At 59.9% G+C, this 57,671-nt stretch carries 43 protein-coding genes, 1 tRNA gene, 1 pseudogene and 1 other annotated feature (1 of these 46 running past the window's edge); of the genes and pseudogenes, 25 read left to right on the top strand and 20 right to left on the bottom strand.

The genetic code is table 11. The features are described from left to right. From CE491_RS10320 to CE491_RS10310, 3 genes are all read right to left on the bottom strand, one after another. Window positions 1-289 carry the start of a pyrroline-5-carboxylate reductase family protein gene (locus tag CE491_RS10320; RefSeq protein WP_110948257.1) on the bottom strand. It extends 491 nt beyond the left edge of the window, so 289 of the gene's 780 nt are visible here — the first part of the coding sequence; its start codon is at window positions 287-289; the stop codon falls past the left edge of the window. After that, the gene (locus CE491_RS10315; protein ID WP_110948256.1) at window positions 279-983 is read right to left on the bottom strand and encodes a TetR/AcrR family transcriptional regulator; all 705 of its coding nucleotides are present in this window, start codon (window positions 981-983) and stop codon (window positions 279-281) included. Before CE491_RS10315 ends, CE491_RS10320 begins: the two co-directional genes overlap by 11 nt. 363 nt (window positions 984-1,346) lie before the next feature. Next, window positions 1,347-2,066: a UTRA domain-containing protein gene (locus CE491_RS10310; protein WP_110948255.1), complete on the bottom strand. Its 720-nt coding sequence runs from the start codon at window positions 2,064-2,066 to the stop codon at window positions 1,347-1,349. Window positions 2,067-2,464: 398 nt separating this feature from the next. Here CE491_RS10310 and CE491_RS10305 point away from each other — a divergent pair, with 398 nt between their 5' ends. The 9 genes from CE491_RS10305 (at window position 2,465) to CE491_RS10265 (ending at window position 16,030) form a co-directional block, all read left to right on the top strand. Beyond that, window positions 2,465-3,532, top strand: a complete 1,068-nt coding sequence (locus tag CE491_RS10305) for an ABC transporter substrate-binding protein (RefSeq protein ID WP_110948254.1) — start codon at window positions 2,465-2,467, stop codon at window positions 3,530-3,532. Between the two features lie 253 nt (window positions 3,533-3,785). Further along, window positions 3,786-4,592 (top strand): alkaline phosphatase family protein, encoded by an 807-nt coding sequence (locus CE491_RS10300; RefSeq protein WP_110948253.1) that lies wholly within the window; start codon window positions 3,786-3,788, stop codon window positions 4,590-4,592. Beyond that, on the top strand, window positions 4,589-5,431 hold the full coding sequence (locus tag CE491_RS10295; protein ID WP_110948252.1) for an ABC transporter permease: 843 nt from the start codon (window positions 4,589-4,591) through the stop codon (window positions 5,429-5,431). The genes CE491_RS10300 and CE491_RS10295 overlap by 4 nt, the downstream gene beginning before the upstream one ends. Beyond that, window positions 5,418-6,215: an ABC transporter permease gene (locus CE491_RS10290; RefSeq protein WP_110948251.1), complete on the top strand. Its 798-nt coding sequence runs from the start codon at window positions 5,418-5,420 to the stop codon at window positions 6,213-6,215. The genes CE491_RS10295 and CE491_RS10290 overlap by 14 nt, the downstream gene beginning before the upstream one ends. A 1-nt stretch (window position 6,216) precedes the next feature. Beyond that, entirely contained in the window at window positions 6,217-7,206 is a 990-nt protein-coding gene (locus CE491_RS10285) for an ABC transporter ATP-binding protein (protein WP_110948250.1), read from the top strand. Window positions 7,207-7,347: 141 nt separating this feature from the next. Continuing rightward, window positions 7,348-8,001 (top strand): HAD family hydrolase, encoded by a 654-nt coding sequence (locus CE491_RS10280; protein WP_110948249.1) that lies wholly within the window; start codon window positions 7,348-7,350, stop codon window positions 7,999-8,001. 135 nt (window positions 8,002-8,136) lie between these two features. Further along, window positions 8,137-11,397: a hypothetical protein gene (locus CE491_RS10275; protein ID WP_110948248.1), complete on the top strand. Its 3,261-nt coding sequence runs from the start codon at window positions 8,137-8,139 to the stop codon at window positions 11,395-11,397. A gap of 122 nt (window positions 11,398-11,519) precedes the next feature. Further along, complete coding sequence (locus CE491_RS10270; RefSeq protein ID WP_110948247.1) at window positions 11,520-12,920, top strand: cupredoxin domain-containing protein; 1,401 nt, start codon at window positions 11,520-11,522, stop codon at window positions 12,918-12,920. Window positions 12,921-12,964: 44 nt separating this feature from the next. Beyond that, window positions 12,965-16,030: a hypothetical protein gene (locus tag CE491_RS10265; RefSeq protein ID WP_199885060.1), complete on the top strand. Its 3,066-nt coding sequence runs from the start codon at window positions 12,965-12,967 to the stop codon at window positions 16,028-16,030. A gap of 52 nt (window positions 16,031-16,082) precedes the next feature. Here the strand turns inward: CE491_RS10265 and CE491_RS10260 are convergent, their stop codons facing one another. The 4 genes from CE491_RS10260 to CE491_RS10245 all read right to left on the bottom strand — a co-directional run bounded on the left by CE491_RS10260 (window position 16,083) and on the right by CE491_RS10245 (window position 24,674). Continuing rightward, window positions 16,083-18,911, bottom strand: coding sequence for an autotransporter outer membrane beta-barrel domain-containing protein (locus CE491_RS10260; protein WP_234407568.1), 2,829 nt, complete (start codon window positions 18,909-18,911; stop codon window positions 16,083-16,085). A 437-nt stretch (window positions 18,912-19,348) separates the two neighbouring features. Next, window positions 19,349-21,337, bottom strand: a complete 1,989-nt coding sequence (locus tag CE491_RS10255) for a hypothetical protein (protein WP_110948245.1) — start codon at window positions 21,335-21,337, stop codon at window positions 19,349-19,351. Window positions 21,338-21,431: 94 nt separating this feature from the next. Then, window positions 21,432-23,459, bottom strand: coding sequence for a hypothetical protein (locus CE491_RS10250; protein WP_110948244.1), 2,028 nt, complete (start codon window positions 23,457-23,459; stop codon window positions 21,432-21,434). Between the two features lie 252 nt (window positions 23,460-23,711). After that, complete coding sequence (locus tag CE491_RS10245) at window positions 23,712-24,674, bottom strand: zinc-binding dehydrogenase (protein ID WP_110948243.1); 963 nt, start codon at window positions 24,672-24,674, stop codon at window positions 23,712-23,714. Between the two features lie 220 nt (window positions 24,675-24,894). Between CE491_RS10245 and CE491_RS10240 the strand changes: the two genes are divergently transcribed. Beyond that, window positions 24,895-26,976: a carboxy terminal-processing peptidase gene (locus tag CE491_RS10240; protein WP_199885059.1), complete on the top strand. Its 2,082-nt coding sequence runs from the start codon at window positions 24,895-24,897 to the stop codon at window positions 26,974-26,976. Window positions 26,977-27,166: 190 nt separating this feature from the next. Here CE491_RS10240 and CE491_RS10235 read toward each other — a convergent pair whose 3' ends face one another. The 4 genes from CE491_RS10235 to CE491_RS10220 all read right to left on the bottom strand — a co-directional run bounded on the left by CE491_RS10235 (window position 27,167) and on the right by CE491_RS10220 (window position 29,793). Then, window positions 27,167-27,532 (bottom strand): hypothetical protein, encoded by a 366-nt coding sequence (locus tag CE491_RS10235; RefSeq protein ID WP_110948241.1) that lies wholly within the window; start codon window positions 27,530-27,532, stop codon window positions 27,167-27,169. After that, window positions 27,529-27,876, bottom strand: a complete 348-nt coding sequence (locus CE491_RS10230; RefSeq protein ID WP_110948240.1) for a helix-turn-helix domain-containing protein — start codon at window positions 27,874-27,876, stop codon at window positions 27,529-27,531. Before CE491_RS10230 ends, CE491_RS10235 begins: the two co-directional genes overlap by 4 nt. Before the next feature lie 260 nt (window positions 27,877-28,136). Further along, window positions 28,137-28,586, bottom strand: a complete 450-nt coding sequence (locus CE491_RS10225; RefSeq protein ID WP_110948239.1) for a YkvA family protein — start codon at window positions 28,584-28,586, stop codon at window positions 28,137-28,139. 415 nt (window positions 28,587-29,001) lie between these two features. Continuing rightward, window positions 29,002-29,793: an FKBP-type peptidyl-prolyl cis-trans isomerase gene (locus tag CE491_RS10220; protein ID WP_110948238.1), complete on the bottom strand. Its 792-nt coding sequence runs from the start codon at window positions 29,791-29,793 to the stop codon at window positions 29,002-29,004. 282 nt (window positions 29,794-30,075) lie between these two features. On the opposite strand from CE491_RS10220, the gene CE491_RS10215 reads away from it, so the two are divergent. Next, entirely contained in the window at window positions 30,076-30,642 is a 567-nt protein-coding gene (locus CE491_RS10215; RefSeq protein ID WP_110948237.1) for a DUF4865 family protein, read from the top strand. A gap of 166 nt (window positions 30,643-30,808) precedes the next feature. Here the strand turns inward: CE491_RS10215 and CE491_RS10210 are convergent, their stop codons facing one another. Next, window positions 30,809-31,660 (bottom strand): LysR family transcriptional regulator, encoded by an 852-nt coding sequence (locus CE491_RS10210; protein ID WP_110948236.1) that lies wholly within the window; start codon window positions 31,658-31,660, stop codon window positions 30,809-30,811. A gap of 75 nt (window positions 31,661-31,735) precedes the next feature. After that, window positions 31,736-35,536 (bottom strand): bifunctional nitrate reductase/sulfite reductase flavoprotein subunit alpha, encoded by a 3,801-nt coding sequence (locus CE491_RS10205; RefSeq protein WP_110948235.1) that lies wholly within the window; start codon window positions 35,534-35,536, stop codon window positions 31,736-31,738. Between the two features lie 618 nt (window positions 35,537-36,154). Between CE491_RS10205 and nirB the strand changes: the two genes are divergently transcribed. Further along, on the top strand, window positions 36,155-38,716 hold the full coding sequence (gene nirB / locus CE491_RS10200; RefSeq protein ID WP_110948234.1) for a nitrite reductase large subunit NirB: 2,562 nt from the start codon (window positions 36,155-36,157) through the stop codon (window positions 38,714-38,716). Continuing rightward, window positions 38,713-39,090 carry a nitrite reductase small subunit NirD gene (nirD, locus tag CE491_RS10195; RefSeq protein ID WP_110948233.1) on the top strand — a complete coding sequence of 126 codons (378 nt, stop codon included), beginning with the start codon at window positions 38,713-38,715 and terminating at the stop codon, window positions 39,088-39,090. Before nirB ends, nirD begins: the two co-directional genes overlap by 4 nt. An 18-nt stretch (window positions 39,091-39,108) precedes the next feature. On the opposite strand, the gene CE491_RS30220 is transcribed toward nirD, so the two are convergent. From CE491_RS30220 to CE491_RS10175, 6 genes are read right to left on the bottom strand one after another with little or no spacing between them, the layout of a single operon-like run. Next, window positions 39,109-39,258 carry a hypothetical protein gene (locus CE491_RS30220; RefSeq protein WP_199885057.1) on the bottom strand — a complete coding sequence of 50 codons (150 nt, stop codon included), beginning with the start codon at window positions 39,256-39,258 and terminating at the stop codon, window positions 39,109-39,111. Further along, window positions 39,258-39,782: an MFS transporter gene (locus CE491_RS30730; RefSeq protein WP_267894480.1), complete on the bottom strand. Its 525-nt coding sequence runs from the start codon at window positions 39,780-39,782 to the stop codon at window positions 39,258-39,260. The genes CE491_RS30220 and CE491_RS30730 overlap by 1 nt, the downstream gene beginning before the upstream one ends. Further along, complete coding sequence (locus CE491_RS30965; protein ID WP_199885055.1) at window positions 39,710-40,060, bottom strand: MFS transporter; 351 nt, start codon at window positions 40,058-40,060, stop codon at window positions 39,710-39,712. The genes CE491_RS30730 and CE491_RS30965 overlap by 73 nt, the downstream gene beginning before the upstream one ends. Then, window positions 40,057-40,947: an isocitrate lyase/PEP mutase family protein gene (locus CE491_RS10185; protein ID WP_110948232.1), complete on the bottom strand. Its 891-nt coding sequence runs from the start codon at window positions 40,945-40,947 to the stop codon at window positions 40,057-40,059. Before CE491_RS10185 ends, CE491_RS30965 begins: the two co-directional genes overlap by 4 nt. 9 nt (window positions 40,948-40,956) lie before the next feature. Beyond that, a complete protein-coding gene (locus CE491_RS10180) occupies window positions 40,957-41,874 on the bottom strand; it encodes an amidohydrolase family protein (protein WP_110948231.1) in 918 nt (305 codons plus the stop codon). A 31-nt stretch (window positions 41,875-41,905) separates the two neighbouring features. Then, window positions 41,906-42,157: a hypothetical protein gene (locus CE491_RS10175; RefSeq protein ID WP_199885054.1), complete on the bottom strand. Its 252-nt coding sequence runs from the start codon at window positions 42,155-42,157 to the stop codon at window positions 41,906-41,908. A gap of 86 nt (window positions 42,158-42,243) precedes the next feature. Here CE491_RS10175 and CE491_RS10170 point away from each other — a divergent pair, with 86 nt between their 5' ends. From CE491_RS10170 to CE491_RS10110, 12 genes and pseudogenes are all read left to right on the top strand, one after another. Beyond that, window positions 42,244-43,134 (top strand): LysR family transcriptional regulator, encoded by an 891-nt coding sequence (locus tag CE491_RS10170; protein WP_110948288.1) that lies wholly within the window; start codon window positions 42,244-42,246, stop codon window positions 43,132-43,134. Between the two features lie 1,287 nt (window positions 43,135-44,421). Continuing rightward, window positions 44,422-45,081, top strand: a complete 660-nt coding sequence (locus CE491_RS10160; protein WP_199885053.1) for an energy transducer TonB — start codon at window positions 44,422-44,424, stop codon at window positions 45,079-45,081. 42 nt (window positions 45,082-45,123) lie between these two features. Continuing rightward, window positions 45,124-45,864, top strand: a complete 741-nt coding sequence (locus CE491_RS10155) for a MotA/TolQ/ExbB proton channel family protein (RefSeq protein WP_234407567.1) — start codon at window positions 45,124-45,126, stop codon at window positions 45,862-45,864. Continuing rightward, window positions 45,861-46,283, top strand: coding sequence for an ExbD/TolR family protein (locus tag CE491_RS10150; protein WP_110948226.1), 423 nt, complete (start codon window positions 45,861-45,863; stop codon window positions 46,281-46,283). The genes CE491_RS10155 and CE491_RS10150 overlap by 4 nt, the downstream gene beginning before the upstream one ends. 188 nt (window positions 46,284-46,471) lie before the next feature. After that, entirely contained in the window at window positions 46,472-47,404 is a 933-nt protein-coding gene (locus CE491_RS10145; protein ID WP_110948225.1) for a hypothetical protein, read from the top strand. Between the two features lie 178 nt (window positions 47,405-47,582). Beyond that, a complete protein-coding gene (locus CE491_RS10140) occupies window positions 47,583-48,101 on the top strand; it encodes a sigma-70 family RNA polymerase sigma factor (protein WP_110948287.1) in 519 nt (172 codons plus the stop codon). A 73-nt stretch (window positions 48,102-48,174) separates the two neighbouring features. Then, complete coding sequence (locus tag CE491_RS10135; RefSeq protein ID WP_199885052.1) at window positions 48,175-49,872, top strand: ABC transporter ATP-binding protein/permease; 1,698 nt, start codon at window positions 48,175-48,177, stop codon at window positions 49,870-49,872. 19 nt (window positions 49,873-49,891) lie between these two features. After that, entirely contained in the window at window positions 49,892-51,142 is a 1,251-nt protein-coding gene (locus tag CE491_RS10130) for a thioredoxin family protein (RefSeq protein WP_110948223.1), read from the top strand. A gap of 17 nt (window positions 51,143-51,159) precedes the next feature. Then, window positions 51,160-52,506 carry a TldD/PmbA family protein gene (locus CE491_RS10125; RefSeq protein WP_199885051.1) on the top strand — a complete coding sequence of 449 codons (1,347 nt, stop codon included), beginning with the start codon at window positions 51,160-51,162 and terminating at the stop codon, window positions 52,504-52,506. Between the two features lie 19 nt (window positions 52,507-52,525). Continuing rightward, on the top strand, window positions 52,526-53,968 hold the full coding sequence (gene tldD / locus CE491_RS10120; RefSeq protein WP_110948221.1) for a metalloprotease TldD: 1,443 nt from the start codon (window positions 52,526-52,528) through the stop codon (window positions 53,966-53,968). A 129-nt stretch (window positions 53,969-54,097) separates the two neighbouring features. After that, a complete protein-coding gene (locus CE491_RS10115) occupies window positions 54,098-56,488 on the top strand; it encodes a TonB-dependent siderophore receptor (protein ID WP_199885050.1) in 2,391 nt (796 codons plus the stop codon). 72 nt (window positions 56,489-56,560) lie between these two features. Next, window positions 56,561-57,477 (top strand): annotated as a pseudogene (locus CE491_RS10110) (IS3 family transposase); the annotation flags it as partial. Next, window positions 56,839-56,955 (top strand) — a sequence feature (AL1L pseudoknot). It overlaps the preceding pseudogene by 117 nt. 115 nt (window positions 57,478-57,592) lie before the next feature. Here CE491_RS10110 and CE491_RS10105 read toward each other — a convergent pair. Beyond that, window positions 57,593-57,669, bottom strand: a tRNA-Asp gene (locus tag CE491_RS10105). Window positions 57,670-57,671: the final 2 nt, after the last annotated feature.

The following is a 57,671-nucleotide window of genomic DNA, read 5'->3' as shown; positions in this document are numbered from 1 at the left end:
GCGATGTAACCCCTGCCATCAGAGAAATCACCAGCTTGCCCGACGCATCGATGTTCAGTGCCGTGAACTGCTCGGGCCGCACGGAAAGAATGACGATGTCACTGATGTCCACCAGCACCTGATTGTCCGCCAGCAGTTGCGCGCCGCGTTCAGCCAGCGGGTGGCTGCCGGAGCGGTTGGACAGAACCAGGCGATCACCTGTGATAAGCCCGCGGTCCAGCATCGCCCGGGCAAGTCCTGCGCCCAGCCAACCGGTGCCGCCGATGATGCCGATGGCTTCAGCTCGCACTGACGCTTTGCTCGAAGGTATCGACCAGCGCAACGAACTCGCCCGACTCTTTTTCGGCGTAACCGAAGGTGCCGTAGAAGCGATCGAGCTCGCGTCTCTTGGGCGCCTTGCCAGTAAAGATGGCGACGTAATGAGGGATTCGGCGGAAACGCTCGGTGATGTCTTCGCTGGTCTTCATCGAGATGTAACCGATCTGCGTCAGATAGATCGTGCGCGCCCGTGTGTCAGCGCCATCGGCATCGTAGCCAAAACGGCGGAACATCGCCGACAGCGCGTTGATTCGCGCATCGTCGGCCGCGCCGATCTCGGTGGCCACTTCCTCGGACTGCAGGGCCCAGCTGCGCACGGCGAATTCGAACTGCGAGTCGAAGAGCTCAGGATTCAGCCAGCACTCGAAAACGTTGAGGATCGCTTCGGTGATGTTCTCCGCGTAACTTTCGGACTGCTTGACCATGCCGCCGGTGTTCTTGTCCTTCCAGCGGGCCAGAAGCGCGGCGAGCAATTGTTCGCGGTCCTGAAAGAACCAGTAGAAACTGGTGCGCGACAGGTTGAGGCGCTTGGCCAGGGGCATGACGCGCACGGCATCGACACCCGACTCTTTCAAGGCATCATAGGCCGCCTCCAGCCATCCTTCTGGCGAACCTCGCCAGCCGGACTCCTGGGGTTTGCCTCGTTCCTTGCCTGATACCGACATCTGATGTCGCCTTTGTCCGAAAGTGAGTGAATGAACTGTACGCCCCTGATCCTGCGATGTACATCCATGTACATTCGAATGACGTTTTGCCATTCAACACGTCAATCAGGCGTCACGCAGGCAGCGGTGAGCAAGCAGATCCGCTAGCTGGAGGAAACCCTCGGCACCCGGCTTTTTCATCGATTGCATCGGCGATCAAGCTCACCGGCGAGGGCTACATTCTGTTTCGGTGACGTCCGAATCGCTGCAGCGCATGGTCAGCGTATACGGCAGCATCCGCCAGCGGGAGGTTGACAAGGGCTTGCGCCTGTTGTGTTGCAGCAAGCCGACGTCGGATCGGGTGCTCGACCTGCAGCAGCACGGCTACAGATCCCCCACCACCGCACTCACATGAATCGCATCGTGCCGCCAATACTCCAGATCGCAATCGATCAACCGGCCACCTTGATCATGATTGACCCGGGCAATGCGCAGGCCCGGGCTGCCAATGGACACCTTCAACGCCGCAGCCGCTTCAACGGGCAGCGCCGTGGGCACCATCTCGAACCGTACCTGGCCGTAACGAATATCGTAATGGCTGGCATACAGTTCGGTCAGTGACTGATTGAGATCGAAATCCAGAATCTGCGGGAAGTACTCCGGGTTCAGATAATGCTCGACGTACAACACCAGTCGCTCATCGATCCGCCGCACGCGGCAGATCTGGATCACGCTGGACAGCGCAGGCAATTGCAGCAATCCGCAGATTGCGGCCGACGCCGGCTGCAGACGTGCAGAGATCACCTGAGTGGCTGGCACCCGCCCCTGCGCCTGAACCATGGCGTGGAAGTGACTGCGACGCATCAGGTCGTAGGCCAGGCGTGGCGGCGAGGTGAACCAGCCGCGACGTTCTTCTCGATAGATCAGCCCTTGAGCCTCGAGCTGCACCAACGCCTCGCGCAGGGTGATCCGCGTGGTGTCGAAGACTTCGCTGAGCTTGCGTTCGGCGGGCAACTTGCTGCCCGGCGGCAACAGACCGTGCTCGATCTGCTCCTGCAGGGCATTGCAGATGGTCGTCACCGCTCGAGGCACATCTTGGCGCATTGCGTTACCTATCTGGACTAGACCAGCGCTATTTGGGGGCAAGGTCTACAGCCGAATGGCCCGTTTCAGTGCTCTAGAGCCTAGGCAGCGTAGATGACTGTTGCGTGACAATCCAGCGCCAGGCGCTTGCAAAGCCTGCTTTGAAAAAGACTTTAGCCTTTTCAGATCAGGCACTTGAGCATGGTCTACGCTTACTTCACAGCCGTACCTCACGCCTGCGCTTTCACCAGCAAAAGTCGGTCCAGACACGAAAATGTCATGTAACTGGCCTAACTTGGCTCAGGTATTGCTGATCTAGACCAACTTACCAGGCATACCCACAAGACGTACCCACCCGCAACGAACACTTCGCCGACCCTTTCCAAGTCAATGTCGAGAAGTGCACGAAGGAGCTTCGAATGAAACACCTTTTGCTGGCATCACTCCTGGGTTCGGCCATTGCGCTGAGCACATCCGCCATGGCCGCGGACACCGACCTCAAGACGCTGGAAGCCGCGGCCAAGGCCGAAGGCGCCGTCAACAGCGTGGGCATGCCCGACGATTGGGCCAACTGGAAAGGCACCTGGACCGACCTCACCGCCAAATACGGTCTGGTGCACATGGACACCGACATGAGTTCGGCACAGGAAGTGGCCAAGTTCGACGCGGAAAAAGACAACGCCAGCGCCGACATCGGTGACGTGGGCGCCGCTTTCGGCCCGATCGCAACAGCCAAGGGCGTGACCCAGCCATACAAACCGTCCACCTGGGATCAGGTTCCAGACTGGGCCAAGGACAAGGACGGCCACTGGGCACTGGCTTACACCGGCACCATCGCCTTCATCGTCAACAAGAAGCTGCTGCACGGCTCCGACGTGCCGAAATCCTGGGCTGACCTGAAAACCGGCAAATACAAGGTCACCATCGGCGACGTGAGCACGGCGGCACAAGCGGCCAACGGCGTACTGGCCGCAGCGATCGCCATGAAAGGCGACGAGACCAACATCGCCCCCGGCCTGCAACTGTTTACCGAACTGGCCCAGCAGAAGCGTCTGGGGATCAACAACCCGACCATCCAGACCATGGAAAAAGGTGAAGTGGAAGTCGGCGTGGTCTGGGATTTCAACGGCCTGAGCTACAAGGCCAAGATGGCCAACCCGGATGACTATGTGGTGCTGATCCCGTCCGATGGTTCGGTGATTTCCGGCTACAGCACCATCATCAACAAGTACGCCAAACACCCGAACGCCGCCAAGCTGGCGCGTGAATACATCTTCAGCGATGCCGGCCAGATCAACCTGGCCAACGGCAACGCTCGTCCGATCCGCGCCGAACACCTGACGCTGCCGCCTGAAGTACAGGCCAAGCTGCTGCCGAATGAGCAGTACAAGGGCGTGACGCCAATCAAAGATGCCGCAGCGTGGGAAAAAACTTCGAAAGCCCTGCCGCAGCAGTGGAACGAGCAGGTCATCGTCGAGATGCAGTGATCCCCGGATGGCGCTTCGCGAATGAAGCGCCATTTCCTAATGCAACATGTCCCCGTGGGAGTGAGCTTGCTCACGAAGGGTGCGGAAACTTAAAACAACTTCAGCGCCTGAACGGCCGTCTTCGTGAGCAAGCTCACTCCCACAGAGGACCGTATTTGCTGCGTAACAGTGCGGCGTCGAAAACGGGGCGAGATATCGCACAGAGGATCTACGCCAGTCTTGCAACACCCAATTCGCACACCCCGGAGATGCCATGAAACACAACGTCATCCTGATCCTGCTGGACGGCCTGAGTTACAGCGTCGCGCAGCATGCGATGGGGCATCTGCTGGCTTACCGGAACGCGGGCCGAGCCGCCTTGTACAAGCTGGAATGCGAGTTGCCAGCGCTGTCCCGACCGCTTTACGAATGTATCCTGACCGGCGTCGCGCCGATCGACAGCGGCATCGTGCACAACCATGTGTCGCGCCTGTCCAGTCAGCGCAGCGTCTTCCACTATGCCGCGGCTTCCGGGCTCACGACTGCCGCAGCGGCCTACCATTGGGTCAGCGAGCTGTACAACCGCAGCCCGTTCATCGCAGCCCGTGATCGACACACCGACGACGCCGACCTGCCGATCCAGCACGGTCATTTCTACTACGTCGATCACTACCCCGATTCCCACCTGTTCGACGACGCCGAGCACCTGCGAACAGCACACCAGCCGAACTTCCTCTTCATTCACCCGATGAACATCGACGATGCGGGCCACAAGCACGGCCTCGACACCCCGCAATACCGCAACAGCGCGCGCTCGGCCGATGTCATCCTCGCCGAATACCTGCAGCGCTGGCTCGACGCCGGGTATCAAGTGCTGGTGACCGCCGACCACGGCATGAACAACGACCGCTCGCATAACGGCATTCTCCCTGAGGAGCGCGAAGTGCCGCTGTTTGTCATCGGTGATGCGTTCAGCCTCGATCCCGGCGCGCAGCCGAAGCAGACCGAGCTCTGCGGAACCGTGTGCGAACTGCTCGGCGTCCCCCACGACAAACCTGTTTGCAGAGAGGTGCTCAAGTGAATTCACAGAGTCGCGGCAAATGGCTGGGGCTGTTGTGCCTGGTGCCCTTTGCGGTTTTCTTCATCGCATTTCAGATCGCCCCGCTGGCCTGGGTCGCGATCAACAGCCTGCACTCGGACGCGGGCTGGGGCCTGGACAACTTCATCAAGGCATTCAACTCACGCTTCTATCGCCAGGCGATGCAGTACAGCCTGGAGATCAGTTTCTGGTCGAGCCTGATCGGCATCGTCATCGCGATTCTCGGCAGCTACTCGCTGCGCAAGGTGCCAGGGCGGCTGCGGGATTTCGTCAGCGCCTTCGCCAACATGACCAGCAACTTTTCCGGCGTACCACTGGCCTTTGCGTTCATCATTCTGCTGGGCTTCAACGGCGCGCTGACGCTGATTCTGAAACAGGCTGGCATCATCGATGACTTCAACCTGTACTCGAAGACCGGCCTGATCATTCTCTACACCTACTTCCAGATTCCCCTGGGCGTGTTGCTGTTGTACCCGGCCTTCGACGCGCTGCGTGAAGACTGGCGCGAATCGGCTTCGCTGCTGGGTGCCAGCGGCTGGGATTTCTGGCGACATATCGGCATTCCGGTGCTGACCCCTGCCCTGCTCGGCACCTTCGTGATTCTGCTGGCCAACGCGCTGGGCGCCTACGCGACGGTCTATGCGCTGACCACCGGCAACTTCAACGTCTTGCCGATCCGCATCGCGGCCATGGTCGCAGGTGACATCAGCCTGGACCCGAACATGGCCAGCGCCCTGGCGATGATTCTGGTGGGCATGATGACCCTGGTGACTATCGTCCATCAGTGGCTGTTGAAGAGGAGCTACCATGTCTCGCGCTGAACGCGGCCCGGTCGGGCTTTACCACCGCGTGGTGGTGTACATCCTGTTCCTGATTCTGCTGGCGCCACTGCTGGGCACCTTCGTCTACTCGATCGCCACCAGTTGGTCGGCGACCATTCTCCCCGCCGGGCTGACCTACAAATGGTACGTGGCGCTGTGGAGCGACCCGCGCTTTTTGATGGCGTTCGCCCAGTCGCTGCTGGTCTGCGTTGGCGCGCTGATCCTCTCGGTGGTGCTGATCCTGCCACTGCTGTTCGTGGTGCATTACCACTTCCCGAAACTCGACGCGCTGATGAACATCCTGATCCTGCTGCCGTTCGCCGTACCGCCGGTGGTGTCGTCGGTGGGCCTGTTGCAACTCTACGGTTCGGGGCCGCTGGCGATGGTCGGTACGCCGTGGATTCTGATCGGTTGCTACTTCACCGTGGCGCTGCCGTTCATGTACCGGGCGATCACCAACAACCTGCAGGCGATCAATCTGGTCGACCTGATGGACGCCGCGCAGTTGCTCGGCGCCAACACGTTTCAGGCGGCATTTCTGGTGGTGCTGCCCAACCTGCGCAAAGGCCTGATGATCGCCCTGCTGCTGTCATTCTCGTTCCTGTTCGGCGAGTTCGTGTTCGCCAACCTGCTGGTGGGCACGCGCTACGAGACGCTGCAGGTTTACCTGAACAACATGCGCAACAGCAGCGGCCACTTCAACAGCGCGCTGGTGATCTCCTATTTTCTCTTCGTGTTGCTGCTGACCTGGGCGGCCAACCGACTGAACAAGGACAAAGACTGATATGAGCTTCGTCACTGTCGAAAACCTGCAAAAGAACTACGCCAGCACCGCAGTCTTCAGCGATATCAACTGCGAGATCAACCAGGGCGAATTCGTCACCCTGCTCGGGCCCTCCGGCTGCGGCAAATCCACCCTGCTGCGCTGCATCGCCGGACTGACTTCGGTCACCCGCGGCAAGATCTTTCTCGATGGCAAGAACATCGTTCCGGTGTCGCCGCAGAAGCGTGGGATCGGCATGGTATTCCAGAGCTATGCGCTGTTTCCCAACATGAACGTGGAGCAAAACGTCGCGTTCGGCCTGCGCATGCAGAAGGTCAGCGCCGACCAAACCCGACAGCGTGTGGCCGAGGTGTTGAAACTGGTTGAGCTGAGCGAACTGGCCAAGCGTTACCCGCATCAGATGTCGGGCGGACAATGTCAGCGCGTTGCGTTGGCGCGTTCGTTGGTGACCCGTCCGCGCCTGCTGTTGCTCGACGAGCCGCTGTCGGCGCTCGATGCGCGGATTCGCAAACACCTGCGAGAACAGATTCGCGCCATTCAGCAGGAACTGGGCCTGACCACGATTTTCGTGACCCACGACCAGGAAGAAGCACTGACCATGTCCGACCGGATCTTTCTGATGAATCAGGGCCGGATCGTGCAGAGCGGCGACGCGGAAACTCTGTACACCGCGCCGGTCGATGCGTTCGCCGCAGGCTTCATCGGCAACTACAACCTGCTCGAACCCGACGCCGCCAGCCGCCTGATGCAACGCCCGATCAACAGCCGCGTGGCAATCCGTCCGGAAGCGATTCAACTGAGCCTGACCGGCGCCCTGGAAGGCGAAGTGCGCAGCCACAGCCTGCTGGGCAACGTGATCCGCTACCGCGTCGAAGCGCGGGGCGTGGAATTGATCGTCGACGTGCTCAACCGCTCGGCCAACGACTTGCACCCCAATGGCAGGCGCGTCACCCTGAACATCGAAGCGTCGGCGCTGTGTGAGGTCGCTTGATCCCACGCCGGACAACCTGCAAGAGCGCGCTTACCCACGAATGCGTTCTTCAGTTGATGAATATAAACCTGATACACCGCGAACGCGGGCAAGCGCGCTCCTACCTGGATTGCGTACGTATCAACACAGAGGACAGCGGCAATGCCTTTAGCCATTTTCGACTTGGACGAAACCCTGATTCACGGCGACTGCGCCAGTCTGTGGAGCGAGCAGATGGGCCGTTTGGGGTGGGTCGATCCTGAGTCGTTCATGAAAAAAGACCATGAGCTGATGGAGGCTTACAGCAAGGGCGATCTGGCGATGGAGGACTACATGGCCTTCAGCCTGGAGCCGATGATCGGCCGCACGCGCGAAGAAGTGGAGTTTCTGGTGGGCCCCTGGGTGGAGGACTTCATCGAACCGATCATCTTCAGCGACGCCACCAAAGCCATCGCCGAACACCGCGCCGCCGGTGACCGCATCCTGATCATCTCCGCTTCGGGCGTGCACCTGGTGCGGGCCATCGCCGAACGCATCGGCGTCGACGAGGTGTTGGCCATCGATCTGGACATCGCCCACGGCGTTTACAGTGGCAAGACCAAAGGCGTGCTGACCTACCGCGAAGGCAAGATCACCCGCTTGCTGGAATGGCTGGATCAGGAAGGCGAAAACCTAGAAGGCGCGAGTTTTTACTCCGATTCGCGCAATGATTTGCCGCTCTTGCAGAAGGTCGATTTTCCTCATGTGGTCAATCCGGACCCTGTGCTGCGTGAGGCTGCGACAAAGGCCGGGTGGCCGATTCATAGCTGGAAATGAACCGTTAGAACTGTATCCCGACCCGTCCGAAACGGCCTGACCAACGGTAGCAAAACCTGTCATTTCTGACAGTAGGCAAATATCCCCACGCGGCGCTCAATGACTTCTGCGATCAACCGACAGGAGTCTACCGCGATGGCAACCACACCCCTGAACACCTCCCCCTCTTCTGCTTCGACCTTCGCTGCGGTCCCTCCCGAAATACCGGGCGCCAAGCAGATAATCGGTCCGCCCGCCGATCCCGAGCTGGACCCGTTCGGCTTATGGGGGGTCAACCGGGCGGCGGCGGCGGAGAACTTTCCCAATAACGGGCTGCAGGTGTACATCGAGAAATGGGGCCGCATGAGCGTAGGCGACAGGGTTAGCGTACGGCTGGACGATACCGAGGTGAACAGTGAGCTGATCCAGCCTGGCGAAGTGGATCAGCGCCTCACCACCTTCGTCCCGTTCAGCAACCTGGACGCCGCGCCGTGGAGAAAAACCCTGCACTACACAATCAAACGCCTGGGTCAGGTTGAGGAAAGCTCGGTACCGATCAGCATCTACGTCAAACTCGATCGTCCCGGCGGCCGGGATGAGGACGGCAGTATCCCGGGCCATACGGAACTGAAATTCTCCCTACCCGCGGACATCGTCCGAGGTGGCGTAGACGCCGACGCTGCCAAAGCAGGCGTGCGCATCACCATTGATCCGTATCCGAACATGACCTGGCGCGACATCATCAAGGTGTCCTGGGGCGGGCACTTCATTTTTCACGAGGTGCAGGAGGACGAAGTCGGTAATGCGTTGGTCGTCATCGCCGACGAAGCCACCATCGTGGCGGCTGGCGACTCGGGGCCGAATGGTCTGGCGGTGACCTATGAGGTCTACGACCTGGTGGAAAATCGGTCTGAAGACTGGGCCAAGGAAACTCGCGTCAACGTCGATGCGGGCAATTCACGCCTGGAAGCGCCGTTCGTGAAAGATACCCCCCGAGACACTCTTGATCTAGATAAGCTTGGCGATAACCCGGCCGTGGTCCAGGTCGTGGCCAGAAACAGAGCCCTGATGGGCATGTTGAGCGAGGAGGAGCAGCGCGAGGAGAACAAGAAGGCTGAGGATGAGAAGACGCGCATCATCGCTTCGCTGTCTACCGCTTCACTGGGTCTGGCGAACCTGGACGACGTGATGAGAATCAACGCCGATTACGCCGAAGGCGATCAGATCATCGTGAGGCTGCAGGGCACCACGCTGGAAGGCGCCGTGGTTGACCATGAAGAGCCTGCGGTCGCGTACGATTACGGTCGTGTCTACGAGATCCCGGTCGATAACCTGATCGTCCGTTCGTTGGCCAAAACCCAAGTTGTGTTTTCCTACCGTGTGCTGCACCAGGACGGAACTGAATCGATATCCAAAGGTGCATTCATTCAAGTAGTGGGTGAGCCGGAACGGCTGGCAGCACCGATTGCCAGGGACCTCGAACAAGGCGCAATCGATCCTGATCTGCCACGCACCACCATTGAAATCCCGTGGGACGATAGCATGGAGGCTGGCGACGTAATCATCCTGCGCTGGATCGGCAGCCGACCTGATCACTCTGTCTATGATCCGGAGTTGCCGCTCAAATTCATCTCGCGCGGAGACGCCCAAGACAAACTGCCGATCCTCATGGTGGTCGAAGGTAGCCACCTCAAGACCATCGAAGGCGGTACGCTGGAACTGTACTATCAGCTTGAAAAAGAAATCGGCGGCTCCAGCGTTCTGCGCGAATCCGTGCACCTGCCTCTGATACTGGTAGGCGAGCCCAGAGCCGAACTGGATGCGCCTATCGTGTCGAACGTGGTGAACGGCGTGATGGACCCCGACGTTGAAATCGCAACGCTGACCGTGCCGCCGTACAGGGGCATGGTCGTTGGCGATGAGGTGTTCCGTCAGTGGGAAGGCAGCAAAACCGGCCCGGATGAAGACCCGGACTCTGTGATGGTCAACTCACGGTTAGTCGGCAACCCCATCCCCTTCGACATCAGGGGCAGCAGGTTCATCAAGCCCAACGAAGGCGGCGACGTGGCGGCCTCCTATTGGGTGATCCGCGCAGGCAACACGCGCAGCGATTCGAACTTGACCACATTCAGCGTCGGCGCACCGGTGCCGCTCGATCCGCCGACCATCGGCAGCATCACCGACAGCAAAGGCGAAGTTCCAGAGGACGGCGCTACCGTTGACAGGTCACTGAACGTGACGGGCAAAGCCGCGGCGAACCGCGAGGTGGACATCTTCGATGGCTCGGTCAACCTTGGAATGGTAACGGCCAACGCTAACGGAGACTGGAGCAAGCAGATCGACGATCTGGCCGTAGGTGCGCATGTGATCTGGGCCAGAGCCCGATACGGGGATCAGGCGCAGTCCGAGAAGCGAAATCTGACCGTTATCGCGCTGGTCACGCCTACCATCAGCAACGTCAAGGACTCCAAAAATGTCGAGATTCCTGACAACGGCGCTACCTTCGATACCAGCGTGACGCTGACGGGCAATGCCTCGGCAAACCTTGCGGTGCGGATTCTCGACGGCGCTGTCGACAAAGGCACCGCGACGGCCAGCGCCAGCGGGACCTGGACGCACACTGTGGATGGTCTGAGCGCCGCAGCGCACTCCTTCACCGCCCAAGCGCTGTATGGCAGCGGCGAGGTGTCAGCGGCACATCGGCTCACCGTGTTGGCGGCGGCCGGCCCGGTCATCACCAGCGTCAAGGAAACCAGGGAAGGCGAAGACGGCGGCGGCGACATTCCAGAAGGCCAGACCCGGGTGGCTTACAACGTGACCGTGAGCGGCACGGCGGCAGCCAACCAGAAGCTGGATATCTTCGATAACAACCTTAACAAAGGCGAGGTGACCGTCGATGGGACGGGCAACTGGACCAAGGATCTCCCCGCCTTGAGCTTTGCGAAACACAGCATTACGGCCAAAGGCAAATACGGGGACAACCCAGTCTCGCCTGCGCGAACCTTCACGCTGGTGCGAGGCACAATTCCGACCATCGACACCGTGGCCGACTCCAGCACCCCCAATATCCCGGACCACGGTTCCACGACCGAAACGGAACTGACCCTGAGCGGCGCGGGCAGCGCCGGCAGACGAGTCGAAATCCTGGACAACGGCGACCACCTATACAACGTGACCCCGAACGGCTCGGCAATCTGGACAGCCAGGATCCCCGCACTCACCGTCGGCCCTCATACGCTCCTGGCCCGCGCGCGGTACAGCGACAGACCCCAGTCCAGCGAGCGCCATGTAACGGTGGTTCAGGTCACGAAGGTCGACATCACCAGCGTCAAAGACTCCCAAGGCGTAGAGATTCCCGACGGCGGCACGACCGTAGAGACGGCAGTGACCATCGCCGGGACTGTCACCTATTCCTGAGTCAAGACAGCCTGGCACCCACCCGAGGGGCAGCAATTGCCCCTTTTTACCGCTGCGTTGGCAGGCATGTGACGGTAGAAGAAAGATTTCAAAGGATCTGCACCCGCTTAAGGAAACCATTCATGAAACGCTTCCCAGTGATCTCACATTACGCGCCGAACCGGTATCCCTTTACGTTGGCGCTGGACTCACTCTTGATCCCCTACATCGTGGACCCGGTCGAGGACGGCGACGGCGGCCTCAACATACAGGCTCGCGATGACCAGCCCGACGGCATATTGACCTTCGTGGACCCCTGGTGGGACATGTCCGTGGGCGATCACATCGATATCTTTTGGGGTAGCGAAACGAATGCGGTTGCACAGCGGGACGTCGGTCCAGACGACATCGATCAGCGGCTGTTTTTTTTCCTGGATGTTTCGCTGATGAAGCCAGGCTGGGTCGAGAGCGTTTATTACCGGCTCACACGCACGGGTTCGACGACGCCGGAAGATTCATTGCCGTTGCGGATACTGATCAAGCTCGATCGGCCGGGAGGCGTGGACAAGGATCCGCATTTGCCCGGTCACTCGGAACTGGCCATCCCGGGTTTGCCTCAGGATGTGATCGACAATGGCGTGGGTGCCGAGTGGGCCGCACGAGGCGTCCCGGTGCAGATTGCCGCCTACCCCAATCGCACCGCCCGCGACACCATCGACCTGCGCTGGGGCGATATCCCCTTGAGGCATCGGGTCACGGCTGCCGAAGCCGCGGGCATGGACCCGGTCGTGATTGACGTGGATCATGCAACCATTATCGCGGCCGGGGATTCTGCCGCGCTGGCGGTGAAATATCAGGTGTTTGACGAGGTATTCAACTATTCGGTGCCGTGGTCGCAACAAACCACTGTTCCCGTGGATGCAGATACCTCCTTTCTCGATGCACCGTTGATCAAAGAGGTGAACAACGCAGGCATTATCGATCTCGGGCAACTGAGTGACAGCAACGTCACTGTGCAGATCGAAGCCCGGCCCCCTGACTTCAGTACCGGCGATACCGTCACCCTGACCTGGGTGGGAACGCCCGCTGCTGGCGCCCCCTTGGTTTACACCAAGTCGGTCATTCTGGACGACGTGCCGTCTATCCTGGAGATCGAAGTGCCCAATGCTCAGGTCCGGGCGATCAATGGTGGCCGGGCCCAGGCAACTTATGTGCTGACCAAGGCCGTCGGTAACCCGCTGTCTTCCAAACGCGCATTCGCCAGCGTCAGCGGGCAGATTCCGCTGCCGGCACCCGAGGTGCTGGAGTCGGTCGGCAATACCCTGGATCCGACGCTGGAGCGGGCCCACGTGATCATTCCGGTCTACGAGGCCATGGCCAGCGGCGATCTGATCGACATGTTCTGGCACGGCACCCTGCAGAACGGCACGCCGCACCGGTACGAAGCAAGTCACATTGTGACGGCCAGTGAAGTGGGCGAGGTCATTTACATCGGTGTGCCCGAGCAGGACATCGCCATTCTGGCCAACGGGAGGCGGAGGTAAGCTACCGGGTCTCCAACGATGCTCGCCCGCCGGCCAATATCCGGGTGTCAGACCCCCTGCGCCTGAGCGTTGCCCCGCGATACGCCGAGTTACCTGCACCAACGGTGGCTGAGGCGCCCGAGGGCGTACTGGACCCGGAATCGGTGCCCGTACACGCAACCTTGTGGGTGCCTTACACCGGCATGGCGGCGGGCGATTACCTGATCTGGTACTGGCGAGCCGAAACTCCGGATGGCACTTTCCAGGACTCGATCCCCATTACCCACCCGATCGCTGGCCAGCCCATCAGTTTCTACATCCCGCGGCAACTGATCGAGCCGAGCCTGAACACCATCGTCCAGGTGTTCTACAGCGTCCGGCTGGCCGGGACCGATACTTACCGTTATTCACAGGTACTGGACCTGACCATCGGCACGCTCATCGGCGAGTTGCCGCCACCCCAGGTACTTCAGGCCAACGGTACGACGCTCGACCCGATGCAGGCCCTGAACGGCGCCACAGTGCGCGTACGCTACGCCAGCATGGACCCCGAGGACGTCATCACCCTCACCTGGCTGGGCACCCCCGGCGCGGGCTCACCGCCAGACCAGCAGATGCCTGGGTCTGCCAGCGGCGAGATCGACTTCCAGATTCCCGCCACTGTCGTCGGCGCCAACATCGGTCAGCAGGTCAGCGTGGTGTATCTGGTCAGGCGCTATGTCACCGAACGGCAGTCCGATTTTCTGATGCTCGACGTGACCGCCATTCCCGACAGCCAGCTACCGGCGCCGATCATCACCCAGGCCGATGCGCAAACGGGGGTGCTGAACCTGGCAACCTTTGCTGGCAACGCGACAACCACCGTGGCCCCATGGCCATTCTTGGTCACGGGCCAACGGGCCTGGCTACGCCTTGAGGGTGAAACCGAGAGCGGCGGCCCGCACTCGATCGTGCTGCTCGATGGCGCTGAATTAACCGGCGCGCAAGTCGGCGCCGGCCTGTCCGAAACCGTGTTGCGCACCGAGCTTGAAAAGCTGGGCCAGGACACGACACTGCGCGTGATCTGCAAGGTAGCGTTCAGCGGTCTGTTCGATGAGCCCAGTGCCCTGCCCTTCCCGTTAACGATCTATGAATTCAAGCTGCACCATGACTGGGTGACGCCGATCATCGTCAGCGTCATGGACTCCGGCGGCGAGGTGGCCGAGGGGGGGACGACGTTCGAGGTAAATCTTACGCTCAGTGGCACCGGCACGCTTGACACCGAACTGGAGATTCTCGACGGCACCAACCGTCTCACCACCACTCGGACCGATTTGAACGGCGTGTGGACGGTTGAACTGACCAACCAATACCCCAAAGGCTACAGCATCACGGCCAAGGCCCTGGACGGCAGCGGCTTGGCATCGTCACCGCGCACGTACCAGGTGTTGGCCAACCTGACACCGAGGATCGAAGAGGTGCTGGATACCCGAGGCTCGGTAAGCAATAACGGGACGACCGTCGATACCACGCTCACTGTACGCGGCAACGCCAGCCCCGATCAGCGCATCGAACTGCTCGATGGCACGACCTCAATTGGCGAAGCGGCGACGGACTTCCTGGGCGCCTGGTCGCGACCGGCTTCCGGCTTGACTGTGGGCACCCATTCCTTCAAGGCCAGAGCACTGTATGGCACCCGGCCCGAGTCGACGGCCTGGAACGTGATCGTTGCCCAAGCCGTTGCGCCGACCATCAGCAGCATCCGGGAGAACGATGGCGATGAAATTGCCCCGGACGGATTTACCGTGGACACCTCTGTCCTCCTCACGGGCAACGCCAATGCCGATCTTGAGGTAGAGATATTCGACGGCAGCTTGTCCAAGGGCAAAGTCCGGGTCGACGCCAGCGGCGTATGGACATTGCCTCTGGGCAGTTTGTCTGTCACCGCCCACTCCATCACAGCCAAGGCCCTGTATGGCGCTGGAGCTTCATCGGCGCCGCGCAGGTTCACTGTTGTCGCGTCGGTCAATCCGACCCTCACGGCCGTAGTCGATCCACAGGGCGCACCGGTGGCCGTCGGGAGCTCGACCTATGCCAACAGTGTGACCGCATCGGGCCAGGCATCGATCTATCAACAGGTTGAGGTTTTTGACGGCCCGGACTCCAAAGGTACAGCGACCGCGAACGCCAGCGGCGCCTGGTCTCGCGCTGTCAGCGGCTTGCAGGTGGGCGCGCGTTCACTGACCGCCAAGGCGCTGTACGCGAACAACCCCGTTTCGGCGCCATGGGGCTTTACGGTTAAGGCCGCGGTGGTGCCAACGTTAGTCAGCGTGCGCGATTCACGGGCAGAAATCGGTAATGGCGGCTCGACTACCGAGACCTCGGTCACGGCATCGGGCAAGGCCGCGCCTGACGAGCAGGTGCAGGTGTACGACGGGGCGACATCCAGGGGCAATGCGCCGGTCAATGGCGAAGGTGACTGGCGGCATGTGGTGTCGGGGCTGGCGCTGGGCTCGCACAGCCTCAAGGCGGTGGCGCTGTATGGGAGCGGGCCAGAGTCGGGTACGCGGTCGTTTACGGTCAGATCACCGATACCTGACTTTGTGCTGGATCGCTCCAACGTCAACTTGAACGGCAAGGTCTATGTGCTCCCTGGCTATCCGAATCACGATCCCGCGCCTTGGCCAGGTGGCACCACTTACACCCGCAGGCCCAGCAGCGGTGTTGCTCCCTACAGCTACAGTTCGAGCAATGCAGCAGTGGTCAAGGTAGACGGCAATGGAACGATCTATTCTCGCGGCAACGGCAGCGCCACGATTACCGTCAGAGATGCCCAGGGCCGCTCCGGGACTTACAACGTTGGTGTCAGCGGGGTGATTCAAGTGCTGGGACTTGGGAGGTCAACTTATAGCAATGCAACGAGTGCCGCCGCCAGTCGAGGCAAACGGATACCGAGCCATAACGAATTGAATGAGATTGCCGCTGCTTACTCGGGCCGTTGGCCAATGGGTAATGCTCTGTATTGGTCAACCACGCCAGGAGCTGGCCTGTGGACGCTGCGCTGTAAAAACCTGGTGACCAGTGGCTGGCAGGACGTGAAATACAAGAGCGTTTTTGGTGACGTCAACTCCCTGAACGTCGTTGCCATCTAAACAAACCCACTGAGCGATTCATCGCTCAGTGGGCCCTTCATCACGCGTTGTTTCACCAGCTATAACGCAACCCGACATTAGCGCCGAACGGCTGCTCGATGTGTTTGCCATTGCCGTAGTCGAAATCGGCATGCAGTTGCAGGTTATCGGAGAACGCCACCGCGACACCCGCGCCCAGCTCGCCACGGGAACCGGACAGGTCGTTGTTGAACACGTTGTTATTGACCTGCACTTCATTCTTCCTGGCGAACTCATGCACCCCCGCCACGCGCACATAAGGCTGCACGACCTTGCCGTCACTCAGCGTGAAGTTGCGCCCGGCCGTCACGCCGACCTTGCCCAACAGCGAACGGGTGCGATCGCCTTCGGCCTGGAGGTCGTTGTTCAAGTGGTAATCCTTGCCCTGGATGACCACGGCAGAAAGCTGGGTGAAGGGCTCGATGAAATAACCGTTGTCGAGTTTGATATGACGGCCGAATTCGACCGAACCACCCACGCCGGTGTTGTCGTAATCGCCCTTGGCGCGTGTGCCGTCACTGATGCTGACTTTTGAGTCGTTGCGAAAGCGGTTGGCCTTGACGACGCCGTCGAAGTAATACCCGCTGTCCTGGTCCATCCAGGTGGTGTAGAGGCCAGCGTAGTAACTCTTGACCGTGCCGGAGGTGCCATGGTTGAGGTTCAGATCCGAGGTGCTATGACCTGCCAGCACACCCACCAGCCATTGGCCGTCGCCAACCGGCAACGGCGCATCGGCGCCCAGGGAGAAGCCTTGCTGGGTCTGCTGATAGCCCACGCCCGAGGAATCGCTCACGTTGTACTTGTTGCCATAGGTGCGCAACCAGCCACCGGCCTTGCCGCCATTGAAGCGCAGCTCGCCCATGCGGCTGCGCAGCGACGTCAGCTCGCCGTACCAAACCGTAGGCGCGGTATTGAACAGGGCCAGGACCGATTGGGTACCAGGGCTGATGGTGCGGGTGCTTGGATCGAGGAACCAGTCCGATCCTCCACTGCCATTGGCGCTGGACGCAAGCTCGTAAGAATAAGCGCCCACGTCCACGGCACGACCGCCGGCCAGGGCGAAGGTCGCGTCGCCGCTTGCCGTACGCACCACGTTCAAAGGCTCGGGGGACACCGGATCGACCCCGGAGCCTGCGATCAGCAAGGTATGACTGCCTGTCGCGGAACCGGTGACATTCAGCGTGTCGTGCTGGTTAGTGGCGAAGTCGGCATCCATGATGAAAGTGCCGTTCCCGGAGAGTGTGCCGACATTGAGCTGGTAAAACTCATTGGCCGCGCCGAATTTCACTGCACCATCGTTCAACGCCAGCGAGTTGACGCTGTTGTTGCCCGCCATGTTCCAGACCGAAGCGTCGCCAATGGCCAAGCTGCCGACATTGTTCAGATTGCCGGTGAACGCCGAATCGCGCTGCAGCGACACCGCACCGGTGCCGTCGATGGACGTGACATCGCCGGTCATGGCACTGGCGTCGAGGCTGACGTTGTTGCTGCGTACATTGCCGTTGAGGACCGAGCCGTTGCCCAGGAAGATCTCCCCCAAAGCGTTTTCCGAAGTGATGTCGCCTTTGAGTGAACTGGCATCCAGAGTTACGTGATCACTGCCATTCACATTGCCCTCCAGCAGAGAGCCCTGCGCTAGCGCGATTACGCCAGCAGCGCTCGCTGAGGTGATATTCCCGATCATTGAACTGCCGTCCAGGCGCACGTTATTGCTGCCGATAACGTCGCCCTCCAGGACCGAGCGGTTGCTCAGTAATACCGAACCCGCATTCCCCACACTGACATCGCCGGTCAGCCGACTGGCGTCGAGGTCAAGCGTGCTGATTCCGGTCACCGAACCCGTCAGCACCGATCCATTCTGCAGCGACAAATTGCTCGCCGGGCCGGTGGAGATCACGTTGGCATTCATCGAACTGGCATCCACGGTGATCTGATCGGCACCGGTCACATTGCCATTCAGCGTCGAGCCGTTGCGCAGCGTGACCACGCCCGTGCCATCTGTGGAAACGATACTACCGGAGAAAGTACTGGCACCGATGTCTACGTTGTTGACGTCGGTAATGTTGCCGGTAAACGCCGAGTTGTTTTGCAATGACAACGTTCCCGAACCGCCATCGGCAACCACAATGTCGCCGCGTATCTGCGATTGATTTAATGCCAGATTGACGGCACTTCCTGGATCGACGTGGATATTGCCCTCAAGTGAGCTGCGGCTTACTTTCATATTGGCTATGGAGTCGCCATAAACTTCGAGGATGTTGCCGTTACCCCCCTTGAGTACGGCATTGTTCGAAATCTGAACGTCGGCATCAACGCCAAAATCAAGGGCGATCGCGGCGCCGTTGATGCCTTCGATACTTGAGTTGTCGAGAATCAGCCGGTTATCGCCGACGCCATTACTATCGGTAATGAGATACACACCGTTCTCGACCCCCTGAATCGTCGAGCCATTGGTAACCACCGCATCACCACCAAAGACATTAAGTCCTGCACTGCCCGCACCGGTGCCTGTAACCTGGGTACCGCTCAACTGCAGGCGACTTAGCCCGGTCACCTGAGCTCCCACGTCAAAGCCTTGAATTGTCGCGCCGGCGACTTGCACCAGTGAGCCACCTGTACTTCCGATAGGCCGATTCACCGAAAGACCAATGAATTCGCCGGCAATATGGGTGTTGGTGATCGTTGCAGTGCTGTTGTTTACGACGACGCCATCGGTAAGCGATTGGACGCTGCCACCCGTGAGATTGAGTATGCCGCCATCATTCAGGGAGATTGCGCGAGTCGTGGCATTGCTGGCATTCAACGTACTTCCCGCACCGGTTACGGAATAATCATCCAGTGATGTCGAGGAGTCGATGTTCAATACATCGCCATTTTCGACGATCGCCGCAGTGGAAAAAGAACTTGCTAACAAGAGTGGGATTGCGCTTAGGACTGCAGCGCGAAGCGGACTTCCGAAATAGTTGAACAATTCAGGGGCCGCAGGGGATATGAGGGTGAGGAGAGGCTTCATGTGCAATTGTCCATGTGAGCTCACGTGAGGTTCCAGAATCAGTCGAAAGACGAAACTCTATAGAGAGAGATCGAGAAACGATGCAGGACGGATCGCTCTAATGTGTAGGACAATTCCTACTAATGCAGTGCAGTTAACTAACCCACCCAGCCGCATATCCGATCGTTATAAACCGTATTGTCCACGTTCACCGGAGTGACCTTCCAAATCGAAATAAGTCAAAGGCGACACCAGCGAACTCACTATTAGCGCGAACAAAAAAGGGGAGAACTCTCCCCTTTCATTGCTTAGGGCCTGGCACTACCCAGAGTCAACTCACAGGTAGGGGCGCCCGCACCCGCTCTTCCCATCCAGACATCAACGTCTGTATTGGCTGAGCTGGCAGGTATTCCATCTATACTCGCGGTGTAACTGATGCTCCCAGTGCCATCACGAAGTGTGATGAGTGGTGGATCGTAAGGCAAATACACCACAAATCCGTTGTTGGCTTGTTCCGGGGTCGGCGTAAATGTGAATTTAAAAGTTGCATCCTGCCCACCGGCGCCTGCCGTTCCCACGAAATCGAATGTGAGCAACTGCCCCGCCAATTTCGGTTCGCCTCCGTCGACCGAAAGCTCTGCCACCCACTCTAACGTTGCGTGACGTCTAAGCGAACCACAGTTCAGCAAACCAAAGTCTGGGTCCAGGTGTAAGAACGTGATTGCAGGCAAGGTCACAGTCATGACCGCCACTTCCACTGGCTGATTACCAGAAAGAACGACGGCGTCATTTACCGAAGGATGCGCAATCGAATAATGGACCGGTATGGCATCGCTGTTGCCGGCTGCTTCGATAACGGCCCACGGAATTGAAAACTCGATCTGGAACTCCGCGTCTTCGCTACCCGTTACAACATAGATGCCCCCGGGAACTGCAGGATCGCCAGAGTCAGGTACTGCGGTACCCGCCCAATACAACTGCACAACATCACCAGGTTTGTAATAGTCGTAGATCAGTACGCTGGCGGTAGCGTCCTCCCCCGCATCTTCAGTGGTCAGTTTGTTAGGCGTCGCGCTCACTGCACCCAAGACAGTGACCAGCTCAAGAGCATCGTTGACTGGCCCCGGGTTTTCGGGATCTGTCGGACCAGGCAAACGCAGGTCGACATTAACCTGGACCGTTGTGGGCTCTGGATAATTCAGATCACCTCGCTCAATACGGTACGTTACGTCTACGGTTTTCTCGCCAGGATCGCCATTCAATAAAACAGTGTAGGGAATCGTCACGAATGTCGGGCCCGTGGCCGCCACGTCACCGCTGACTTCTTGGCCGTCCCAAGTGACTACGATGCGGTCACCGGGCAAGGAATTGGTGTACGCCTCTATCTGTGCCTGCACCCCAGTCCGAGCATCCTCGATATCGATCAGATCATCGCCTGGCGACGGCAGCGCCAAAGGCACTGTCAACGGCTTCAGGTTCGCCGGAGCCGGAGTGAGAACGACCCTGATCGGTTTGTAATTGGAGTCGGGGCCCACGTTGCCGACCCTGTCAGTCAGCTTGTAGAAGAGAAACTTGGGGCCTTCTTGATCACCGATCAAACCGGGCGTCAGCTCGAACGTCACAGGCGTGCTGGTGTCGGCCCGGGTCTGCGTGCCAACGCGTGCGGCGCCCTCGTTGCTTCTGCCAAAATACAATTCGACGACGTCGCCTATCTTGCTCTCACGATAGGCCGGGACAGTGACCAGAACGAAACCGTTAGCGTCCAGGTACTCCTTGGTAATGCCGTCGGACTCGACCTCCTCCGGCAACGTGACCACTGCGCCAGCTTGCCCGGAATTAGGCGCCAGTTGGTCAATATAGATCGGCAGCGGTTCAGATATCGTTCCGTTGCCTTGGACGTTTGCGGTAAAGGTCAGACTATGCCGCCCCGCGCCAAGCGTCGCGTCTACTGGCAAGGTCAGTTGAAGAGGAAATACAGCGGGGTTGATCGGTGTTGTAAACGCGAATTGCGACGGGTGCTGGCGCACATTATCCCAATTCAACCAAACAAGCCCTGCCCGCCCAGGGTCAACCTCAAGGACGAATTGCGGAACCTCGACTTTCAGGATCGTTCCCTGATACTGCTTGGCCAACTTATTAGAGTCATCATCGGCGGTGTCGGGCAGCAGGGGGTTGTCCGCGTGCAGCGTCGGCGCGTTCAAGACCAGGCGTTGGCTCCTCAATGATTGCCGAAGTGCGTTTCGTGCCTGCTGTCCCTTGGACACTTCATCACTTACATTCTCTTTGGTGCTACTCATTGTTCACTTCCTCCTTGAGTGGTCTTCAGTCCATTGGCGACGTACTGCACAATCCGGCCTACGATCCTGCGCCACGTTTCGATTACAACTGGGTTCACTTCTTGAAAAGGTCGAGAAACTTATCCAGCATCCCTGTCGAGGCAGGTTCATCGACGCCAGTCGCCGATGTCTGCACAGCGGAAACAGCGTCCGGACCGCACACCTCGCCCGAGGCGTAGGTTCGTGTGATCTTGACGACATCGGTGCGCGATCGCCCGACCGTGCCGTTGGTTTTATAGAGGGTGTAGCGCGCCGTGGCCGAGCCGTTATCCTCCATCGGCGCGATCAGCGTCTCGAAGGGCAACACCACCTGATCGAAGCCATTGCTCGCTTGCGCAGCGCTCAACGTCGTCGAAAACGTCGCCCCCGCGCCCGGAATCGGTGCACTGCCGTTGAGGTTTTTACAGCCCTGCCAGGCCAGCTCGATGCGATCGCCGGCAGCGAAGTGAGAGTCACCCGCGACTGTCACCGTCACGCCCTCCCACAGCCTGGGCACCGTCCCGCAATTGAGATATCCGTAACGGTCGGCATGGGGGAATGACGGCGCGGGCAGATTGACGATCACCTCGATATTCACATTGACAGCGGTCTCCCCGGACAGCTGCTGGTTGACGCCGTTATCGGTCAGGTAATACACCGGCAATGCAGGATTGATCAGCTCAGACTCGATGACAGCCCAAGGGATGACGAAGGACACGGGCTGACCGGCCATATCGCCTGGCTGAACCGTGTAATCGGCGACCCGGATCGCTGCCCGGCCCCAGAACACCTGCATCCGCTCACCGGGATGCGGATCCTGAAACAGCGCGACGGTGGCGGTCGCATCCAGGCCGAAATCGACGCCGGTCAGGGTATTGATCAGGTTAGAGTTCTGCCCGCGGACTTCCAGCAGTCCCAGGGTGACGTTCAACAGCGCCGGGGCACTGGGATGATCCTGACCGGCGATGGTGAAATCCACCGGCACCGAAACCGGCGTCAGCGCAGGCGTAAGCAAAGTCCCGCGACGTATCGAATAGTCCACTTGCACGGTCATCGGCCCCAGGCCTTTGGAGGTCAGCGTGGTCCAGGGCACGTAGGCGCGCAGCGGGAACCCCGAGGGCACAACGGGGATTTCAGCAAGCTCGGTGCCATCCCAATCGATGACGATGAAATGCCCGACGTCGGCGTTGTCGTAACGATCGATTTCAACCGTGACGCCGCCCTCGTTGGTCGCGCCTTCACGGGCATGCTGGCGATCGATCAGGCCGCGGGCCGACAACGGCACGCGCGCGGGCTTGAGGTTTTCCGGCGGCGGCGTCAGGTCGACCGTAATTGGCGAGAGCTCCGACCGGGGACCGGTATTGCCCGCCAGGTCGCGCAGCGTGTAATACAGATAGCGCGTGCCTTGACCGGATTGCCTGATCAACTGCTCGGCAACCGTGATGATCAATCGGCCGTAATCAATGTCCTCTTGGGTGAACAGCACTTCGCCCTTGACCGGTTCGCCGTCGGGCGGCGGGTTGCTGGCAGTCCAGTACCAGGTCGCGACGTCTTTGGCCCTGATTGCGAACCAGCGAGGCAACACGCATTGCACCTGACCCTCTCGGGTCAGGTATTCGTCCGAGATAATGCCCGCCAACTCGGCGGGGAATATTGCCAGTTGCGGCCGCAGCCCGGCGTCAGGCGGCGTCAGATCGACGGTGACAGTGGTTTTCACCGACTCCTGGGCTTCATTGTTCAATACCGAGATCTTGTACGAGAGTTCGTAGACCCGCTCCTCCAGCAGCCAGTTGGGCACTTGAACGTTTTTGTCACCGGGCGCGATCGGCGGCTCGAAGGTGAAGCGATCCACCTCATTGAAAGGAGATCCGGCAGCCCGCCATGAGAGCACCACGGTGTTGGGACGATCAGGCACAAAAAGCCATGCCGGGATGATGACGTCAAGATCGGCCTGCAGCGCAGTACGCGGCAGCAGCCCTCCAGCCTCTTCGTTGCCGTCATCGTCCTTGAGAATCGCCGGCACCACAGGCGCCGCAAACTCGGCGTTCATGAGCCAGTGGCCGCTGTCGGCGTCTTCACTGTCTAGCTGGAAAACGTTGTCCATGGCAGATCATCCTTGAATCTGAAACGGGCAGCCGGGTCCTCCCGGAGTCAATCTCCAGGTGCACAGCGCGTGGGCTGTCTGCTGCTGAGTTGCGATCGATTAAGCGCCGGTTTTCGCGAGTTGGGTACTGTCAGAAATGACAGGTTTCGCCACCGTTCGTCGGGTGCAGAGCGGCTTTCGAAGCCATGAAACGACTACGGCGTGATCAAGGCGATCACGCCGTAGGGCGGACAGAATGTAGACGAGTGAGGCTCAGGCCAGATCGGGATCGATCACCAACACCACCTTGCCCGACACCTGATTGGTCGCCAGTTCCGCGAATGCCTCTTCGGCCTCGCTGATCGGAAAACTGCGCGCCAGTTGCGGCGTGAGGCGGCCTTCGGTGAACAGCGGCCAGACGTGCTGCCCCAAGTCGCTCAGCAAGTCAGCCTTGAACTGATCGTCGCGGCTGCGCAGGGTCGAGCCGAGGATTTGAATGCGCTTGCCCAGCACCAGGGCCAGATCCAGTTCTGCCTTGCGCCCACCCATCAGGCCGATCAGCACCAGACGCCCGTCAGTGCCCAGCACCTTGAGGTTGAGCGCGGCGTAGTTGGCGCCTACCGGATCGAGAATCACATTGAACGGGGCGAAATCGCTCAAGCCGTCCAGACTCTCATTACGCAGCACCCCGCCTTGGGCGCCCAGCGCTTCGCAATGCGCCAAGCGCTCCGCCGAGCCGACGCTGACCCAGCACGGGCTGCCAAACGCCTTGCACAGCTGAATGGCGGCTGAACCAACTCCACTTGCTCCAGCGTGCAGCAAAACTTTTTCGCCGGGTTTCAGCCCCGCCAGTTGAAACAGGTTCAGCCAGGCCGTTGCATAGACTTCCGGTATCCCCGCCGCTTCGTGCAGTGACATGCCCGCTGGTACCGGCAAGACATGCCGTGCATCGACAACCGCCTCTTCGGCCATCGCCCCGCCTGCAACCAGCGCACAGACGCGGTCGCCGACTTCCCACGACGTACCGGAACCCACTTCGGCGATCACCCCGGAACACTCCATGCCAAGGATTTCCGTGACGCCTGGGGGCGGCGGATACAGACCTGCCCGTTGCAGCAGGTCGGCCCGATTGAGTCCTGCCGCAGCGACCTTGATACGGACTTGCCCTACATCGAGCGTCGGTGACGGCTGTTCAACCCATTCGACATGACCTTCAACGCCTTGCAATGCTTTCACGGTGCCTCCATAGTGAGTCTCGACTGAGCCCGATGTGCTTCATGGCACACGGGCTTTTTGCATTATGCGACCGGGTTTCGCATCAGGTTGTGTGAAATACGTCACGAGCGACGGCAACACAAGGTAGCCAAGCGCAGTCGTTTTCACGGAGCCTGAAAGGAACCGGCGACCTCAAAGACGGCCTAATATGCGTTATCAATTGTCCCCGCGTCGAATCAGCATGAAGCATTTTCTACCCAGCACCACCCTTGCATTTCTCATTGGCCTGGCTGCCCTGCCAATGTCGGCCAGTTCGTTCGCAGCCAACAGCTGGGACAATCTTCAACCTGATCGCGATGAAGTCATTGCGAGCTTGAATGTCGTGGAGCTGCTCAAGCGCCATCACTACAGCAAGCCGCCGCTGGACGACAAGCGCTCGGAAATCATTTATCAAAGCTACCTCAAACTCCTCGATCCTGCGCGCAGCTACTTCCTGGCCAGCGATATCGCCGAGTTCGACAAGTGGCGCTTTCAGTTCGACGATTTCCTCAAGAGCGGCGATCTGAACCCGGGATTCACTATCTACAAGCGCTATCTGGACCGCATCAAGTCGCGTCTGGATTTCGCTCTGGCCCAGTTGGATAAAGGCGTCGACAAGATCGATCTGACCACCAACGAAACCTTGCTGGTCGACCGCAAGGACGCGCCATGGCCGAAGAACGAAGCCGAACTCGATGACCTGTGGCGCAAACGCGTCAAGGACGAAGTGCTGCGCCTGAAGATCGCGGGCAAAGACCCGGCGAAGATTCAGGAAACCCTGACCAAACGTTACAAGAATCAGTTGGCGCGTTTGGGGCAGACCCGCAGCGAAGACATCTTTCAGGCGTACCTCAACACCTTCGCGATGTCCTACGATCCGCACACCAATTATCTGTCGCCTGACAGCGCGGAAAACTTCGACATCAACATGAGTCTGTCGCTGGAAGGCATCGGGGCCGTCCTGCAAAGCGATAACGACAACGTCAAGATCGTGCGCCTGGTACCGGCGGGTCCTGCTGCCAAGACCAAGCAAGTGGCCACCGCCGACAAGATCATCGGCGTCGCCCAGGGCGACAAGGAAATGGTCGACGTGATCGGCTGGCGTCTGGACGAAGTGGTCAAGCTGATTCGCGGCCCGAAAGGCTCGGTCGTGCGTCTGGAGATCGTCCCGGCGAGCAATGCGCCGAACGATCAGACCACCAAGATCGTGTCGATCACCCGCGAAGCAGTGAAGCTCGAAGAGCAGGCGGCCAAGAAGTCCATCCTGCACCTGAATCAGGATGGCAAGGACTACAAGCTGGGCGTGATCGAGATTCCTGCCTTCTATCTGGACTTCAAGGCCTACCGTGCCGGCGACCCCGAGTACAAGAGCACCACGCGCGACGTGAAGAAACTGCTGACAGAATTGCAGTCGGAGAAAGTCGACGGTGTGGTCATCGACCTGCGTAACAACGGCGGCGGTTCCCTGCAGGAAGCGACCGAGCTGACCAGTCTGTTCATCGACAAAGGCCCGACCGTACTGGTGCGTAACGCCGACGGTAAGGTCGACGTGTTGGAAGACGAAAACAGCGGCGCATTCTACAAAGGGCCAATGGCATTGCTGGTCAACCGCCTGTCCGCCTCGGCTTCGGAGATTTTCGCCGGCGCCATGCAGGACTATCACCGCGCGTTGATCATCGGTGGTCAGACCTTCGGTAAAGGCACCGTGCAGACCATTCAGCCGCTGAACCACGGCGAACTGAAACTGACCCTGGCCAAGTTCTACCGGGTTTCCGGGCAGAGCACCCAGCATCAGGGCGTCCTGCCGGACATCGCTTACCCGTCGATCATCGACACCAAGGAAATCGGCGAAAGTGCCCTGCCCGAAGCAATGACCTATGACACCATCAAGCCTGCGATCAAGCCGGCGGTGGATCCGTTCAAACCGTTCCTGGCACAGCTGCAATCGCGTCACGACGTGCGCTCCGCCAAAGACGCCGAGTTCGTGTTCGTCGAGCAGAAGCTGGCACTGGCCAAGAAGCTGATGAGCGAGAAAACCGTCAGCCTCAACGAAGCCGAGCGTCGCACCGAGCACGCCGACATCGAGAACAAGCAGCTGGTGATGGAAAACGTGCGTCGTAAGGCCAAGGGCGAAGAACCGCTCAAAGAGCTGAAGAAAGAGGACGAAGACGCGCTGCCGGTTGACGACGACAAGACCAAACCGGAAGACGATGCGTATCTGGCAGAAACCGGCCGGATTCTCCTCGACTACCTGAGTTTGAGCGGGTCCGTGGCGAAGAAGTGAGGTTGTCGATTCAAGATCGTCATCCATGAAAGAGGACGACGAGATGGCAAAGAGTCATCAGCCAGTCTTGAATCTGTCGTGAAATATAGGGGCTCGGCGCCAAGCGTCGGGCCCTTTTTCTTGGGCGTGCATGTGATCGATACGGCCGTGCTGAGCGTCGAGCCACTCGCGGCAAACTCAGTGCGTCGACTTAGCCCTCTTCTGGATAGTCGAACTCAAACACCCGCACCACTTCGGCGGCGTGCCAGGAGGCGGCGGCGACGCCGTCGGAGGGGCCGGAGAAGCGGTTCAGGCGTTCGGCGCATTCGAAGAAGCCGGTGCGTGGCAGGCGGCTGGCGCCTTGGCTGATGACCAGCGAACTGCGCAATGGCTGTTCGGCACGGGCGTCGAGGGCGGCGAGGTGTTCGAGGGCGGCGGTCAGGGTCTGCATCGCCGGGGTGGGCAGTTGCAGGCGTTCCAGCAAAGCGCGATAGGTCACCAGATGACGCTGCCGACGCGCCAGGGCCAGTTCAGCCAGCAGCGCGTCCCAATGCTGACGGCTGATGCGCACGCTCATGACTCACCTCGCCAGCCGGGCACGCCCAGCTCCCAGGCCAGACTTCTGCGAATGGCCGCATCCGGTTGGCGCGTGCCGTTTTCGATCAGTTCGAGATAGGAAGGACTGATGCCCACAGCCCGCGCCAGCTTGGCAGCGTCAATGCCTTTGGCCTGGCGCAGCGGGCCCAGTTGGTCGAAGGATGGGTAATTGACAGCAGCATCCGAGGCGTCGCCAGGCTGGGGTGCGGGCGCTGTGTATTGTGGACTGGCCGCCCCGGCGGCCTGCAACAACGCCTGATACTGCGCCCACGGCAACACCGCGTACTCTGGCTCTCCATCACGAGAAATAACCTGAAGATCCATACCACCCCCTGTAGGACAAAAAGCCGTTTCTTGTAATCTTTTTTTAGATATTGGCGGCATCTTAACAGCGGATGGGGGGCAAAGGCGTGCGCTCGATCGACAGAGCTCTCTGAAGAACGACGTTTTCCGGGGGTGGGAGGTAGATGACGAAGACAGCGGGTCTGCTCAGCCCGTGTAGCAGCGTGGCTTACGCGGTGACGAACTCAAGGTCATCACCGCTGGGAGGTCGGACTGCTAAGGACTTATGCCCACGACGAGCGTTAATCCTTCTTCTCCTGCTCAAGCAGTTTCGGCGTCTTGGGCAAACGCTCGACCACTGCCAGCTTTTCGGGGTTCTGTCGCTCACGCCAGGCGCGGAAAGCACTGAGTTCGGCCTCGAGATTCTTCATGACCCACGCCAGGACAGCGATGTCGTCGAGCATGCCCAGCCCCGGAATCCAGTCGGGAATGGCGTCCAACGGACTCAGGAAATACATCAGCCCCGCCACCACCGACAGGATTGCCTTGCCGCTAATGGCCCGGTACTCACCGCGCCAGTAAGCCAGGCACAACGCCTGCAGTAGCTTCAGATCGTCCTTGAGCTTGCCCAATCGGTTACCTTCGCTCGCCGCCTTGCCTGCGACCGCGAACAGCAAGGCAGGCAGACGACCCGCCGCCATTAAGCGTTTGGCCATGGGGAGATAACGAATGAAATTCCAGGGTGCTTTCATATTCGCTCCAGCGATACCGATAAAAATCGACCAATTGGTCAATCGCCACTGATGGAAGAACCCAGCCAGGACTTGCAAGCCTGCACGCACGAAAGGTTATCCACACAAATTGTGGATAACCTTGTGAACAGAGCCGCTTTGTGGCCCTGAAACGCCCGTACTATCGAGCTTTGGCTTAGATCGCGCGTTTTTTACTCACATAAAAAAACGCAGAAATTCATTGACTTGAGCATCTGCCGAGGCTATCGGATGCGTATCGAAACCTGACACACCCATCAATAAATCCCGACGCTCGCTCGATTCATCAACGGTATTGGGACTGTAACTGCCCAACCCGGTTCGATTTTTTTTCGACAAAAATGAAAATGCCCCGTCGAGACGGGGCATTTCGTGCAGGCGGTAATCGATGTATCGATTACTTCTTCGCCGCAGGCTTGGCAGGTTCGGCTGCCGGTGCAGCGTCTTCTTCCTCGTCGGCACCCGCAGCGCCAGCGGCATCGTTGCCTGCTGCAGCCGGATCCTTGATGCCCAGCAGTTCCAGATCGAAAACCAGAACCGAGTTGGCCGGAATCATCGGGCTTGGGCTTTGTGCGCCGTAGGCCAGATCGCTCGGGATGTAGAGCTTGACCTTCTCGCCGACGTGCATCAGTTGCAGGCCTTCGACCCAACCAGGGATCACACCGCTGACCGGCAGATCGATCGGGCTGCCGCGCTCGACGGAGCTGTCGAACACCTTGCCATCCGTCAGCTTGCCTTCGTAGTGAACGGTCACGACATCAGTCGGCTTGGGCACTGGGCCGTCGGCTTGCTTGATAATTTCGTATTGCAGGCCGGAAGCAGTGGTGGTGACTTCCTTGCGCTTGCCGTTTTCTTCGAGGAATTTCTTGCCAGCGGCTGCCGACTCTTCGCTCATCTTGGCCATGCGTTCTTCAGCACGCTTCTGCAGCTCGCCGAAAGCCGCTACCAGCTCTTCGTCTTTGAGTTTCTGTTCTTTCTTGCCGACGGCATCTTCGATACCCAGCGCGACGGCTTTGGAATCCAGATCGTCCATACCTTCCTGAGCCAGACTTTTGCCCATATTCAGGCCGATGCCATAAGAGGCTTTTTGTGCCGGGGTTTTCAGCTCAACGGTGCTGGCTTGCTTATCGCAGCCCGCGAGTACCAGACCGACCAGGGCAATCGCCGCTGCCAACCGATGCTGTTTCATCCTGTTTCCTTGTTCATGCGCCAATAGGGCAAACGAGTAAAGCCGCGAGCTTATCAGGCCGCCGCGATCAATGGCTACCGGCATGAGAGGGAGAAAAGGCAGATAAGTTCAGGTATCCAAAGGTTTTCTCGCTCTCTCGAGAAAACCGTTCAGTTTTGGTTCAGACAGCCCGGCGACGACCAATCATTACCGAACCCCATCACAGCTATATTGCTATCGATCTGTTTTCTGCGAACGACACGGCGCAACCTTGTACCTATCGACTACAGACAGGAGCAAGCCATGTTCGCCATGCAGTATTCCCACAGACTTCCTTCGGACTACGACATGCAGGTGATCCGCCATCGCGCACGACAACGCGGGCCGATCTGGGACACCGCCGAGGGGCTGGTGCTCAAGGCGTTCGTCTCACAGGAGCGAGGTCAGAACGGCGCCCTCGGCAACCTCTATGCCTCGGTTTACCTCTGGCTCGATCCAACCGCTGCAGCCAGCTTTCTGACCAGCGACAAATTCATCAGCGTCATCGACTCGTTCGGCCGCCCCGCCATCGAAACCTGGCTGCCGCTGGATGCCAGGCGTGGGCCCGCCAGGCAACCGGCTTGGTTGTATCGCGAAGAACTGGCGCTGAATGCAGCGGGCGATATGACGGCGTTGCCCGCCAGGGAGTCAGCACGTAACCGGCACCTTGCCGAGCAGCCTGAGACGGTTGCGGCGTGGACCGTTCTTGATCTGAAAGACTGGCGACTGGTGCGCTTCCAGCTGTGTTCCGGTCCGCCGGCCGCATCGCCCGATGCGACGGTTTACCACGTGCTGCATCTGGCAGCGCCGGGGCTGGGGCACCTGTCGTGAGAAGCGCTACATCGGCACGTGACAAAACCGACCAACCAGGCTCAGAAACCGCCGCCGACATCCTTGCTGCACACCTGATGGGGCTGGCAATCGGCGCGGCGCTGATCATGAGTCTGACGATAGCCTTGGCCGTTACCCTACGCCGGCTCGGCTCTTTCTGACAGGTTCAGAGGGCTGTCGAACGCAGGGCCGCCGCCAGGGTGGCGAGGACTGTGCGGCTCTGCTCGGAGGACGCGCTGGAATGCAGCACCACCTCGCGCAGTGGCAACGCCGGCAGCCCCAGTTGCGGCCCGACGTCGATCAGCCCCTCGGGGGCCACGCGCCGGGACATTACCGCGACCGCCAACCCTGCGGACACCGCTGCGCCAATTGTCATCACCCCACCGCCAACGAAGACTTCCGTCCACGGGATGTCCGCCTCGCCCAGCGCGGTGATCGCCATGCTGCGCACGCTGCAACGCTCTGCCTGAGTGGCCAGGTGCAAAGGCAGGCCCTGCTGATGCACGAAGTCTCTGGAGGCCATCCAGCCGAAACCTTCCTGAAACAGCACCTCTCCATCGAGCCGCCGATTGTCGTGACGCAGCACGATGGCGCCTTCGATGTCCCCCTGATCGAAGGCATCCAGCACGCCACGAGATGTAGAAACGCGCAACTCGACGATTAGATTGGGATGCGCGGTTTTCAGGTACTTGAGCAGGATCGGCAGTTCGGCGCCGACGATGTGATGGCTGATGCCAAGCACCAGACGCCGTCGGGGCACATCGAACGAACCGATCGCGCCTTGGTGAGCGGCCACCAGATTGCGTGCCGAGGCGAGAAACACACTGCCTTCGGCGGACAACTGAACGCGTCGCGGGGTGCGCTCGAGCAGGCGGCGCCCGAGAGTGTCTTCCAGACGTTTGATCTTGAGGCTGACGGCCGATTGCGTGCTGTCGATCGCCTCGGCAGCACGGGTGAAACTCTTGAGGTCCGCGACCATGACGAACGCATGAACGGCATCGATATCGAGTGTTTTCATAGAGCCATACATTACCAATGAAAATCAATAAAGCAATCGGCGATGCGTATTTCACATGATAGAAGTCGTGGGGCCTCAATACACATCTCGCACATAACGCTTGTGTTCGGCCAGATCACGCAGATGTTCGGCCGCCCGTTCTTCACTCAAGCCGCCATGCTGGCTGATGACATCGCGCAGCGCGTGATCGACATCCCTGGCCATGTGCGTAGCGTCGCCACAGATGTAGATCTGCCCTCCCTCCTGCAACCACTTCCACAGCTCGGCACCTTGTTGGCGGATGCGATGCTGAACGTAGATTTTCTCGGCCTGATCGCGGGAAAACGCCAGGCTAAGGTGAGTCAGCAGCCCGTCCTTTTGCATGTCCTGCAGCTCGTCGCGATAGTAGAAATCGGTGGCCGCGTGCTGCTCGCCGAAGAACAGCCAGTTACGGCCTTGATCACCGCGCGCCCGGCGCTCCTGCAAAAAAGCCCGAAAGGGCGCCACGCCAGTGCCTGGCCCGATCATGATCATCGGCACACCCCCATCGGCGGGCGGGCGAAAGTGCTGGGTCGGTTGCAGGAAGATCGGCACCTCACAGGCGTCGGCGCGATCGGCGAGAAAGGTCGATGACACACCTTTACGCTTGCCGTAGCGCACCGCCGAAACGGTGAGGTGAACCGCGTCGGGATGAGCCTTCGCACTGGAAGCGATGGAATACAAACGCGGTTGCAGCGGCTTGAGATTTTCCAGCAGCTCTTCCCCGGAACAACTTAGGGGAAACTCGCGCAGCACGTCCGCCAGTTGTCGCCCCCACAGCCAGCTTTTCAGCTCACCCTTGAAGGGTTCACTGAGCAGGGTTTTCAGCTCCGGACTGGCGCCGCGCGTGGCGATGAAATCCAGTGCCTGCCGGTTGGGTCGGGCGATTTCGAATCGCTCGGTCAGTGCCTGTCGCAGCGATATGTCCCCCAGCTTCTCGACCTGAACCGACTGCTCGCCATTGAGGCCTGTCAGTTCCAGCAACTCGTCAACCAGCCCCGGACAGTTGCGCGGCCACACGCCCAATGCATCACCCGCTTCGTACCTCATGCCCGAATCACCGAGGGTCAGCGCGAACTGACGGGTATCCTTGCCCGCGCCCTCCCCGTTCAGGCGCCGATTGATCGCCAGCCTGGCTGGATGTGGCTGCGCGCGGGACGGCTGATCACCGGGTGGAGCTTCGAATGCGACGTCGGGAATGTCCAGCGCCAATGCCTGTTGCAATGCCTTGAACCAACGCTCGGCGGGCGTCTGAAAATCGCCATCGCAATCCACTCGTGCTATCAGCGGCGACGCCCCCAGACTCGACAGGCGCTGTTCGAGACGCTTGCCATGCTGACAGAAGTTTTCATAACTCGGATCGCCCAGCGCGAGTACCGCATAACGCAGTGATTCCAGTCGCGCCTGTTGCGCGTTCAGCGACTGCCAGAAGCCCTGGCCGTTATCCGGGGCGTCGCCGTCGCCAAAGGTGCTGCTGATCAGCGCGACCGTGCCGGTTTCGGCCAGGCGGGTCACGGGAAAACTGTCCATCGCCGTGACCCGAACCGGCACGCCCACGGCGCGCAAGCGGCTACCGAACCCCTTGGCCAGCGCCTCGGCATTACCCGTCTGTGAGGCCCACAGCAGAGTCAACAGCGGCATGCCTTCGACCTCTTCGAGCAGCTCGACATCGGCCTGCGGCAGATCGAGAAAACGGTGGCCGATCAACTCGACCTTCTTCAATGCCACGGCGCAGAACTTGAATTCCGGCTGTTGCGAAATCGGGTCGACGGCATCGCTGGTGATCGCGTTGATCGCCAGGTTTTCGCCGTACACATCGTTCCAGTGAAACGGCGCAAAGCAATTGCCCGGCCGCACCCGATCGGTAACCACCGCCGGCAGCACGGCGCGCCCTCTGGCCGAACTCACTTCGACGGCGTCCTTGTCGGCAATGCCGAGGCTTGTTGCGTCGTCGGGGTGAATTTCGACGAAGGGGCCGGGGTTGAGTTTGTTCAGGGTCGCGACTTTGCCGGTCTTGGTCAGCGTGTGCCATTGGTGCTGCACGCGGCCGGTGTTGAGCACCAGCGGGTAGTTTTCATTGGGCATTTCAGCGGGCGGCATGTGCGGGCGCGGAAGGAACACCGCCCTGCCATGTTCGGTGGCGAAGATGATGGCCGGGCGCTGGCCTTGCGCGTCCAGTTTGAGGGTCTGACTGGCGCCATGGTTGAGGTAGCGAATCGGATTGCGCGTGGCGTCGCTGCCAGGTGCGCAGGGCCATTGCAGTGAGCCTTCACGCAGACGCGCGTAACTGGCGCCACGAATGTCGTAGCCGGTCTGCGGGTTCCACGCCTGTTTGATTTCCTCGAAGACGTCCTCGGCCGAACGGTAGCTGAATGCCTCGGCGAAACCCATTTCGCAGGCCACGCGGGCGATGATCTGCCAGTCGGGCAAGGCGTCGCCGGGCGCATCGACCGCTTTTTGCGTCAGGTTCAGGTTGCGTTCGGAGTTGATCATCACGCCATCGGCTTCGGCCCATAGCGCGCCAGGTAACAGGATGTCGGCGTAGCGGTTGGTTTCCGTGTCGAGGAAGGCGTCCTGGGTGATCACCAGTTCGGCGGCCTGCAACCCTTCGATCACCGTGGCGCGGTTGGCGACGCTGGCGACCGGGTTGGTGCAGATGATCCAGCACGCCTTGATCGTGCCCTCGCGCATCTGCTGGAACAGATCGATGGTGCCGCCGCCGACTTTCTGGCCGAGGCTACCTTGGGGGATCGACCACATGCCTTCCATATAGCTGCGATCCGCTTCGGCCAGTACCGAGCGCTGCCCGGGAAGTCCCGGCCCCATGTAGCCCATTTCCCTGCCGCCCATGGCATTGGGCTGGCCGGTGAGGGAAAACGGGCCGCTGCCGGGACGACAGATCGCCCCGGTCGCCAAGTGCAGATTGCACAGCGCGTTGGTGTTCCATGTGCCGTGGGTGCTCTGGTTCAGGCCCATGGTCCAACAGCTCATCCACTCCGGTGCCTGGCCGATCAACTGCGCGGCCTGACGAATATCCGCTTCGGCGAGCCCCGTGATCTGTGCCACGTGGGCCGGGAAATACGCGGCGAGGAAGTCGGGCATCGCGTTCCAGCCCTGGGTGTAGGAGGCGATGAAGTCAGCGTCGATGTCGCCGTTTTCGAGCAGTAGGTACAACAGGCCATTGAGCAGTGCCAGGTCGGTGCCAGGTCTGATCTGCAGAAACAGGCTGGCCTTGTCTGCCGTGGCACTGCGCCGAGGATCGACGACGATCAGCTTCGCCCCGGCCTTGACCCGATCCATCATGCGCAGGAACAGGATCGGATGACAGTCGGCCATATTAGCGCCGATCACGAAGAACAGATCGGCCTTGTCGAAATCATCGTAGGAACCTGGCGGGCCATCGGAGCCCAGCGACAGTTTGTAGCCGCTGCCGGCACTGGCCATGCACAACCGCGAGTTGGATTCGATGTTGGGGGTGCGCACAAACCCCTTGGCCAGTTTGTTGGCCAGGTATTGCGCCTCCAGGGACATCTGCCCGGAGACGTAAAAAGCCAGCGCGTCGGGGCCGTCGCGGTCGAGAATTGCGAGCAGGCGCTGCGCGGTTTCGCCGATCGCGGTATCGATGTCGGTGCGCACTGGGTCTTTATGTCGTTGATGACGCAGATACGCCGACTCCATGCGCCCGGACTCGGCGATGGCCTGGCCGCAGGTCGTGCCCTTGGTGCACAGGCGACCGAAGTTGGTGGGGTGGCTTTTGTCGCCACCGACCTTGATCACCCGATTGTTCTCGACCTGCATGACGATGCCGCAGCCGACGCCGCAATAAGGACACACACTTCGCACGCTGTTGCTCGCCATATCCACTTTCCCGAAGCCAAAAAAAGACGCCCTGTTCCCCTCCGCTGAAAAAAAACGGGGAGCACACGGCGCCTTTGTCGTGAAGATGGCAATCGGCGTTGACTGCCTGCAGGGGTGCAGTTGCAAACGGCAGGCCAGTGTCAGGAGCATGGCCTATAGCGACGCAGATTGGCGGCCGTGAAGGATTTGAAAGCGAAAGCGTCGGTGGGCCGAATTGCTACAGGTTGGGGCAAATGTCGCCCAATCCGCACCTTTTCCGTGCCTCGTAATGGCAGTCGCGACTGATCCACTGCATCAGTCTGATTTGGCAGTGGTGGCGGTATTATGGGCGTCAGCGCTGGCACGCCGGACCGCTACCGGTTCGAGGACATACCGCTTCGTTGCACTGGCACACCCATTGCTTCACCTCAATCAAGTCCAGCCTGTACGCATGGTTGGCGGCCCGGGTCGGTCGATGATGATCACTCGCCCCACAAGGCATGGGCCCAGCAGGTTGCTGCCGACAAAGCGGTCGAGTGACAACCCCTAAAAGAACAGGCAAAGGCGCCTGGAACCGAGAGGTTCCGGGCGCCTTTTTTTTGCTTTCAAAAACCTGATTGGCTTTGGCCGGGACTCGATATGAACACCACTGTCGCCCCTCTTGATGATGTGCAAACCCTGATCGTCGTCGGCAACGGGATGGTCGGTCATCACTGCGTCGAGCAATTGATCGCTGCCGGCGCCCTGGCACGCTATCGCATTCACGTCTTTGGCGAGGAAGGCCAGCGCGCCTACGACCGCGTTCACTTATCCGAATACTTCGGCGGGCGCGATGCCGAATCCCTGGCGATGAGCGACGCAGCTCTCTATGAGCAGGCCGGCCTGACGCTGCACCTGGGCGTCCCCGTGCTGGAAATCGATCGCGCCCGCCGCGAGGTCATTACGTCCAAAGGCTGCTTCGGTTACGACAAGCTGGTGCTGGCGACCGGTTCCTACCCTTTCGTGCCGCCCATCGAAGGCGCCAAAGGCCACTCGCGGCTGGTGTATCGCACGCTGGATGATCTGGACACCATTCGCGCTGCGGCAAGCCAGGCCACACGGGGCGTGGTGGTCGGTGGCGGCTTGCTAGGTCTCGAGGCGGCCAATGCACTGAAGTCGCTGGGGCTGGAAGCGCATGTAGTGGAGTTTGCCCCGCGCCTGATGCCGGTACAGCTGGACGACCACGGCGGCGCGGCCTTGAAAGCGCGGATCGAGGCCTTGGGCGTAGGCGTGCATCTGTCTCGCGCCACCCAGTCGATCACTCAAGGTGAGCACTATCGCTATCGGATGAATTTTGCCGGTGAAGAGTTTCTCGAAACCGACCTGATCGTGTTCTCCGCCGGTATCCGCCCACAAGACGCCCTCGCCCGCCAATGCGAGCTGGAACTGGGCCCGCGAGGCGGCATCGCCATCGACGAACATTGCCGTACCAGCGATGCGGACATCTTCGCCATCGGCGAATGCGCGGCCTGGAACGGCAGCGTATTCGGCTTGGTGGCGCCGGGTTATCAGATGGCGCGCAACGTCGCGGCTCAATTGTGCGGTCAGGAAGCGGAGCCATTCTTCGGCGCCGACATGTCGACCAAGCTCAAGCTGTTGGGCGTCGATGTTGGCTCGATCGGCGACGCCCACGGCGCGCTGACGGGCGCACGCAGTTATCGCTTCATCGACGAAGCCACCGCCAGCTACCGTCGCCTGGTGGTGTCCGCCGATGGCAAACGGGTGCTCGGCGCGGTGCTGGTGGGCGACAACAGCTATTACGACACCCTGCTGCAATATGCGCAGAATGGCATCAAGCTGCCTGCCGATCCATCGAGCCTGATCCTGCCCCACAGCGAAGGCGCACCCACGCTCGGTGCCGATGCGCTGCCCGCCACCGCAACCATTTGCTCTTGCCATAACGTCAGTAAAGGCGCGGTCTGTTCGGCCATCGATGGCGGCTGCAGCGATCTGGCAGGCATCAAGGCCTGTACCAAGGCGGCGACCGGTTGCGGGGGCTGTTCGGCATTGCTCAAGAGTGTGTTCGAGCACGAACTGACCGCCCGAGGCGTCGCTGTCGACAAGAGCCTGTGCGAGCACTTCGCCTTCACGCGTCAGGAGCTGTACGCCTTCGCCCGCGTGGAAAAAATCGAAACCTTCGAAGACATGCTTAGCCGTCACGGCAAGGGCCATCTGGGTTGCGACATCTGCAAACCGGTGGTCGGATCCATCCTTGCGTCGTGCTGGAACAAACCGATCATGGACCCATCGCTGGTGCCGCTGCAGGACACCAATGACACCTTCATGGCCAACATGCAGAAGAACGGCACCTACTCGGTGGTCCCGCGAATACCGGCGGGTGAAATCACCCCGGACGGCTTGATCGCCATCGGCGCTGTCGCGAAGAAATACGACCTTTACACCAAGATCACTGGCGGGCAGCGTATCGACCTGTTTGGCGCGCAGTTGCATGAACTGCCGGACATCTGGGCCGAGCTGATCGCCGCTGGTTTCGAGACCGGGCATGCGTATGGCAAATCGACGCGTACCGTGAAGTCCTGCGTCGGCAGCACCTGGTGTCGCTATGGCGTGCAGGACAGTGTGCAAATGGCGCTTACCATCGAAGACCGTTACAAGGGACTGCGCTCCCCACACAAGTTGAAGTTCGCGGTTTCCGGTTGCACCCGCGAATGCGCCGAAGCGCAAAGCAAGGACATTGGGGTGATCGCCACCGAGAACGGTTGGAACCTGTATGTGTGCGGCAACGGCGGTATGCGCCCACGCCACGCCGAGCTATTGGCCACCGATCTGGATGACGAAACGCTGATTCGCTACATCGACCGGGTGCTGATGTTCTACATCCGCACCGCCGACAAGCTGCAACGCACCTCGGTCTGGCGCGAGTCGCTGGAGGGCGGGCTGGATTACCTCAAAGCGGTGGTCATCGGTGACAGCCTGGGGCTGGCGGCCGAGCTGGAGGAACAAATGCAGCTGGTGGTGGACCGTTATGAATGTGAGTGGGCCAACGCCCTGAAGAGCCCGGAAAAGCTCAAGCGCTTCCGTACCTTCGTCAACGACAAGAGTGCCGATCCGGACATCCATTTCGTTACGGAACGCAGCCAGCGGCGCCCGGCACGAGCCCATGAACTCAACCTGATTCCCGTCGAGGAGATAGCACGATGAGCCAGGCCAATGCGTTTATGAAGGACATGACCCACACCCAAGCCTGGCGCGCGGTATGCGCCCGTCAGGACCTGGTGCTCAACTCCGGGGTGGTGGCGCTGGTGGGCAATGTGCAGGTGGCGCTGTTCTACATCGCCTGCATCAGCGGTACCCCGCAACTGTTTGCCGTGGACAACCGCGATCCGGTGTCCGGGGCGAACGTGATCGGGCGCGGGCTGGTGGGCAGTCTGGCCGGGGATCTTGTGATTGCATCGCCTCTATATAAGCAGCATTACCGGCTGGAAGACGGGACGTGTTTGGAGGACCCGTCGCTGAAATTGCGGACCTGGCCGGTGCGGTTGAATGGGGAGGTGGTGGAGGTTGGTGTGGGATGAGGTTGAAACCCATGTGAGTCAAAACCGGTAAAGCGAGGTCGGAGCGTGGACCATTACGGCGTTTCGAGCTGCTGCATCGCGCAATAAACGCTGCATCAGCGCATATTGTTTGTCGTAATCGGTCACGTTCTCATAACCCACGTTAGGCCACTCACGTCCCCAGTTCATCACCCCCTCCGATGGGTGTTGATTAATAACTTCTGGATATAAATGGTGTAAGTATAAAATGCCACTGTGCCGCCCACTGAAATGCCCACCACCAGCAACAGTAATCGCCAATGCCGATACATCTCCTTCCAGGGAGATAATGAAGGGGGTTGTGAACGTGGCGGCTCCAGCTCCTGCACATGCCGTCTGATATAAGCAGCAAACAACGCAAATATGCCGCCAATCAGAAATGGGATTCGCCATCCCCAACTTTCGATTTGGGAAGTGCTCAACCACACATATTGCATGAACAACATCAGCGCCAGCGCAAACAGCTGTCCACCGACGACACTCACTTGTACGAAGCCCAGGTAAAAGCCGCGTCGATTGGCAGGCACAACTTCGCTCAAGTACACCGCGCTTGTTGCGTACTCCCCACCCATGCACAGCCCTTGCAACAGGCGAGCACCAATCAACAGCGCTGGGGCCCTGGCCCCGCTATGGCATACGTTGGAGCAAGCGCGATCATCATCGAGCCCAGGCACATGCCCCCGACCAAAAGGGTCAATGCACGTCTGCGTCCTCGCCTGTCGGCGTATAGACCGATGAGGCAACTCCCCAGAGGACGCCCCACATACCCCACCGCTGCGATGGCAGCAGTGTTCATCAGCTGCACGGTGGTTGCGTCTGCTGGAAAAAATGCCTTGGCGAAATACAGCGAGAAAATACTGTACGCCAGAAAGTCGTACCATTCGATCGCGTTGCCGACCAATGCCCCTGCAACCGCGGCCTTCGACGGGGGGCCTTGCGCTTCGTCAATCATGCCTGTCCTGCCACGCCGTAGCGATATTCCAACTCGTCGAAGAGCGCCTTGTTCACCAGACGCTGGCGTTCGGCGAACGGCACCACCAATGTCAGATCCTCATCCAGACGACCGTTTTGCAACAGGCTGGTCAAGGCGCGCTGCATGCCCAGCGTTGCACTCTGCAAACCCGCGTTAGCGTAGAGCACGATTCCGTAGCCCAGTTCGCCCAACTCATTGCGGGGCAGTGTAGGTGTCTTGCCCCCGATCACGATGTTGATCAGGTTGGGCGTATCGAACAAACCAGGCAGGCGCCGGATATCCTCGATGCTTTCGGTGGCTTCGATAAACAAGATGTCGGCCCCGGCCTCCACGTAACGGTGTGCGCGCTCGATGGCGGCCTGGATGCCTTCAACGGCACAGGCATCGGTACGGGCAATGATCTGGAGATTCCGATCCTCACGCGCGTCCACCGCGGCCTGAAGCTTGCCCACCATTTCCGCTGCACTGATCACTTCCTTCCCGCAGAAGTGCCCGCATTTCTTGGGCAGCACCTGGTCTTCGAACTGGATGGCATCGGCTCCGCTACGTTCGAGTGTGCGCACCGTGTGACGCACGTTCAATGCATTACCGAAACCGGTGTCGGCATCGACAATCAGAGGCAGCTCTACGGTATCGCGCACCCTGGCAGTGTGTACGGCTATTTCGTCGAGCCCAACGAATCCCAGATCTGGCAAGCCCAGGGCCATGTTGGTGACACCCGCTCCACTGAGATAAAGCGCTTCAAAACCGATATCGGCAGCGATTCTTGCGCTGAGCGCGTTGAATACGCCGGCCACCAGAAGCCCTTGGCGTGCCTGGACCTGTTGGCGAAACGTGCTTTTGCGCTGTGAGCTGGAAGCGGTCATGACGGCTCCTTAATGATTGAATTTGAACAGCTTTTGTGCGGTGCTTCGCATGATGATCTGGCGCTGAACAGGATCTGACACCCACGCAGACAGGGCCGATTTCGACGCGGCGTAGTCGATCACTTCCTGATGCTGGGTATGTGGCCAATCACTGCCCCAGAGAAGATGCGAACTGGAAAAGGCCTGGATCAGCTTTTGCGTTGCACCCTGGCCAAAATGAAGCCCGCTTGGGTCTCCCGGTCGTTGCGCCGTGCGGTACGCGGCAGATAACTTGACCCAGACCTGCCCGGTGTGTGCTTGCCTGAGCAAGTAATCAAAGCCTGGATCATCCACCCCGCTTTGCGGATCGGGTCGTCCAAAATGGTCGACCACGACCTTGGCCCCCTGACGCAGCAACGTGCCGACCAGATAAGGCAGGTCCCGGGCCTGACGATGCACTTCAATGTGCCAGTCCAGATCAATGAGGCGCTGCACAAAGCGCGTCCACCGAGCAGCAGTGAGATCCGGCATCTGCACGCCGATCAGGTTCAGCCGCATGCCCACGACGCCTAGCTGCGCCAACGCCTGCAGTTGCGCTTCGCTGATGGAAGGATCGACGACCACTACCCCTCGAAATTTCGATGGGTAACGCTTGAGTACAGCCAGCAGGAACGAATTGTCCGTACCCAGAAAGCTGGGTTGCACCAGAACGCCATGGGAGATGTGGTTGGCCGCCATGTGTCTGACGTAGTCATCGGCGGTGGCGCTGTAATCCGGCGCATGGCGGCGATCCCGCGCCATGGGCAAGCCTTTGACAAACACATGGGCGTGGCTGTCAATCGCGCTGATGCCAAGGTCGTTCCGGGCGTACCAACGGTCGGCAAAGCCAACGACTGACGCATCCGACGTGCCAGCCGTTACTGCTGTTTGAGCGTTCAAGGAGTTCATGAATTACCCAATCGCCAAGGTGAAGAATCGATCAGTGCGAGCGCAGTTTGGCACGGTCACGCGTGGGCCATTCGACCGTCGCTGGGCTGTTCTGCGCGAGATTGGCGGCTGCATCCACCAGCGCCCAGGTCAGTGAAAGGCAAGGAGTGAGCAGGCTGAACAGTTGGGTGTCCACGCTATCCGGAGCCCATCCGGCGTAACTACTCCAGAACGTGCTTTTTTCAACGATCGTAGTCTCGCTGTACCAGTTCATCGCAAATCCCTTCTTGTTATTGTGGGCCACGATCGGATCCCTTATGTGCCGCCATCCTATGAAAAGCTTTGATCGGGATCTATTATGCCGAGGATCAATATTCATATCGGGAGCGTATGGAAACTCGTCACCTCCGTTACTTTCTGGCAATTGCGGATGCCGGCAGCATTACCCGTGCTGCCGATCGCCTTGGGATAGCACAGCCCGCACTCAGTCAGGCCTTGGTTCGCATGGAAAAGGAACTGGGGGTGAAGCTGTTCGAACGCTCTCGCAGAGGGGCGGTGTTGACGCCGGCAGCTGTCGCGATCATTGACGATATCCGCTTGAGCATCGCGAACATCGAATCGGCTACTCAGCGGGCGCAAGCTATTGGTGCCAAACGTGCAGGACGGCTGATAATCGGTTTCGTTTCTGCGGCCTTGTTCGACACTCTGCCTCGAGCCCTCAACCAGATGCAGGCAGCCTACCCTGGGATCGAGTTGGTTCTCAGGGAGATGAGTAATGCCGAGCAGAGTCTGGCCCTGCAAAAGGGTGAAATCGACCTCGGCTTGCTGCATACGCCCGTGTCGATCCAGGGCAACATGCACGAGAAGCTCATCAGCCAAGAGCCGCTGATCGCTGTTCTGCCGAGTAGCTATGAGGTGGGCGAAGATGGAATGGTCTCATTGGAAGACCTTGCTGCGACGGGGCTCGTCTGGTTTCCAGAGGAACAACTGCCGTTGATTCGCAGCGCTATCCTGAGCACGTTTCGTCGGGAAGGACATCCTATCGACATCATTCAAGAGGCTAACCGGACCCTGACAGTCATCGCCTGCGTCGCAGCGGGCCGTGGCGTATCACTACTGCCTTGCTCTGTAAAATCGCTGCAATTTGCCGGGATGAGATACAGCGAGATCAGAAACGGCGCTGCCTTGCCGCATTTTGAACTCAGCGCCATTTGGCCTGCACACTCAAGGTCGACGATGGCGGACAGATTTGCCGAATTGCTGCCCCCCTGCAGGGGTTGAGATGAGGATCGGCTCGACGCAGTGAGCGCGGCCGCCGGTAGCGCAATGCCAATGCCTGAAACATCAGGCGCGAAGTCATGAAACTTGCCAGCGAGCTCGAATGAGCAGAGGTGCTGGTGGGAACGGGTCAGGGGCCAAGCCCAGACCAGGCTTGTCCCGGGAGGGGCGATGCACGGGCATAAATTCCAGGCACAAAAAAAGCGACCCTCAGGTCGCTTTCTCTGTCGTTACGGAGAGTTCAAGGGCCTCGTAACTCAATATGGCGCAGCGGACGGCATCACTCATCCTCCAAGTGTTTGAAAGCATTACGTTTCATATGGGTAGGGTTCACTTCTGGCCTTAATTGTGTACTCATTATTTGCTGCTGTGAAATACGATTAACGTGGAAGTGGTTCAGATTTTCGGCAAGACGCCAGCAACTGTTTAAAATCTAGGTATTGCGTGAACTGATTCGATGATGGATGAGACCAACTCCTTTATAAGCAATTGATTAATAGATAAAATTAGAGACGGCACGCTTGCCTCTTAGCAATTTTGTACCACTTTATCCCAGCACTCGCCCACGTGCCCTTCCACGTTTTCTCCCCGCGACGCCAACAGTAGCAACAGCCGTCCCATCGCCCACTTGTAAACACCCGAGCGCCTTCGGCTCAGCCTGCACTTTCGTCCTGAACCCCACCACACTGTCATCCGCGTAGCGCACGACAATCACATCGCCACGGGCGTAGCGCTCGCGCCACCGCCTTGCCCATAGATGTTGGCGCTGACGCCGAATTAACCCAGTGGCCGATACCATGTTGACCCAACCCCAATCGGCAGAAAGCAAGCACTGGTGGTGGTTCACAGGGTAGGAGCCCGGGTCAGTACAATTTCGGTAGCCGGGTCAATTCTTCGCTGGCACTAACATCCCGTGCTCAATCTCGCGATCCCGGTGACCTGATCGGTGATTCGGCGTTGGAAAGCGACAAGCTGCGGGTTCAACACCCAACAACCCATCAACAGCGCCGTGGAGCGCGACAGCTTCAGTCGCAGCATAAAAAACACATTAATTACTGTCACTTTTTGACGCTCATTGCACATAGCTCAATGAAAGACCCACGTCGGCCAGCCACTGCATGAGAATCCAATATGACCAGCCTGAAAGTTCGTTTGGGCAATCATTCAGCGCCATCGTCCTGGGTCGCACAAGCGCCCTGTGCCACGCCCAAGCCCCACCACCTCCAGCTTTGGATAGCGGGCGGTTTATCCGCTGTGGCCGCCCATTGCCTACTGATACTGGCGATGCTCATGAGCCCTTCGACCAAACGAATCGAGCTGCTTAGTGCCCCCGCGGCACCGGCCAGCGTGCGAGTAACGATGATCGCAGCGCCCACTCCACAACTGCCTCCCGTGGCCGAGGCTGCGCCTGTGGCGCCGACACCGCCTGCGCCGCAGGTCATGACCAGCGAAGCAGCCGAGCGCACGGTGGCTGCAGCGCCGCCGAAACCGACAAAGCTGGCTGCGCCGAAACCGCCTATGCCAGCCAAGCCACCCCGTGCGCCGGTCGCGCCTCACACGCCGGCGCCAACGCAACCCGCGGGCCAGGCGCCCGCAGTCTCGCCTGCTGCGCCGGTCACTGCCCCGCCCGCCGAGAGTCCGGGAAAAACCCTGCAATTGCCCGCAGCCGCGCCGAAAGACGTCAACACCATTGGTTGCCGAGTCCCGGCCCCCGAATACCCACGCAAGGCCAAGCGCTTGAAAATCGAAGGCGAGACGTTGATCCGGCTGGTGGTTAATGCCCAAGGCAGGATCGATCAGGCTGAGATTGCCCGTAGCGCCGGTAATGCCGATCTCGATGCGGCGGCGCGGCAGGCTGTGCTGGGCGCGTCCTGTGCGCCTTATATCGAAAATGGCCATGCCGTGGCTGTGCGCGCTCTGCAACCGGTCAGTTTCCGTTTAACCCGCTAGCACTCACTGTTTCAGAGGTAATCGAAGATGCAGGAATTAGGTATGAGTTACGCCTGGGCCCAGGCTGATGGCGTGTCGCGCAGCATCGCCGTGATCTTGCTGATCATGTCGTTGCTGTCGTGGAGCGTGATTGTGGTCAAGACCTTCCAGTTACTGCGTTTGCGCAGCATGACTCAGCGCGCGAGGAGCCGTTTCTGGCACGCCAATAGCTTTCAGGAGGGTGTCGAGGCCCTCGGCTCCCCACAGGACAATCCGTTCGTGGAGTTGTCCATCGCCGGTCATGCCGCCGACTCGCATCGCTTTCAGCGCAGCTCTGAGCTGCACACCCAGTTTGATCTCAGTGACTGGCTGACCCGCTGCCTCAAGGACGTGCTGGACGATCGTGTCGCTCGTATGCAATCGGGGCTGGCGATTCTTGCGTCAATCGGTAGCACTGCGCCCTTCGTTGGCTTGTTCGGGACGGTGTGGGGCATCTACCACGCGCTGAAGGTGATCGGTATCAGCGGCGACGCGTCGCTGGCACAGGTCGCCGGGCCCGTCGGCGAGTCGCTGATCATGACGGCCTTCGGTTTGTTCGTCGCTATCCCGGCAGTGCTCGGTTATAACGCCCTGGCCCGGCGCAACAAGGCGGTGATCCATCAACTCAACCGTTTCGCCCATGACCTGCATGCGTTCTTCCTGACCGGTGCCCGCGTCAACATCAGTGAGACATCACTGCACAAGGCTGCGGAAAACAGCCAGCCGTTGACTCGCACAGCCATGGGAGGCGCGGTCAAGTCATGAGTATGTCCGGTTCTGCTTTTGACAATGACGACGACCTCCTTACCGATATCAACATGACCCCGTTGATCGATGTGATGTTGGTGTTATTGATCATCTTCATCATCACCCTGCCGGTTATCACCCATGCCGTGAAGGTCGATCTGCCACGCGGCGACACTCAGAGCACGGTGCAAGAGGACGTTGTGGTGGATATCTCAATCACCGCCGATGGCAGCATCCTCTGGAACAAGGAACCTCTGAACGACCAGCAGCTTCAGCAAAGGGTGGCCGAAAGCGCGCAACTGCTGCCGGTGCCGACCTTACGGGTGTATGCCGACAAGGAGGTGCGCTACGACCGCGTCGCCCACTTGCTGGCGGCGGCGCAAGGTGGCGGCCTGTCGAAGATTGACTTTGTCACCCAAGCGGTGACGGCGCCTTGAGCGGGTGTCATCGCCGAGGAAGGGCGCGGCGATAACACCATCGCCCGGCCATTTTTCAGGCGATTTCGTGGCGCGGATGGCCACCTGTGTCAGCTTTAAACTCCCGTGCTATCCTCCCCGCCTGCGGCCTGTTCGCCGTCGCCCCGACCACCTGACACGATGATCCGGTCATCCGAAACGGAGTCCCCATGACCGATGCAGCCCCCCCTTCCCCTGAGTCGAAAACGTCCTGGAACGCCTTCCATGGCGATCCGCAACTGGCCGAGTTTCTGCTCAATCGTCTGCGCTGGCACGCCAGGGCCGGTCAACTGGAAGTGTCCCGTCGCCCCTACTGGCGGGCTGGCAAAGGCACTACCAGTGCGGCATTGGTGCATAGCGCCGATCCGCAGGTGTTCGAGCGTATCACCGGCCTGCCGTATTCGTTGGGGCTGATGCTGGAATGGGCAGCGGTGCGAACGCTGGCAGAGGTCGATCAGATCGCCACCGCGTTGCGCGCAGGGCTCAACACCGAGCACGTTGCGTTGCGCGTGCTGCACGGCTGGTTTCTCGACCCGGCCAACCGCTGGCCAGAGCTGATCGATGACCCTGAGGTCGATCAGCTTCGCCTGGACTGGCTACACGCCTGCGAGCAATGGCTTTCGGATCCGGGCGCGGTCGACTGGCAGCCCCTTGCTGCCCGGGCCAACGCCCTGACCCAGCCGGGCATGGCGCTGCGTACAATCCAGAACAGTCTGCTGGAGATATTCCACAGCCTCTGCCCGCCCCCGTCGTCGAGTGAGTTCGGCACCTGGCTCAACCTCACGGTGGGTGCCGGGGTGCATAGCAAGTTCATGGTCGCGCAGTTCGCTTTTGGCTGGAGGGCAGCCGATTTCGCCAAGGAAGTCGAACTGTTCCAGTGGTTCACCGAGCGAGAGAAACAGGAGCCCGGCGGCAAATTCAACGACGCCACCCTGCGCGTTGCTCAAGAGGAATGGGCGCAACTGCCCAAGGACCTCGACTACATCGCCAAGGAACAATATTTCTTCCAGAACGCAGACAGTGCGTTCACGTCCATCAATGCGCGACTGCGAGCCATTCTGGTCACTCAGCTAGAGGCCGCAGGCACACCTTCCTCCGTGTGACGTTCAGACTGTTATATCGGCCTAACCAAATGATATTTCTACAATATGACTACGCTTGGTACTGTGCGCAGCGGCCTGATGTGCAGGCTGTTCGGCGCTTATCGCAGACGATACCGGCTCTGGCCTCGCTCTTGCATTCACGCCTTGGAAACTTCACCTGAGCGCGGGTATGGCAGGCATGGCCGAACAAGTAATGGACACGTCAGAACTGCTTGATGATGTGTTTCGCAGCGACTACCAATGGTTGACGCACAAGCTGCGTTATCGCTTGGGCTGCGGCGAAAACGCCGAAGACGTTGCCAGTGAAACCTTCACCCAACTCGCCGCCTTGCCTCATCTTGACGAGGTGCGTGAACCCCGGGCGATGCTGATGACCATCGCCAGCCGCGTGGTCTATGAAGTCCGTCGCCGACGTGACCAGGAACGCTCGCACCTTTACTACCTGGCACAACGCCCCGATCGCCAGGCCGATTCACCGGAGCGAAGGCAACTGCTGCTCGGCGAACTGGATGCGGTTGAGGCCGCCCTTGAGGGGCTCTCCGACAGGGCTCGACAGGCCTTCTACCTCAGCCAGCTCGAGGGCCTGACGTATGCCGAAATCGGCCAACGCCTGGGCGTCTCCGCCAGCATGGTCCGTCAGTATGTGGCTAAGGGCTTGGCGCAATGTCGCAGCGTCGCCCATCCCGACGGAAAATAATCTTCTACTGCACTGTCACTTTCCCCGGCTGATTGCACAAATAGGGCAAATCATCTAAAGCGGATAACCGTCGGTGAGCGACAAGACCCCTTCCCCTGCAAAGCGCCCAAGCATTGCCGGGTTGATACTGCCTTACTGGTGCAGCGCCGATCGCTGGAAAGCACTGGCGATGCTGGCCGTCGTGTTGACCATCAGCTTCACCACCATTTACGCCTACATCGCCCTCAATGATGTACACGGCAAAGTCACCGACGCATTGATCAAACTGGACTGGTCAGCCCTTAAGCCATTGCTGGCGCTGACGTTCGGCTACGGCCTGATCACGGTGCTGTTGCCCATCACCTCGACCATCCTCCAGGACTACCTGCAACTGCGCTGGCGGACCTGGCTGACCCATCGCCTGATTGAGCGCTGGACCGCGCACCTGGCCTACTACCAGCTGGAGCGCGACGGGCTGCTGAGCAACGCCGACCAGCGTATCGCTGAAGACACCCGCGAGTTCGTCGACAGCACCCTGCGCTTGTTCATCAATATTGTCAGCGTTGTAGTGAGCACGGTGTCCTACACCGCCGTACTCTGGTCGCTGTCGGGCAACCTGGCGTTCAGCGTACAAGGCGTCGACGTGGCCATCCCCGGCTACATGGTCTTAGCCGCCTACGGCTATTCCTTTGCCCAACTGGCAGTCACCCATTGGCTGGGCAAGCAGCTGATCGGACTGAACAACCATAAGCAAACGGCGGAGGCGGATTTCCGATTCGCCGGTATGCAAGTGCGCGAAAATGCCGAGCAGATTGCGTTTTATCAAGGTGGCCGACACGAGGGTGAACGCCTGCAAGAACGGTTTGGCCGAGTACGCGCCAATACCCTGCAGATACTGGTGCGCACCTTTAAGGTGATGCTCGGACAGAGCTTGTTCTCGCATGTCTTTAGCCTGCTGCCAACCTTGCTTGCACTGCCGCTGTTACTAAGCGGCAAGATCAGCTACGGCGACATGGTGCGCCTGATCGGTGCCTACGGCATGTTGGTCGGTAGCCTGTCGTTCTTCCAGCAGGCGTACCAGAACTTTACCCAGTGGATGGCCTGGACCAACCGCTTGCGCGACCTGCTCTGGTCGATCGACAAGGCTGATAAGCAAGTGCCAGGGATAAGCCTCAGTACTGCGCCATGCGCCCTGCTGCGCTGCAGCGCCTTGACCTTGCATACACCGCACCATCAGCCGCTGACCTACCTGAAAGCATGGCAGGTGAGCGCCGGTGAACGCTGGTTGGTGCATGGCCCTTCTGGATGTGGCAAGAGCACCCTGCTGCGCGCCTGCGCCGGGCTATGGCCTTACGGCAGCGGCCACATCAACTTGCCCGAACGCAGCCTGTTCGTGCCGCAGCGCAGCTATATCCCGGCAGGCACCCTCAAAGCAGCGCTGTGCTATCCCGCCGACCCCGAGCAATTCACCGACGCCCAGTGCCAGCAAGTGCTCGAAGACTGCTGCCTGGGCGACCGACGCGATGCCTTGTCGAGCAGCGACCGCTGGCAGCAAGTGCTGTCGGGTGGCGAACAGCAACGCCTGGCCATCGGCCGCGTGCTGCTGCATCGCCCCGAGTTCGTTTTCCTCGATGAGGCCACCAGCGCGCTGGATTCAGACACCGAAGCGAAGCTCTATCAAGCGCTGGTAGGACAGCTATCCGACAGCGCCATCGTCAGCGTTGCGCACCGCAAGGCCCTTGAGGCCTTCCATCCTTATCACCTCGACCTGGCTCGCGCTGACGACCATTGATTCACCTCTGGAGATACCCATGTCCCACTCAGTCATCACTGTTTCCGAAGACTCGCTGAATGAGTATTTGACGGGCTCTGAACAGATCCTGCTAGACCTCTGGGCGCCATGGTGTGCGCCCTGCCGGGCAATGACGCCGACCCTGGAACGCCTGGCTGAAGAAGTGGGCGAACACCTGACGGTGTTGAAGATTGATGTCGATGTCTTTCCGGCCGTGCGTGAGCGTTTTGCCGTGCGTGGCATTCCAACCTTGATTCTGCTCAAAGGCAGTCACGAACTGGCTCGGCTTTCAGGGGCTCAGTCGCTGGTCAGGTTGCGCGAGTGGCTGGGCGGCAGCGGTGCGGCGCTGCCTGCCAATCCCGCCGCCGGGCGCGCAGTGCAAGCTTGGGGGGCCTTTTACGGTGACACGCAACTGCGTGAGTTCCTTGTCACCCGGCTCAAGCAGCAGGCTGAAAACGGCGATGTGAAAGCCGCCAGGGCGCCGTTTTGGGTCGACGGGCAAGGCACTCTGTGTGCGGCGTTGGTACACAGTGAAAGCCTGCAGGTATTCGAACGGCTGAGCGGCCTGCCGATCCATCTGGCGCCAGCACTGGACTTCGTCAATGCCTGCGAAGAGCACCAGGTGGCGAGTCTGTTTGACGGTTTACGGGTCGATGCCGATGTGTGCCAGGTGCCTGCGCGCCTACTTCGTTACTGGTTGAGCGATCCGTTGCATGACTGGACAGCGTTGCTGGCTGAGCCTGAGCTGGACGCCCTGCGCCTACAGTGGATCAGCTTGTGCGACCAAACACTCGCCGGTCAGGCCGTGGCGGCTTCAGTGTGGGCAACACTGCGCAGCGCCTCACAGGCGTTGTGTAACCCGCAACAGGATCCCTACCGCGAACTGCCTGGCATGCTTGCGCAATTGCTCGCCAATCTGTCGCCCCTGCCAGCCATTGAGGATGCCCAGGCCTGGAGCGAGTTGTTCGCCATCGCTGGCAGATGCAATTTCCATCTGTTGATGAGCGCGTTCGGCTGGAGCGACCAGGAGCGCGCCATGCCTGGTCTGCGCAACCATTGGTTCGAGACGCATGAGCGAGCGCTGGGAGGGTTCAGTGGCGAGCAGCTCGAGGCCCATCGTCAACGCTGGCAGGCCGAGAATGCTGGGTTCATGGCCAAGGAGCAGGCGTTCCACGCGAACTATGGCGAAAACAGCAAGCTTGCCCAGCAACGTTATGTCTCGGTGCTGGCGGACTTGTTGGCCAACGCTCCCCTCTATCTGCCTGCGTAATGGCTCAGGACGCTCACATGTCGACCTCACTCGAACAAGCTCCGGCGCAGCTTGCGGCCGCGGCTGAACAACTGTTGGACTACGCCCGCCAAAGTGGCGCCAGTGATGCCCAGGTGCTGCTGTCCAGCGGTCACGGTCTGAGCCTCAATCTGCGTCAGGGCCGCTTGCGCGCACGCCGCGCCGAGGGCCACAACAGTGTCAGCCTGACGGTGTACCGCGGGCAGCGTCAGGGCACTACGCATTCGACCGACTTCAGCGCCGCCAGCCTCGCCGACATGGCCCGCGCCGCGTGTGATATTGCCGCTCACACAGCACAAGATCACTGCGCCGGGCTGCCTGATGCGAGCCTGATGACTCAGGCACCGCTCGACCTGCAATTGCATCACCCATGGGCCGTTTCGGCTGAGGAGGCTCAAGCACTGGCCGCGCGCATCGAGCAAGGTATCAGCGACCAAGGCCCGCAGGTGCAGAGCGACGGCGCTTTTGTCAGTGCGTATGAGGCGTGCAGCTTTCTCGCGAACAGCCGCGGTTTTGCCCATGGTTATGCGCAATCGAGCCACGCACTGAGCGCCAACGCGTTGGCCAGCGACGGACAGCGCCGCCATCTGAGCCATTGGCGCAGCCACGAACGCTACAGCGAGCGCCTGCAAATGCCCGAGCAGATTGGCGCCCGAGCGGCGAGCAAAGCGCTGGCCTATCTGGATGAGCAGCCGCTGTGCACAGGGCGCTATCGGGTGCTGTTCGATCCCGACATGGCGATCAGTCTGCTGATGGATTTTGCCAACGCTGCCAGCGGTCGTGCGCTGTACACCCATGGCAGCTACTTACGCGACCGTTTGGGCAGCCAGGTGATGGCCGAGCACTTGAGCCTGAGCGAAGATCCTTTCCAACTGGCTGGCCTGGGCAGCGCTCCGTTCGACAGTGACGGACTGAGTGGCCAGCGCCGTAGGGTGGTCGAACACGGACAGTTGCAGGGGTACTTCCTGTCGACCTACAGCGGTCGGCGCCTGGGTCTGCCTTCCACTGGCAACGCCAATGGGCCTTATAACCTCAGCTTGCATAGCCAACTCACCCGCGACAGCGATGACTGGCCTGCCATGCTCGCGCAGCTGGACCGCGGCCTGCTGGTCGCCGAACTGGCGGGCGAAGGTACGCACCTGATCAACGGCGACTACTCACGCAGCGCCAAGGGCTTCTGGGTCGAGAACGGCGTGATCACTCATGCCGTGACCGGTATCACCATTGCCGGCAACTTGAACAGCCTGCTTGGCGACATCCTTGCGGTGGGTAACGACGTTGTCACCCGAGGCCATTTCAGCAGCGGTTCGGTGTTGATCGCACACATGCAGATAGGTGGGCGCTGAGCGCTCGCGGAGAACTCCAATGACTGATATTCGGCTGACGATTGCCTGTGAACGACTGCTGGCACCCTATGGTGTAGACCTTAATGATTTGCGCAATACCCTGGATCAGGTCATGGAGCATCAGGTCGATTTCGCCGATCTGTACCTGCAATCCCGACGCAGAGAAAGCTGGTCACTGGAAAACAGTCAGGTGACCGGTGGCACCTTCAGTGTCGATCACGGCTTCGGCCTGCGCGCCAGCGAACTGGACCAAAGCGCCTTTGCTTATTCGCAACAGATCACCCGCGAGCAACTGCAGAAAGCCGCGTTGTCGGTGCGCAGCATCGCCGGCAAAGGCCGCAATGCCCGAGTGGCAATACCCGAGCCACGCGCATTGATGCACTCAAGCTACGGCACCGACGACCCGCTACCCGTATTAGCGTCCGCGGCCAAAGTGGCGCTGCTTGAACGCATCGAGCAACTGGCGTGCGCGCTCGATCCACGGGTCAGCCGTGCAGGCGCGACGCTGGAACTGACCCACGAAGTGATGATGGTGATGCGTCACGACGGCCGTCTGGCCGCCGACGTGCGCCCGCTGCTGATGCTGCATATGTGGGTGGTGGTCGAACACAACGGCCGTCGCGAAACAGCCAGCGGCGGTATGGGTGGACGCAACGGTTTCGAGCACATCGAGATGTCATTGGTTGAAGCTGAGGTCCGTCGTGTGGTCGATAGCGCACTGACTAATCTGGATGCCATCCAGGCGCCTTCCGGGCAGCTTCCCGTGGTGCTCGCCAGCGGGTGGCCAGGCATGCTCTTGCACGAAGCAATGGGCCATGGTTTTGAAGGCGACTTCAATCGCGTCGGCAGTTCGGTCTATGCATCGCAGATGGACAAGACGGTGGCGGCTCCCGGGGTGACGATTGTCGATGACGCGACAGTGCCCGGCGCCCGCGGTTCGCTGAATATCGACGATGAAGGTGAGCCAGGACAGCGCACCACCCTGATCGAAAACGGCGTTCTGCGAAGCTACATGCACGATGACCTCAACGCCCGCCTGATGGGGCAAAAGGTCACCGGCAACGGACGGCGACAGTCCTATGCCCACCTGCCAATGCCCCGAATGACCAACACCTTCATGCAGCCCGGCCCCTACGCCGCAGAGGAGATCATCGCCTCGGTCAAACATGGCGTGTATCTGGCCGATCTGGGCAGCGGCCAGGTGGACATCGTCAGCGGCCAGTTCAGCTTCCAGAGCGCCCTGGCGTGGTTGATCGAAGACGGCCGCCTGACCACGCCTATCCGCGGCGCAACGCTGACGGGCAGCGGTCCGCAGACCCTGCGGCAAATCAGCATGGTGGGCAACGATCTGGCCCTGGATCGCGGTCTGGCGATATGCGGCAAGGCTGGCCAGAGCGTGCCGGTCGGGGTCGGTCAGCCGACGCTGAAAATCGACGGTTTAGTAGTCGGCGGCACCGCCTGAAAACATTGATCCGCGTGGGCAAAAAAACATCGAACCCCCACTGTCACTTTTCGATTCTGATTGCACATTAGAAACAACTGCAAGGCGCGGCAGGACGACTTTCTAGTGATTCGAAGGGGGGAGTTACACGTGGAAAACTTATCCGGTTTCAGGACGATTCGACCGTTACCGCTGGCACTTGGCATCTCTCTGGCCTTGAGCAGCGTGAGCTTTATTCCTGCAGTGCTCGCGGCGCCTGCAACAGCACCTATTGCCCAACAAACGCGCTATGACCTGCCCGCCGATACCTTGCAGCAGACGCTGAGCCGTATCAGCCAGCAAAGCGGCGCGACCATTGAATTACGCCTGACCGACATCAGCGCTTATCGCTCGCCTGCCATCAGCGGCAACCTCAGCGCTGCCCAGGCCTTGGCGGCGGCGCTGGCGGCTACCCCGCTGCGCTCAAGCCTCGCAGCCAACGGTAATCTGGTGGTCGAAGCGCCGCCTGCCGTTTTGAGTAATCCGGTGGATGCGGATGCCGCAGTCCTGCCGGCGATTGACGTCCAAAGCACGGCGGATGACGACTACACCGCCAGCGAGTCCAGCAGCGCCTTGCGTACCAGCACTGCACTGCAGGAAACCCCGCAATCGGTGAAAAGCATCACCCACAAAGTTATCGCCGATCGTCAGGCCACCAGCGTCGAAGATGCCTTGCGTAATGCCGCTGGGGTGGTCGATCAAAAGGGCAACCGTGGCAATTCGGTGTATTTCATTCGCGGCTATGAAGTCACCCAGACGTCCACCGATGGCGTGACCACCCCGGAGACTCGCAACGGCCTGGTAATACCGTCCACCCCGATTGATGGGGTCGAAGGGCTGGAAGTCATCAAGGGCCCGGCAGCGGTGATGTCAGGCAGTTCTTCGCCCGGCGGCACGATCAACATCATCCGCAAGGCTCCGGTGACCGATCCCTTGCACGTGATTCGCGGCGAAGTAACTGATCGTGGGGAATACAAGACCGCCATCGACCTGGGCGGCGCCTTGACCGACGACAGGGCCTGGAGTTATAGGCTCAACGTCGCCCGCACCCGCTCCAGCGAAACCTACCCCGATTACAACGGCTCGCGGGCCGATTTCGTGGCGCCGGTCATTGCTTGGAAAGGCGACTCGACGCGCATCAAGGTCGGTGCCGAGTTCAGTGATACCCGCACTGCCCAAGGCCTGGCGGGAACTTACTACGACACTACCTTGCAAAAAATCCGCAAACTCTCGACTTACCGCATGGGCGACAAGGACGATCACATTTCCGGGGTATCGAAAACAGGCTACTACGAGCTGTCCCAGGACCTGGTCGATGGGTGGACCTTCAACAGCAAGGCGACCTATGGCGATACCAAAATGAGCTTCAAGATCAACGAGCCCTACGCGATCCTTCCCGACGGCCAACAGATCGCCCACCAATTCTCCTCAGTGGACACCACTCGCTACTGGAGCACGCAGAACGACGTGCGCGGCACTTTCAATACCGGGCCGGTCAAGCAAGAACTGCTGTTGGGCGTTGACTATATGCACAGCAATAACACCCAATACGAGTTCGCCGATGGCGCTATCAATGCCGATGGCAACGTCCTGGATAAAAGCAGCCTTGATTACCCGCACATCCCGACGGCCAGGGACAAAAGCTACGACAGCCGCAATATCCAGCGCGGGCTGATCATTCAGGACCAGATCACTATTCTGGAAAAACTGCACCTGCTGTTCGCCGGCAAGGAGTCGGTGTGGGAGAACCAGAACAACATCGTAGGTTCGGGTTCATCATCGTTCCGACAGACCAAATGGGTACCCAACTACGGTATCGCTTACGATCTGACCCCGGAAATCACTGCCTACGCTAACCTCATGCATGGTTTTTCCGGCAGCTACAACATCGACAGATTCGGTAATGCCTTAGCGCCCAGCAGCAGCAAATCCAAGGAGGTCGGCCTCAAGTTCAGCCTGCTGGATGATCGCTTTACCATCACCACCGCATTGTTCGATATCGAACAGACCAACGTGCCGCTGTCAGACCTGACCGGGCAGTACATTGGCTCTGAAGGCAGGCACAGTAAAGGTTTCGACCTGGACCTGAACGGCGAAATCCTTCCTGGCTGGAACCTGACCGCCAGCTACACCTATTCGAAGTTCAGCGATCCGTCCGAGGTCAACGGCCAGACGAACAAGGTGACCGGACAGCCGAAAAACTCAGCCAATATCTGGACATCCTATGAATTGCAGACGGGTCGCCTGAAAGGCCTGGGCGCAGGGATTGGTGTTACCGCCGCGAGTGACATGGTCAGCGGCTACCGCACCAGTACCTACTACGACGTCAGTGGTTATGCGCAAACCGATCTCTCGGTTTTCTACCATCAGAAGGACTGGTCATTGAACCTGGGCGTTAAAAACGTGTTTGACCGTGACATTTACTCTTACAGCACCGCAACGACCTGGATGGGTGTCAAGGACGGGAGAACTGCGCGTTTGACAGCAGAATATCGTTTCTGAATTGACTGCAACAAACTCGGACTGAATCGCACCGCGTTTCGTGGAGGCCTCAACGCTTGAGAAGATGAGGCCATGAAAAAGACGACGACCTACTCCCCTGAAGTCCGTGAACGTGCTGTGCGAATGGTTCTGGAGCACCTGAACGATTACCCGTCCGAGTGGGCGGCCATTGAGGCCATTGCCCCGAAGATTGGCTGTGTAGCGCAAACCCTGCATGGCTGGATTCGTCGCCATCAGACCGACGCAGGACGGCGCCCTGGTCAGACCAGCGAGGAGCGCGAGCGCATCAAGGCCCTGGAACGCGAGAACCGCGAGCTGCGTCAAGCCAACGAGATCCTGCGTCTGGCCAGCGCGTATTTTGCCCAGGCGGAGCTCGACCGCCGCACCAAGTTCTGAGGGCATTTGTCGATCAGTACCGTGACCGTCTAGGGGTCGAGCCGATCTGTCGCATCTTGCAGATCGCCCCGTCCGGTTACCGCAGGCATGCGGCCCAACTTCTTAACCCGCAACGGCGTTGTTGCCGTGCTTAGCGCGATGAGGCCTTGAGCCTGAAGGTCCAGCGCGTATGGGACACCAACAGGCAGTGCTATGGTACGGTGAAGATTAGGAAACAGCTGCGCCGAGAAGGTATTGAGATCGCCAGGTGCACGGTGGAGCAGTTGATGCGTGGAGCTCGACTGCAGGGCATAAGGCGTGGGCAGGATGTGCGGACAACGGTGGCCGGCGACAGGTCGCTCTGTCCGCTGGATCATGTCCAGCGTCAGTTCCATGCCGATCGTCCGAACCAACTGTGGGTGTCGGATTTAACCTATGTCTCGACCTGGTAGGGCTGGCTGTACGTGGCCTTTGTGGTTGACGTCTTTGCGCGGCGCATCGTCGGCTGGCGAGTCAGTACCCGCATGAAGACCGACTTCGTGCTCGATGCACTGGAACAAGCCCTGTACGCCCGTCAGCCGCACCGCACGGGTGGTCTGATTCACCATAGTGACTTAAAAACCGTGGCTGGAGATGGATTCCAGTGGAATTCAGAAAACGAAAAAAGCGGCTCAAGGCCGCTATTTCCGTGGCTTCCAGGCGTTCAGTGGGCCGTAATGGAAGCAAATATGGCGCAGCGGACGGGACTCGAACCCGCGACCCCCGGCGTGACAGGCCGGTATTCTAACCGACTGAACTACCGCTGCGC

It is taken from the genome of Pseudomonas bohemica, assembly GCF_002934685.1.
GTDB classification, from domain to species: domain Bacteria; phylum Pseudomonadota; class Gammaproteobacteria; order Pseudomonadales; family Pseudomonadaceae; genus Aquipseudomonas; species Aquipseudomonas bohemica.
Note: the sequence above shows the minus strand (reverse complement) of the source record. Positions and strands in the feature narration are given on the sequence as shown.

What these genes read in the sequence shown, in the direction of transcription:
- CE491_RS10285 (WP_110948250.1), top strand. Translation starts at nt 6,217, where the DNA reads ATGAGCTTCGTCACTGTCGAAAACCTGCAAAAGAACTACGCCAGCACC.
- CE491_RS10250 (WP_110948244.1), bottom strand. Translation starts at nt 23,459, where the DNA reads ATGGACAACGTTTTCCAGCTAGACAGTGAAGACGCCGACAGCGGCCAC.
- tldD (WP_110948221.1), top strand. Translation starts at nt 52,526, where the DNA reads ATGACTGATATTCGGCTGACGATTGCCTGTGAACGACTGCTGGCACCC.
- CE491_RS10305 (WP_110948254.1), top strand. Translation starts at nt 2,465, where the DNA reads ATGAAACACCTTTTGCTGGCATCACTCCTGGGTTCGGCCATTGCGCTG.
- CE491_RS30965 (WP_199885055.1), bottom strand. Translation starts at nt 40,060, where the DNA reads ATGATTGACGAAGCGCAAGGCCCCCCGTCGAAGGCCGCGGTTGCAGGG.
- CE491_RS10215 (WP_110948237.1), top strand. Translation starts at nt 30,076, where the DNA reads ATGTTCGCCATGCAGTATTCCCACAGACTTCCTTCGGACTACGACATG.
- CE491_RS10125 (WP_199885051.1), top strand. Translation starts at nt 51,160, where the DNA reads ATGTCGACCTCACTCGAACAAGCTCCGGCGCAGCTTGCGGCCGCGGCT.
- CE491_RS30220 (WP_199885057.1), bottom strand. Translation starts at nt 39,258, where the DNA reads ATGAACTGGGGACGTGAGTGGCCTAACGTGGGTTATGAGAACGTGACC.
- CE491_RS10270 (WP_110948247.1), top strand. Translation starts at nt 11,520, where the DNA reads ATGAAACGCTTCCCAGTGATCTCACATTACGCGCCGAACCGGTATCCC.
- CE491_RS10300 (WP_110948253.1), top strand. Translation starts at nt 3,786, where the DNA reads ATGAAACACAACGTCATCCTGATCCTGCTGGACGGCCTGAGTTACAGC.
- CE491_RS10280 (WP_110948249.1), top strand. Translation starts at nt 7,348, where the DNA reads ATGCCTTTAGCCATTTTCGACTTGGACGAAACCCTGATTCACGGCGAC.
- CE491_RS10230 (WP_110948240.1), bottom strand. Translation starts at nt 27,876, where the DNA reads ATGGATCTTCAGGTTATTTCTCGTGATGGAGAGCCAGAGTACGCGGTG.
- CE491_RS10275 (WP_110948248.1), top strand. Translation starts at nt 8,137, where the DNA reads ATGGCAACCACACCCCTGAACACCTCCCCCTCTTCTGCTTCGACCTTC.
- CE491_RS10130 (WP_110948223.1), top strand. Translation starts at nt 49,892, where the DNA reads ATGTCCCACTCAGTCATCACTGTTTCCGAAGACTCGCTGAATGAGTAT.
- nirD (WP_110948233.1), top strand. Translation starts at nt 38,713, where the DNA reads ATGAGCCAGGCCAATGCGTTTATGAAGGACATGACCCACACCCAAGCC.
- CE491_RS10315 (WP_110948256.1), bottom strand. Translation starts at nt 983, where the DNA reads ATGTCGGTATCAGGCAAGGAACGAGGCAAACCCCAGGAGTCCGGCTGG.
- CE491_RS10155 (WP_234407567.1), top strand. Translation starts at nt 45,124, where the DNA reads ATGAGTTACGCCTGGGCCCAGGCTGATGGCGTGTCGCGCAGCATCGCC.
- CE491_RS10290 (WP_110948251.1), top strand. Translation starts at nt 5,418, where the DNA reads ATGTCTCGCGCTGAACGCGGCCCGGTCGGGCTTTACCACCGCGTGGTG.
- CE491_RS10220 (WP_110948238.1), bottom strand. Translation starts at nt 29,793, where the DNA reads ATGAAACAGCATCGGTTGGCAGCGGCGATTGCCCTGGTCGGTCTGGTA.
- CE491_RS10210 (WP_110948236.1), bottom strand. Translation starts at nt 31,660, where the DNA reads ATGAAAACACTCGATATCGATGCCGTTCATGCGTTCGTCATGGTCGCG.
- CE491_RS10240 (WP_199885059.1), top strand. Translation starts at nt 24,895, where the DNA reads ATGAAGCATTTTCTACCCAGCACCACCCTTGCATTTCTCATTGGCCTG.
- CE491_RS10145 (WP_110948225.1), top strand. Translation starts at nt 46,472, where the DNA reads ATGACCGATGCAGCCCCCCCTTCCCCTGAGTCGAAAACGTCCTGGAAC.
- CE491_RS10310 (WP_110948255.1), bottom strand. Translation starts at nt 2,066, where the DNA reads ATGCGCCAAGATGTGCCTCGAGCGGTGACGACCATCTGCAATGCCCTG.
- CE491_RS10180 (WP_110948231.1), bottom strand. Translation starts at nt 41,874, where the DNA reads ATGAACTCCTTGAACGCTCAAACAGCAGTAACGGCTGGCACGTCGGAT.
- CE491_RS10160 (WP_199885053.1), top strand. Translation starts at nt 44,422, where the DNA reads ATGAGCCCTTCGACCAAACGAATCGAGCTGCTTAGTGCCCCCGCGGCA.
- CE491_RS10185 (WP_110948232.1), bottom strand. Translation starts at nt 40,947, where the DNA reads ATGACCGCTTCCAGCTCACAGCGCAAAAGCACGTTTCGCCAACAGGTC.
- CE491_RS10170 (WP_110948288.1), top strand. Translation starts at nt 42,244, where the DNA reads ATGGAAACTCGTCACCTCCGTTACTTTCTGGCAATTGCGGATGCCGGC.
- CE491_RS10140 (WP_110948287.1), top strand. Translation starts at nt 47,583, where the DNA reads ATGGCCGAACAAGTAATGGACACGTCAGAACTGCTTGATGATGTGTTT.
- CE491_RS10235 (WP_110948241.1), bottom strand. Translation starts at nt 27,532, where the DNA reads ATGAGCGTGCGCATCAGCCGTCAGCATTGGGACGCGCTGCTGGCTGAA.
- nirB (WP_110948234.1), top strand. Translation starts at nt 36,155, where the DNA reads ATGAACACCACTGTCGCCCCTCTTGATGATGTGCAAACCCTGATCGTC.
- CE491_RS10150 (WP_110948226.1), top strand. Translation starts at nt 45,861, where the DNA reads ATGAGTATGTCCGGTTCTGCTTTTGACAATGACGACGACCTCCTTACC.
- CE491_RS10225 (WP_110948239.1), bottom strand. Translation starts at nt 28,586, where the DNA reads ATGAAAGCACCCTGGAATTTCATTCGTTATCTCCCCATGGCCAAACGC.
- CE491_RS10255 (WP_110948245.1), bottom strand. Translation starts at nt 21,337, where the DNA reads ATGAGTAGCACCAAAGAGAATGTAAGTGATGAAGTGTCCAAGGGACAG.
- CE491_RS10205 (WP_110948235.1), bottom strand. Translation starts at nt 35,536, where the DNA reads ATGGCGAGCAACAGCGTGCGAAGTGTGTGTCCTTATTGCGGCGTCGGC.